A 57671-nucleotide genomic window follows, 5' to 3' on the forward strand; every position below is an offset into this window, starting at 1 on the left:
GTGCCAAGCCTGATCGGGCGTCTGGCCGAACTGGCCGGTGACGGCCTGCTGGCCGGGCAGAAGATCGAGCCACTGCTGGAAAACGGCGAACTGGTTGGCCTGCGGGTCGACGAGCGCGAGATCCGTGCGCAGCGCATCGTCCTCAGCGCCGGTGCTGGCAACGCCGACTTGCTCACGGCACTCGGCCTGAGTCAGCCGGCCATGCAACGTCGGCCGCTGCACATGGTCATCGTCAAAGGCCCGAGCCTCAAACCCTTGTACGCCCACTGCCTGGGCGGCGGGCCGAAGCCGCGCATCACCGTCACCACCCACCCGGCCGCCGATGGTCAATGGGTCTGGTACCTGGGCGGTGATATCGCCGAAGCCGAAGGCGTGGCTCGCGAACCTGCCGCGCAAATTGCCGCCGCACAGAAAGAACTCGGCAACCTGTTGCCCTGGGTCGACCTCAGCCAGGCGCAATGGGCGACCTTGCGGGTCGAGCGCGCCGAACCACTGCAATCGGGCCTGAGCCGACCCGACAACGCCTTCCTCGCCGAGCAGGATCGCCTGCTGGTGGGCTGGCCGACCAAACTGGCGCTGGCACCGGACTTCGCTGACCGGGTAATGGCGTCGCTGCAACGCGACGGCATCCAGCCAAGCCACCCGGCGCCGTTGCCAACCCTGCCAAAACCGCCAATGGGCGTGCCTGCCTGGGAGCAATTGTTGCCATGAGCCAAGCCACCCTGCACGACCTGCATCGCCCGTTGGGCAGCACTGGCCTGCTGGTTTCGCCGCTGGGCCTGGGCACGGTGAAACTCGGCCGCGACCAAGGCGTGAAGTACCCCAATGGCTTCCAGATCCCGGACGATGACGAAGCGCGCAGATTGCTCAAGCTGACCCGCGAGCTGGGCATCAACCTGATCGACACCGCCCCCGCCTATGGCCGTAGCGAAGAACGCCTCGGCCCGCTGCTGCGCGGTCAGCGTCAGGAGTGGGTGATTGTCAGCAAGGTCGGTGAAGAATTCGCCGACGGTCTGTCGCACCATGACTTCAGCGCTGCCCACACACGTTTTTCCATCGAGCGCAGCCTGAAACGCCTGGAAACCGACTTTATCGACCTGGTGCTGGTGCACTCGGACGGCAACGATCTGGCGATTATCAACGAGTGCGAGGTCTACCAGACCCTCGCCGAGCTCAAGCGCGAAGGCAAGATTCGCGGGTTCGGCTTTTCCGGCAAGACCGTTGATGGCGGTTTGAAGGCTCTGGAACAAGGCGATTGCGCCATGGTCACCTACAATCTCAACGAACAGGCCGAGCGGCCAGTCATCGACTACGCTGCTGCCCACGGCAAAGCGATCCTGGTGAAGAAGGCTCTGGCCAGCGGTCACGTCTGCCTCAGCCCGGGTGTTGATCCGGTACGCGCCAGCTTCGAACTGTTGTTTGCGCAACCCGGTGTCACCAGTGCTATTGTCGGGACCATTAATCCGCTGCACCTCGCCCACAATGTGGCGACTGTTGCTCAAGTCCTACGTAGTCGTTGAACAGCCGCCGAGGCGGCCGACCCCGACGCAAGAAGGAGCCGACATGCCGCGAACGCTCATAAGAAAGAACCCCAGCAACTTCAAGACCCTGCCGTTATACGTCGAAGCGACTCCCGAAGGCCTGAGTTATCAGAGTGTCGGCAGGCCGCTGAACTTCTCCCAAACCCTGCAACGTCGGCGCCCGGTCACAGTGGCCAATCCAGAGCACTTTTCGCTGGAGCTGGCCAACCTTGGCGTCTCGGTACGGCTGACCCTGCACTGGCAGAATCGCGATTACTGGGTGCTGGTTCGCCAGCGTCGTCAGGACCGTGGCGACGTGGTGCTCAAGCTGATCTCGGGTTATGTGCCGGCCCATGAACTGAACCTGCCGTTGCACACGGCCATTCAGGAGATCGCCGAAGAATGCCTGCTGGAGACCCCAGAAGGCTGGCTCGGCGGGCGCTTCAATGACACTTGGCTGCCAGCCCCCTATGCCAGCGCGCTGCATTACCGCGAAGCGCTGCCGTTTCGCCTGACGCCGCTGTCTGGAGCTGCACGCCCGGTGCGTTGTGCCAATATGCAGTTGCTCGAACGACCACGGGCCTACGTGCATCTGCCCACGGCGTCCTTGCAGTTGATCTACGATTTGCGCCTGGACGTTCCCAAGGAAACCAAATCCCTGAGCCTGTTCCATGTCGATGAACGTCTTGAAGGCGATCAACTCGTTGCACGACTGGATCGCAAGCGCCCCGACCTGTACCTGATGCCGCTTGAGGATGGCCAGCCGCTGCCCGAGCTCTACACCCTGAAAAAAGATCAGCTCTACCCGGCAAGCACGCGCGGACTGTATCTGGCAGAAAGTTTTGCCCGACAGGAAGGCTGGCTGGTGCGTGACGAACGGATTCGCTGGAAGGACTGGCTCAGGCAGCAGGGCTTGAGCCAACCGGACAAGGCATCGGGTTTCAGCCGATTGACCGGCAAAGCCAGACTGCTGCTGAAGAAAATCGTGCCACGCAAGGTGGCACGCTAACTCACCCTGTGGCGAGGGAGCTTGCTCCCGCTGGGCCGCGAAGCGGCCCTAAAACCCGCCATTGAGTTTCTACAGATACACCGCGTTTGCTGGTTTACGCCTGCTGCGCAGGCGAGCGGGAGCAAGCTCCCTCGCCCCCGTTTCAGGTCTTGCGGATTTTTTCGACAATAGCCGTCGTCGAGCTGTTTTCCACCAGCCCCAGCACTTTCACTGTTCCGCCATAAGCGCTGACGATGTCGGCACCGACCACTTGGTCGATCCCGTAATCGCCGCCCTTGACCAGCACGTCCGGCTTGACCTGCGCCAGGAGGTTTTCCGGAGTGCCTTCAGAGAAGCTGATCACCCAGTCCACCGCACCCAGGCCCGCCAGCACCGCCATGCGTCGGTCAACGCTGTTGATCGGTCGCCCAGGACCTTTCAAGCGGCTCACCGATGCATCGTCGTTGACTGCAACGATCAAACGATCGCCCTGCGCCCGCGCCTGCTCCAGGTAGGTCACATGGCCCGCATGGAGGATGTCGAAGCAGCCATTGGTAAAGACGATCTTCTCTTTGTGCGCGCGCGCATCGTCGACCGCCAGCAGCAATTGCTCCAGGCCCAGGACACCCCGTTCGGAACCCTCTTCGCGCTGAATCGCGCGACGCAATTCCGGAGCACTGATCGCCGCCGTACCCAGCTTGCCGACCACGATGCCAGCGGCCAGGTTGGCCAGGGCCACTGCGTGCGGCAGTTCTTCGCCAGCAGCAATCGCCGCCGCCAACGTAGAAATCACCGTATCACCGGCACCGGTCACATCGAATACTTCACGAGCCCGTGCGGGCAAGTGCAGCGCCGGATGATCAGGACGCAGCAAGGTCATGCCGTGCTCGCCACGCGTGACCAGCAAGGCCCCCAGATCAAGGTCGTGCATCAGCTTCGCGCCCTTGCTGACCAGATCATGCTCGTCGACGCAACCACCAACAATGGTTTCGAACTCGCTGAGGTTCGGGGTGATCAGGCTGGCACCGCGGTAAATCGAGAAATCCTTGCCTTTGGGATCCGCCAGCACCGGAATGCCACGGGCACGGGCGGCCTGGATCAAGGCCTGGTGGTTCTTCAGCGCGCCTTTGCCATAGTCAGACAACACCAGCACCTTGATGCCTTCGAGCAGGCCGTCGACTTCAGCACCGAGCGCCAGCGCGTCGGTGGCAAACGGTTGTTCGAAGTCAATACGCAGCAATTGCTGGTGACGACTCATGACCCGCAGTTTGACGATGGTCGGCTGATGCGCGATGCGCTGAAACAATGCACGTACACCGGCGCCCTTTAGGCTATTGGTCAGGCTGTCGGCGGCCTCGTCATCACCGGTCACACCGACCAGGGACGCCGGCGCGCCGAGCGCGGCAATGTTCAAGGCAACGTTGGCAGCACCGCCCGGGCGGTCTTCGATTTGCTCGACCTTGACCACCGGCACCGGTGCCTCAGGAGAAATCCGTGAGGTACCACCATGCCAGTAACGGTCGAGCATGACATCGCCGACCACCAAGACAGGGGCTTGATCGAATCGCGGCATGGACAACTTCATGGAGCAACCCACATACAAAATGAACAGGGGCGCGATATTAGCACAGGGTGGGCGCTACCTAGTTCGACAGCTTCATCTGGGGTGCATCACGCCGTTACATTGTTCATTTTTTAAGCAAAACAGCCAGGATGTGCTGCACGGCGTCGGCCAACTCGACCTCATCGGTGTTGATTTCGCAGTCCGCCTGCTGCGGTGCCTCATATGGGCTGTCAAGACCGGTGAAGTCCTTGATTCGCCCTTGCAGCGCAGCTTGATACAAGCCCTTGGGGTCGCGCCGGGCACAGATGTCGAATGGCGTGCTGACATACACCTCAAGAAACTCGTCCGTGCGGAACAAGGCTCTGGCCGACGCTCGATCGGCCTGAAACGGCGATATCGCCGAGACGATCACAATCAGCCCCGCGTCGACCATCAACCGCGCCACTTCGGCAATACGCCGGATATTTTCCTTGCGCGCTGCAGCGTCCATACCCAGGTCATTGCACAAACCGTTACGCACGTTGTCGCCATCCAGCACAAAGGTGTGGTGCCCCTGTTCATTGAGCTGCAACTCGAGCGCATTGGCCAAGGTCGACTTGCCGGCACCGGACAGCCCCGTCAGCCACAGACAACACGGTTGCTGATGCTTGACCGCTGCTCGGGCCGAGGCTGATAACGACAATGCAAAGGGGCGAATGTGCAACGAATGTGCAGCAATGAGCGGCGACTCATTCATAACCAAGAACCTCGTAATCACGCTGATAGACACGCAGTACCAGGCGCCGTGTGCGCACCGAGCAAAAATCGCGCACGGGCTCAGCGCGACGCTCTTGCGAGATATTCAGATGAGGCAACGATGACGTCATGCCGAGATGCTGGCAGAGCAGCTGAAAGTCGCGCTCCAGGTGTTCCTGATAGCCGACGAAATCCATCGCCATGCGCCCCATGGAGTCATTCAAAAAGTCGGATTGCGGTGCGAAATGAAGCTGTTTACGGATGTTATCCGGGTGCAACCAGCGCCCGACGAAATCATCAAAATCCCGGAAACTGTTGACCAACAGCCGAGCCGATTCATCCCGTTGCGGCAACTGGTTGCCGCGCAAATAGGCATAGGCGGAATAAACCCGCTCCAACGGATCGCGGACAAACGCAAACTTGAAACTGCCTGCGTAGTGTTCGGGAAACTGCTGTTCGTACCAGTACAGCGGCAGGTGCCCAGGCGTCCAACCGTTGAACAATGCAGAGCACACGCTACTGCCGGCACATTTCGGAACATGAATGAACAGGCATGAACGCTGCTGAAAGTGCGCTGGAAAAGCGGTATTGCCGGACATCGACTTGTTCACGGCCTGCCGGTCAACGACCGACAAACGGCCCAGCAAAAAGGTGCGTTGTGTTTTGGGGAGTAGTTTCCAGAGGTGACGTTGCAACATTCCAGTCCCCGCACGAGAAGGTTGTCCTTCCCGTTTGCATTCACAATCGAAGCAGGAACCATAACAAGCACGGCACGCAGAATTATTTAGGCTTGGTCAAGTATGTAAAGGGCTGGATACAAATCGCCGGACGCGTTGCGCGCCCGGGAGGCTGACAGGGTGAGCAATGCTCACCCTGGCGTCGAACTCAGGCGATGTCCGCCGGAGAGGGTTCGTCCAGTCCCATGGCATGCAGACGCGAGTAGTACCCGCCCTGTGCCAGCAGTTGGGCGTGAGTACCGCGCTCGACAATTTCACCGTGGTCCATCACCAGGATCAGATCGGCCTTTTCGATAGTCGACAGACGGTGCGCGATCACCAGCGTGGTACGCCCCTTCATGACCTTATCCAACGCTGCCTGAATATGCCGTTCAGACTCGGTATCCAGTGCCGAAGTCGCTTCGTCGAGAATCAGCAACGGTGCGTTTTTCAACAAGGCGCGAGCAATGGCCAGACGCTGACGCTGACCACCGGACAGCAATACCCCGTTCTCGCCTACCTCGGTGTCCAGGCCATGTGGCAACTGGGAGATGAAGTCCATCGCATAGGCGTCTTGCGCGGCTTTCTCGATGTCTGCACGAGGAGCCCCGGCCAGATCACCGTAGGCGATGTTGTTGGCCACGGTATCGTTGAACAGGGTAACGTGTTGTGTGACCTGAGAGACATGCTTGCGCAGGTTACGCAGGCGATAGTCTTCGATCTCTACTTCATCAAGCAGTATTTGCCCCGTTTCATGGTGGTAGAAGCGCGGGATCAGGCTGGCCAGCGTCGACTTGCCACTGCCCGAGCGACCAACCAGTGCGATCATCTGCCCCGGCGCCGCAGTGAAGCTGATGTTTTTCAACACCTCGCGATCAGTACCCGGATAAGTGAAACTCAGGTTGTGTACATCCAGACGACCGCTGATACGCTCGCGCTCGATGATGCCCGCATCGAGCTCCGGCTCGACATCGAGCTGTTCGAAAATGCTTTCAGCACCGGCCACACCTTTCTGAATAGTCGAGCTGACTTCGGACAGCTGACGAATCGGCTTGGGCAACAAACCCGCAGCCGTAATGTAGGCCACCAGATCACCGGCCGTCGCATCACCGCGCAGAAACAGCACCAGGAACATCAATGCCGCCATGGCGCTATAAATCACCAGTTGCAGTGCAGGGGTGTAGATCGCGCTGGTTCTGGTCATGCGCAGTTGCTTGTCGGTGTTGCTCTGACTGGCTTTGGCAAAGCGCTGTTGCTCGTAGCTTTCACCACCGAAGCTGCGAACCACTCGATAGCCCTGAATGGTTTCGGACGCGACGTGAGTCACGTCGCCCATCGCCACCTGAATCTTCTTGCTCTGCTTGCGAAATTTCTTGCTGGTATTGCCGACCATGAAAGAAATCAGCGGCAGAATTGCCAGCATCACCAAGGTGAGCTTCCAGTTCATCCACAACAGGTAGCCGAACAGAAAAACTACGGTCAGACCTTCGCGAATCACCACTTTAATGGCGTCTGTTGCAGCACCGGTCACCATGGTCACGTTGAAGGTGATACGGGAAATCAGATGCCCGGAGTTGTGGGTATCGAAATAACGGTTAGGCAACACCAGCAGCTTGTTGAACAACTCTACCCGCAGGTCATGAACCAGCCCCAGGGAAACCCTGGCCAGGTAGTAGTTACTCAGGAACGAACCAAGCCCTTGCCAGGCAGCGATCAAGATGATCAACAGCGGCACGGCAACCAGCAACTTCAACTCCCGCAGATACGGAGTGTGGGGGAAGAGCACTGCGTCAGGGTTGCTCAAGCCATCGACGAAATACTTGAGAATTCCGGCCAGCATCGGCTGGGTGGAGGCAAATATCACAAAGCCCACGATACTCAACAGGAAAATGCCAACGTAGGGTTTTACATACCCCAACAGTCGCAAATAGATTTTCAGGCTTGATTCCTGTTCCGCATTGGGCGGTGCTGCACTCATCGTAGAGCTCACTGATTAGGTTGAACGCGAAATTTTATCACAGGCTTTGTATTTGGCCTGTGTCCATACCAAAAGGCTGGCCAGGCCAACCGGTAGCCAGCTGATGAACCATTCGGCTCGCGGTGATCCACTGATGCTGGCCGCATCGAATTGCATGGCCAGGAACGAGAACAACCAGATCCCGATGATACCCTGACCATACAGCGTTTCACGGGCTCGCCATGCCTCACGCAATACCGCAAACCAGACCAAACACCACAGCAAGAGCCCTGGCAATCCCAATTCGATCGCGATATGGGTGAACAGGTTGTGCGCATGATCAAATTCGATGCCTTCGGCAAGCACCGTGTAACCAGACTCCAACCCCAGTCCACGCAAGGGATGTGCAGCGATCATGTGCAGGCTGGCCATGAATATTTGTGGCCGGTACGAGGTACCGCGAGCCAACACCAGCGGTTCGAAAAGCCAGAACGCCAGCATCGCCAGAACCAGTGCGCTAATAGCGATAATGCAGCTACGTCGGTTGCGGCACCAAATGGGCATTGCCACCAGCGTCAGCAACAGCGCCAGCGCGGCCCCACGACTCTGGGACAGCACGACAAAGCCTGCGAGCAAACCCAGTGCAACCAACCAGACACCTTGTAGCCAGCGGGTCCGAGGTACCCAATGGATCATCCAGACCGCCGCCACTCCCAGTACGTAACCGCCCAGAATCGGGTGACTCAACTCTCCCAACCCTTCAACGCGCGCCGTCCAGGTGTTACCGTCGATCAGATAAAATTTGATGGCCGCCAACAGCGCACTCAATGCCAGGCCCAGGCCGCCCCATTGCATGACACGCACGACACGCTCCGGACGGGCATTGGCAAATACCGGAAAAAACAACAGGAACACCACGATGTACAATATTCGCTTGGCGCCCCGCGTCAGGTCATCGTCATGCGTCCACGACACGCTGATCAACGACCACAGCACCAGCCCGAGCAACCCAAGGCAAAACACGCGCTGTGCTTGCCAAAGCTCAAATAACCGAGCACGTGCCGACCAGGCAAAAAACATTGCCGGCAACCAGAGAAACACGGTCAACCCTTGCTGATAAAGCTTATTGGTCGGCGCAAAAGCAATGGCAGTCAAAAACCAGAACAGTCCAGTCGCCATCCATACCTGCGCCCAACGCGTTTCCTGCATTGGCCTATCCTCGTTAAATGGTCCGATCGCCAACCCGGCATGGTGAAAACAGCAACTTTTCGGCATCATTGATCGCCAATACGCCCGCAATTTCTACAAGGCTCTCCACATGCAATGCTTCCGGCTTCCACAAGCCGCTTTAAATCAGATGATTAAAGGCGCCAGAGTACTAGAAGCCGACAGCTTCGGCCCGAAAGTATTTCTTCTACCGGACGGGAATATTCTCAAACTGTTTCGCCGCAAGCGGTTTCTTTCGTCAGCACTGTTTCGCCCCTATTCAAAGCGTTTCATCGACAATGCCGCCCGACTCGAACAGCTCGGCATTCCCACCCTTCAGACGCTCACATTCCATCAACTGGATACGCCTGGCATGACGGCCGTGCTTTACCGCCCCCTGCCAGGAGAAACCCTGCGCCAGCTGGCAGGCAAAGACGGCTTCGACTGGCAACAGACCTTGCCGGCGCTGACCGTATTCATCCGCGAACTCCATGCGGCCGGGGTCTACTTTCGCTCGCTGCACCTGGGCAACATCGTCGTGACTCCAGGCAACCAGCTCGGCCTGATCGATGTCGCCGACATGCGCTTCTTGCGCGGACCGCTGCCACAACACCTGGTCAAGCGCAACCTGCAACATTTCGCACGGTATATTGATCGAGAGAAGCTGAACGAGAGCTTTCCGATGCAGACGCTGGAGCACATTCTACTTTGTGCATGACAACAGCCTGCGGGCAACCTGGCTGAAATCCAGCCAGGCGTCGTCCGGTGAAAGTACAGTGGATTGAGCCGCAGCGACCGATTCAGAAGCGACACCAAGCGCCTGTATTAACGCCTCACTCCAGGCGGTCACATCCTCAGGCATGGCGTAACAACCCGCCCCTGCCAATTGCTCGCGAAACACTGCCAAATCGCTGGCCAGCACCGGGACACCGGCCATTACAGCCTCTTGCAGGATCAAGCCAAGACCTTCCTCAAGTGACGGGATCGCGATCCAATCGAAAGCCCGAAAAAGCGTCGCTGCATCCTCCAGGTTCCCGGGCAATAGCACCTTGTCGCGTAACCCAAGCCGGTTGACCCGCGCCTCCAGCGCAGCCCTTGCCTGACCTTCCCCGATAATCACCAGGCGCAACTGCGGGCGCTGTATCAGCACCTTGGCAAAGGCTTCGATCAGGCATGCAAAGCCTTTTTTGCCAACCAGGCGCCCTACAGCCCCCACGACAGGTGTGTTGTCGACTGGCAATTGCAGCCGAGCACGCGCCTGCTCACGAGAAAGCAGCCGGGAACGAAAAGCCAATGGATCAAGTGCACTGCGCAACGTGACGACGGGGATCTGTAAATCGGCCTCAAGTGCGTTGGCCAGGGTTTGCGAAACCGCCGCAAGGGTCAGCTGTGAAGCAGGAAGCTGTGAAAGCAACTTGTGATCCGCTGCGGTGAACCGGGTCGCGCCATGAAAAAGTACTACGGCACGAAGTTGCGGCAGCTTCTTGAGAACCGGCAGCAGCACACGAGCCGTGCCTAAGCCGTCGAGCAACAGCACGCGTACGTCACTTTGATGCAGTGCGCGATAAAAGCGCGCCTGCATCCACAGGGTCAGCAGTTTCCAGAAACGCCTGCCCTTGAGTTGATTGGAGGGCAGATGCCACTCCCGAGTTTCACCGATTTCAGCGACACAGCCGCGCGCACTACCCTGCAACAGCCAGGTGTTGATCGGTGTTGCGGGTTCTACCTGAGCAAGTATCTGCAGATGAACCTTGTGGACAGAGGCATAGGCAGCCCCCCCGGACCACATGACATTAAGGATACTCATCGAGCAGAAGGCCCTTTTTCACATCGGCTGATGGCACATCTTCTTATAATTTCGAGCACTTTCAATGATTTGAAAACCCTGTCAAATGCCCAGATTCAGGCGTAACCGTTCAATCAGACTCAACGCTGCGCGAGGCCTCAAAGCCGGCTGGAGTTCTTCGACAATACGTTGGCCAATACGTGCGAAGCTGAATTGACTGACCGCCAGATCGCGTCCGTTTCGGGCAATGATCGAAGCCAACTCAGGATCGGCACGCAGCCTGGCGAGTTTTTCCTGCAGTTGCGGGATATCCCGATAGAGCACCACGTTGTGCATATCCTGCAGCCCCAGGGCCCGACTTTCCGCATCCCCCTGATCGAAGGCCAACAACACACAGCCACAGGCCATCGCTTCAAAGTTCTTGATCATGAATTCGCCCATACCAACGTCGGCACTGACGAAGAAGCGGATACGGTTGAGCGTGTCGCGATATTCGTCACCGGAATGGGTACGCGTCACTACCAAGGGTTCGACACCCGCCAACTCATCGAGCAGCGCTTTGCGACCGCTGTACGCCACACTATTGGTACTGCCGACGAAGGCCAGTTCGATATCGCGCTCACGCCCCTGATCCTGCAACAACGCCTGGTCATAGCCCTTGGGCACGAACACCGCGTCAACGCCTTCTTCACGTAAACGCTTGGCGACCACAAAACCGGAACTGATCACCCGGGCCCACGGCAGGCGGCGGTAATGTGCACTGAACTTGCCGGTGTACTTGCAGGGAATGTAGTTCTGGTAGGCATCGTGTTCGAGAATCACCAGATTGGGAATCGTGCGGATAAACCCGGCCTGTCGAATTTCCTGCTTGAACCGCAGGAAGAACACGATACGGTCATAGCGCGACACGTCCACTTCACGCCGAAAATAGCTACGCAGGTTGCGCTGTTCATCACTGCTCAACCAGCGCAGGTCGCATTCGCAATGAGCGGCCACACCTTCGTACAAACGGTCCAGAATGGCCCGCTGTTCTTTCTGCACCAGAAATAGAACCTTCATTGTCTTCCTTGCAGCATTGAACAGCCCGACAAAAACCTGAAATCACCCTTCTGCCCTGGCAGAAAGACTCCATGCGACAGCCATTTACAAACGCCAGAACAGCTCATGCCGACGCACAGCCTTGCGAAAAAATTCGTTCTCGCCGTAAGGCGAACCTGAACGCCCTGCCAGCAGACGCTGTAAACCGCGACGCATCCGACGCTTGAACGGCGCACGCGGCTGCAAGTCATGCATCATCCCCAGCGCCATGGCCTTGTCGCGCTGTTGCTCGATCGACAAGACCAGGCAATAGGGTTGTAGCACGTGTGCCGAATCGAACACCGGTGGCAACGCAATACCAGCCTCTGAATCACCCATTGGCCAGCGATCATTGTCGTGCAGATGGTTCGCGTAACCGAGCAGTGTAGTCGGCTGCCACTCAAGCCCCTTCAAGGCTTCCAGCACCGCATGCTGTGCACAGATGTGATCGGGATGCGGATCGAGCGATGGGTGCGGCAAAACGATCACTTCAGGGCGCGCCTTGAGCAGCAGTTCACGCAGATCGGCCAGCAGGTTATTCCAGGTCGGGGCACCATCGCGGTCACCCGGCAGCGCGAACGGATTGAGTTGGCGAAACAGTCGCGTGTCGTTCAGATCCGCCTCACGCGAGCCCACCGGTTGATCCGGCGCCGCCTGCATGGCTGGCAATTGCAGGCAGAAATACCCTAATTGCACACACTGTGATTCAGGCACGCCGGCCCAGCGCGGCACCGTAATGCTGTCCCAGGCGCGCAAGCGGCCTTTGACGCGCGACGCCTCGACGGCGTTCAGCCCCATCTGCCGATAGTGCCCGGCTTCAATTTCACCGGCAGTCAACGTGACGATCCAGGCCTCGTCGGCCTGGCTGTACAAACCGAAAGCGGCCAGCTCCGCATCGTCGGCGTGAGGCGCGATCACCATCACTCGTTGACGGCGGTAATCAGGTTGTTCGAACGACCAGAGCACGGGTTCGCCGAGCAATCGGCAGAAGCGCCCGCGCACACGCAAATCACCCTGCGACAGAACATGCGCCTGACCACTGAGATTAAGGTAACGCAGGCCGTCTACACCACGTTCGAAGGCTTGTCGGTCTGGATTATCACCACCCGACAACTCGACTGCAGGGTCGAAAAAACGTCCAAGCCAGGTGCTTTTTACCCTCAGTGCCAGTACCAGCGTGGTGTCGTCAGTCAGGATGACGCCGTCGTCCAGCAGCAGACGCGCGCCCTCCAGCCGGACCTTGGGCTGCTGCGTGTACGGTGGGAAGCTGTACTGGTAATCGTCCTTGGGTGAGTAAAACAAGTGGTCGGCAAACCACGCTTCATGGGCAACCCAGGCCAGGACCGCGAGTACCAGCGGCAGCCACCAGGTGACCAGCAGGCCAACGGCAATCAACAGCAGGACACCGATCAACAGACCGATGCGCTTGTTACGTCGATGACGCTTGAGCAGTTGCTGCTTGCGATTGAGTGGCAGGCTCATGGTCTGGCTCATACGGTGAACACCGGCACAGGGTTGCACCAGCGGTCCTTGTATTCACGATCAGCCCGCCCGAAGGAAAAGCGCAGCGGCTTGTCGATTGCTCGTGCGTGCTCCCAAGCGCTTTGGGTATTGAGAAAACTCAATACGCTGCCAGGGCTGAACTCGCGAGTCTCGGGGTCGACGCCACCGTTGATGTACTCGACGCTGATCCATTCTGGCGCTTCAACACGGTAGACCAGCTGAATCGCAATCGGCGCATCGTTGAGGAAAATCACCGAGCCGATCATCAGCTCGCGCAGCAATTCGAGCACCTCGCTCATGCGTGCCGCACCGGTCGCCGGAAACCCCCAGCGGCGCTGGAATAGATCACAATAAATAGCCGCCAGTTCCTGGCTGGAAAAGTCGCTGACCGGTCGTATCACGCCACCGGCCTCTTCCAGCAAACGCAGTTCACGGCGCTGGTTGTAGCGAAACTTCTTCGACAGCTCTTCAGGTGTGCGGGCCATGGCCAGTTGTTCGGCTTGCAGCTTGAGACCGGCAAAGCGACCTTCATTCAACGCCGACAAGTAGCGCCCGCGATGCCGCAACAGCGCTTGCGCGTCGGCCGCAGCCGGCAGGATGAACTCAGCGTTGCCGAGATCGAACAAACCCTTCTTGCCCTTACGCTTGAGCACGTCCTTGGACAATGCAAGGTCGCGGCCCCAGGTCGGGATCGCGGCTTTCAGTTCGCCGCCCTGCTCCCAGGCCAGGTAACGCACCGGGATATCGGCCAACTGCGCCAGGCGTTCGACCACCAGAGGATGAGTTGCGACGCTACCGCCAAAACGCTGCCAGGCATCGCTATACGTCGACGCATCGACAACGGACCAGCCACGCTCGCGCCAGCCTTGAAATCGGTTGAGCATCAGGCCCTCGCCGTCAGTTCAAGGACGTGCGGCAGACGCCAGAACGCCTCGTGCACGACGCGATCCGAGAAGCGCTCGCGCAGACGATCAAGCATCATTTCGGCGCAGACCTGGTGCTCGTGCTGATTCATCACGGCCAGGTGTTGCAGGCCCTGCGCCAGGTGCTCGACATCTCCCAGAGGGAACAAAATACCGACACCTTCGACTACTTCCTTCGCCCCGCCACACGCGGTGGCCAGCAACGGCACACCGGCGGCCATGGCTTCGAGCAGCACCATGCCGAACGGCTCGTGGTCGGAACTCAGGGCAAACACATCGAAAGCCCGGAAGTAGCGACGCGCCTCCGGCACCTGACCGAGAAACAGCACACGGTCACCAATACCGAGTTCACGAGCCAGATCCTTGAGCCGCTGCTCCAGACGTCCGGAGCCAAGAATCGCCAGTTGACTGCCGACCGGCAAACGCGGCAAGGCCTGGGCAAAGCCGCGCAGCAAAGTGGCCTGGTCCTTGTCCGGGTGCAGGCGACCGACGTTGCCGATCACCCACGCATCCGGCGACAGCCCCAAGGCGTCACGCGCCGCATCGAAGGACACCTGAGTGGCCTGCAACGCGTCGACATCGATGCGGTTGTAGAGAGTTTGAATCCGCGCCGCCGGCCACTTCGGCAAGCAACGGCGCATGTCGTCGCGGACTGCATCGGAAACCCCGATCAGACTCAGGCGCTTGCGAAAAATATGCGCGAACAGCTTGCGCGTCCGCCGCTGGTAATCACCAAAGGCGTGATGCACGCCGATTACCGGCAGCTGCGTTGCGAGCAAGGCGATGTAGATCGGCTTGAAACGGTGGGCAATACAAAAACTGAAATTGCGCGACTGGGCGATCTTGCGCAGATCGGCAATCGCCGAAAGCTTCAGGCCACGAATGGCCTTGGAGCTGTATTCCATGAACAGCACTTCATCAGACGCACAGCCCGCCGCAACGTCAGCATCGGCAACCCCGGTGAGAAACACCGTGGTCACTCGATAGCCAGACCCTGCAAACAGGCTTGCGTACTGTCGGGCGCAGTCCAGGAACGGCCCGTCATAGCCGTGACAGAACTGCAGCACATGGCGCTCAGCCGAGCGTGTCATAAGCGTCCGCGCCGTCTTTGACCACCAGAATGTCTTCCATGATCAGATACTGTAGATCGGAACCGAAGAACATGTTCAGGGCGTCGGTCGGCGAGCAGATCATCGGCTCGCCGCGGCGGTTCAGCGAGGTGTTCAGCGACACGCCGTTACCGGTCAGCACTTCCAGCGCTTTCATCATGTCGTAGTAACGCGGGTTGTATTCGCGCTTGAGCACCTGGGCACGGGACGTACCGTCTTCATGGACGACTTCCGGCACGCGGGTTTTCCACTCTTCAGCCACTTCGAAGGTGAAGGTCATGAACGGGGCCGGGTGATCGATCTTGATCATCTGCGGCGCCACGGTGTCGAGCATCGACGGGCAGAAAGGCCTCCAGCGCTCGCGGAACTTGATCTGATGGTTGATCCGGTCAGCCACGCCAGTGGCGCTTGGACAACCGATGATCGAACGACCGCCCAACGCACGCGGACCGAACTCCATGCGCCCCTGGAACCAGGCCACCGGATTACCATCAACCATGATTTTGGCGATCTTCTCCGGCATGTCGTCGAGCTTGCGCCACTTGGGCGCGCTCGGGTGACGGGCGCAAGCCGCGATCACGTCTTCGTTGCTGTACGACGGGCCGAGGTAAACGTGCTCCATTTTCTCGACCGGAACACCACGGGCATGGGACACGTAAGCCGCAGCACCCACCGCGGTGCCGGCATCGCCGGACGCAGGCTGTACGAACAGCTCCTTGATGTCGTCGCGAGCGATGATTTTCTGGTTCAGCTTGACGTTCAACGCACAGCCGCCAGCGAACGCCAGCTTGCCGGTTTCCTTGAGCACGTCGCCCAGATAGTAGTCGATCATCTGCAAGGCCAGTTTCTCGAACAGCGCTTGCATGCTCGCGGCGTAGTGGATGTACGGCTCGTCAGCAATATCGCCTTCGCGTTTCGGGCCCAGCCACTCGATCAACTTCGGCGAGAAGTAGAAACCCTTGCCCTTCTCTTTGTAGCGACGCAGGCCGATGACGTTGGCGTAATCGGTGTTGATCACCAGCTCGCCGTTTTCGAACGACGCCAGACGGGAGAAATCATATTTGCTGGCGTCGCCGTACGGCGCCATGCCCATGACCTTGAACTCACCGTCGAGCATTTCAAAACCGAGAAACTCGGTGATCGCGCCGTACAGGCCACCGAGGGAATCCGGATCGAAGAACTCCTTGATCTTGTGGATCTTGCCGTTCTCGCCATAACCGAAGAAGGTCGTGGCGTACTCGCCCTTGCCGTCGATCCCGAGGATCGCGGTTTTCTCTTTGAAACCGGAGCAGTGGTAGGCGCTGGAGGCGTGAGCCAGGTGATGCTCGACCGGCTCGATCTTGATTTTCTTCGGATCGAAGCCCAGTTGCTCGAGGCACCAGACAATCTTGTTGCGATAGCGCTTGTAGCGACGGTTGCCCATCAGGATCGCATCAAGCGCGCGGTCCGGGGCGTACCAGTAACGCTTGGCGTAGTGCCAGCGGGCCTTGCCAAACAGGCTGATCGGGGCAAACGGGATCGCCACTACGTCAACGTCGGAAGGTTTGATGCCAGCCTGTTCCAGACAGAACTTCGTCGATTCGTAAGGCATGCGGTTCTTTGCATGTTTATCGCGTACGAAGCGCTCTTCTTCAGCAGCCGCGACCAGCTTGCCGTCGATGTACAAGGCTGCGGAAGGATCATGGCTAAGGGCGCCGGACAGGCCAAGAATCGTCAATGCCACAGGGGTCTAGCCTCTTAAGTCTGCATGCAGGCGACGTGCGCCTGAAAATAATGTGTCCTCGCAAAAGGGCGAGAAACAGCTAAAGGGCGGGATTATAGCGTAAAGATGACCGGAATGACCCAGAGGTTGTTTGACGCACAAAGCTCATATTCAACAGAACACAGCAAGCGACGACGACAAAAAGAACGATGTTTATAAAGCCTGTAGGTTTCAGGGAAGCATCCGACATGTTTTTCAGGTTGCTGGTGGGAAGCCGCGTGACTAGTCTCTGGTGGTCGCTGCCAATTCAGCGACCGGGTTTGACCGTCCGAGCACACTCTAGGCGCACTTAGGAGCGTCGCCATGCACAAAGTCACCCCCGATTTCCCTGAAACCCCAAGCACTTCCCCTTACGCTTCCACCGACTCCAAAAAACTCCACGACGCTGCCGAGCGGGCGCTGGATCACTACCTCAAACCACCATTCGACAAGGGCAACCTGCCCGACAAACGTCCCTCCAACATCTTCGCGGTCATCCCTGATCTGGATAACGAAACCCTGCTGGCGCATGCCTCGGAAACCCTCGCCTCGGTCAATGTGCTGGCGAGCGATCTGGCGTTTGAGCTTGAAGGCACCCGCCGACATGTGGCGCTGGCGATTCAGCAGATGATCTCGTTGGGGGAACTGTTGGTGAACCGGGCGCTGGATAGTTTCGACCAACCGGAAGAGCGGTAGCGCCGGACTGTGGGAGCGGGCTTGCTCGCGAAAGCGGGCTGACAGTCAACTGAGATGTTGAATGAGATGACCTCTTCGCGAGCAAGCCCGCTCCCACAGTTGAACTGTGTACACCAACAAGAGAATGGTCGGCTGTCCGGCCGCCATCGCGAGCAGGCTCACTCCCACAGTTTTGATTGGTGTACATCCGCAAGAGAATGGTCGGCTGTCAGCCCGACATCGCAGGCAAGCCAGCTCCCACAGTTGAACTGTGTACACCAGCGGAAGATTGGCCGACCGTCAGGTCGCCAAAATCAAAAGATCGCAGCCCGCGGCAGCTCCTACAAAAATCGAACTCGCCCCCACCACTCAACAGGCCGAGCGTTAGCTCGCCTGCCGCTGTTGATCTTGATCCACCCGCCCCTTCGGGAGGCCGAGTGGAGGTGTTCATCAGGGGGTGGGCGCGCAGCGCCGTACGGCGCAGCCGGACACATCGAGAGGAGGTCGTCGCGAAGCAGACCGTAGGCGATGCCCCCTGATGGACACCGGAGCGAGGGAACGCCGAGCCTAGGCGAGGGGCCGTACGCTTGGGGCGAGCGTTTTTTTGCTTACTTTTTTTAGGCGCTTGTAAAAAAAGTGAGTCGCCGTCAGGCGAAACCCTAAGTGGCCGTTACCGCAGGAATGGATATGTACACCTGCAAGAGGTTGGTCGGCTGTCAGGCCGTCATCGCGAGCAGGCTCGCTCCCACAGTGGATTGGTGTACATCTGCAAGAGATAGGCCGGCTGTCAGGCCGCCTTCGCAGGCAAGCCAGCTCCCACAGGTTTGATGGGTGTACATCTGCGGGAGATTGGTCGGCTGTCAGGCCGCCATCGCAAGCAAGCTCAGCGCCTACACATTCTTGGGCAACCGCTGATCAATCACCCGATACAGCGCACTGCCCTCAGGCCAGTTACGCATAAACCGCGCCCGATCCCGCGCATACGCCGGAGCAAAACTACTCAGCGAACCGTGCTGACACATCGAATCCAGATCGATCAACGACCAGCGATCCTTGTCCCAAAACAAATTATGCCCCTTGAAATCCCCATGACTGATCCGCTCGCGAATCAGCTCGGCAAACAAATGATCCAGCGCCAGCAACTCAGCTTCAGGCGCCTCACCACTCTCAACGAACGGCGCAAAACGCTCAATAATGTCCGGCCCCGACAAATACTCGGTAACCAGATAGGCCCGACTGCGCAGCCAGAAAAAACGCTTCTCCAGCAGCGCCAACGGCTTGGGTGTAGCGATGCCGAGGAACGCCAGGCGATGCCCCTCGCGCCATGAATGCCAGGCGCGACTCGGGCGCCAGAAGCGCTTGAGCCAATGGGCAACGCCCTTGATATTGTAGCGTTTGACCAGCAGCGTGCGCCCCGCCACCTCGACCTTGCCAACACTCGCAGCACCACCGGTCTTGTACAGATGCCCCTGATCGAGCAACGCATCGGCCTGCGCCAATACCGGCAACATGGCCGCTTCTTCCTCGCGACGAATCGCGCGCAATCCGAACGCCCCGCGTTGCACACTGAACAACGTGCATTCGCGGCCGACCTTGATCAGAAAGTCTTTCAAACGCCAACTGCGGACCTTGTCGACCTGCTTCTGCAAGGCTTCCAGCGGCAAGGCATGCTCGCCGTTGCTCAACAGGTAATACACCAGCAATTCTTCGGTGAACGGCTCAAGCGACTTGGGCAACTGGGCGAAAAACACCCCGAGGTTCTCCAGGACTTTCTGTCGGGACAACGGCTGACCAGCCTGCTCGACCCGAATACCCGCACCGTCGATCAAGTACAGTTGGCCGTTTTGGCGCAGCAGGTTGTCCAGGTGCAAGTCTTCCTGCCACAGGCCCTTGCTGTGCAATTGACCGATGGCGCCCAGCGCCTCAGCCAACACCGCCGTTTGCTCGTCCGCCAGCACCGGTAGTGCTTCGACCTGCTTCCAGGCATCGCCGAGGCTTTCAGCGCCTTCGAGGAAATCGAACAGCAACCAGCCGCCCTCGCCGTCTTTCAGACCATCGGCCAGCAGCATCGGTGTGGTCAGGCCTTGAGCGGCGAGCAGACGGACACCGTCCCGCTCACGCTGAAAATGTCGCGCCGCCTTGCTGCCCACCAACAGTTTGGCCAGCACCGGACGCCCGCGCCAAACAGCGGCCCCCACATAACGCTGGCCCGGCAAAACCCGCAGCACGCTGAGCAGTTGCAACTGCGCCGGACCTGCGGCATCCGCCAGCTCGATACTCAATGGCAATCCCGGTTCACGACCGGCGTTTTTCAGTTCAGACAAACGCATCAACGCGTCTCCTTGTGACTGCGTCGAGCGATCAGGCGCTGCACCCAACGCTCGACCTGCGGGCTATTCGCCGACTGATTCAGGTACGTTGCCAGCAACAGCCGCACCTCCTCACAGGTCCAGACCGGCGCCCGGCGTACCAACGGCTCCAGATCCTTGATCCGGTCACGCTGACCAAACAGCAGCGGCCGGGTTTTCTCCAGATCGATCAGTTGCGCCTGATAACCAGCGCCAGCGGGTCGCAAAAAAATGTGCTTGGGATAAAAGCAGCCGTGCACTTGACCCACATCGTGCAGCCGACGCGCAAGCCCCGCGCAGGCATGCAGAATCCCCGCCTGCTGCGCATCACTGAGACCCGACCACTGCTCCAGCAGCGAATCCAGATCATTCCAGCCGTCCAGTGCACGCGTCAGCAGAATCGCCCTGACTTCACCCTCTCGCTTGCGCTCACCAAAAAATACCGCCTGCAGCGCTGGAATTCCCAACTGTTGGTAGCGGCTGATGTTACGAAACTCACGGGCAAAACTGGGCTCGCCAAACGGCCGGAACAAGGACCGCGTCAAGTAGTTGCTCTGACGTTTGAGGTAGTAACCGTTACCGTCCAGATCCAGCCGAAAAACACTGCTCCAGCCACCTTGAGACATGTTCGGTTCATCCACTGCGTCGAGTTGCTTGCCCCACAGGGCATCGAACCCGTCGAGGCCATGACGTTCCAGCAGTTCGCGGTCGTCAGTGGCCAGAAAGTCAGTCATTCGTATCCCTTGAAAATCTCACGATCCGCCGGTTCCGGCGCGTGTCGAAGGCCTTGAGTCGAGACCCTTGGCGGTACAGCAATTTCAGGCTCCGTCCCCACCATCAAAGCGCATCTCCATAGCGCTGCTTGCGTTCATACAGCTTGTTGGCCTTGCCCTCGAGCCACGCCAGCAACGACGCCTCTTCACGCAGAATCTGGCGCAAGGGTTGCTGGAAGTAACCTTTGAGGAAACGCAGCTTGTCGCGACGCGTCAGGCCGATATCCAGCGCCGAGAAATACAACGCCGCCAGATCCTTGTTACGCCAGCGCCGGGTGATCGCCCGGCGGGTCTGGGCACGGTGCAAATCGATCACCGAGAGCTTGAAATCGTCAGCCGTCACCGGTTTATCGGTGTGCAGCAGAAAGTGACAGATATAGCAGTCGCGGTGGTTGACCCCGGCGCGGTGCATCATGCCGGTCATGCGCGCCACTTCGGCAATCAACGCACGCTTGAGTCTTGGCTCTGGCGGCTGCTTGACCCAATCGATGCTGAAGTCTTCCAGGCTGACGGTCGGCGCCAGTTCTTCGGTGACGATAAACGAGTGCTGGTCCGCCGGGTTGCTGCCGCGTTCGCCGTAAGCGACAGCGGTCATGGTCGGCACGCCGACTTCCTGCAAACGCTGGATAGCCCGCCACTCCTGGCCAGCACCGAGGACCGGCAGTTTGGCGGTGAGCAGATTCTTGCAGATCTCGCCCCAGCCAATGCCCCGGTGAATTTTCACAAAGAAGCCGTTCCCGGCCACTTCGGTGCGCAGGGTCCGGCGAGCTTCGAGTTCACGGTAAACCTCGCCCTTCAGGCCTTCGACTTCGGTGAACGCATCGCGTCCGGCCCAAAGGCTCTTGAACGGTTCGGCAAGAATCAGCTTCATCAGTGTTGCTCCGCCAGAATCACATCCGCCGCGTGCTGCGGCATGCTGTAGAGATCGGCCGTGTCAGCGAAGGCCAGGCCATTACGGCTCCAGGCCGCACGCGCTGCGTCATCGCTCAGCATGGTCGTCAGGTACTGCGTGAGTTGCGCCTGTTCAAACGGCTCGTCCAGCACCAGCCCGCTGTCGGCCTCAGCGATGTAATGCGCATAACCGCACACCGCACTGACCAGCACCGGCAAGCCGGCCACCAGCGCTTCAAGCAATACCGTCCCGGTATTTTCGTTGTACGCCGGGTGGATCAACAGGTCGGCGCCAAGCAGGAAACGCGGGATATCGCTGCGGCCCTTGAGGAACTGCACGTTATCGCCGAGCCCCAACGTGGCACTCTGTAGCTGGAATACTTTGGGGTCGTCCTGGCCAATTACAAATAGCCGGGTACGTTTACGCAGCCCCGATGGCAACGCGGCCAGTGCCTTGAGGCTGCGATCGACACCCTTGGTCTTGAACCCGGACCCGATCTGCACCAGCAACAGGTCATCGTCAGCCAGGGAAAATTCGCGACGGAATTCAGCGCGAATTTCAGCCGCGTTGGCCGGCGCACGCCGGTCCAGGGCAATGCCCGGTGGCAGCAGATGGAAGCGCTCAAGCGGCGTGTCGTAATGCTTGATGAACAGCGGCTGCTGGACTTCGGAAATCATCAACACTTCGGTTTTCGCATCTTTGGCGAACACCGCGCGCTCGTACTCGGCAAAGTGCCGGTAGCGACCCCAGCGCCGATAGAGGGCATTGCGCAGGGTCTGCGCCTTGTCCTCGAAGCAGCCATCGGCAGCGTAGTAGACGTCGAGCCCCGGCATTTTGTTGAAGCCGATCAACCGGTCCACCGGACGCTTGGCCAGATCGGCTTCCATCCAGGCACTCAGCTTCTCGTTACGGCGATGATTGAAGATCGCCTTGACCGGCGCCACCAGCACTTCGAAACCCGGCGGCACATCGCCTTCCCAGATCAGCGTGTAGACGCGGATCTGATGCCCGCGCTGCTGACATTCCAGGGCGATGCGCATGAAATCGCGCTGTAATCCGCCAAACGGGAAATATTTGTAAAGGACAAAAGCCAATTGCATCAGCGCAGCTCCTCAGCCAGTAGCGGCGGCTGCAAAAGCGTGCTTAAACGGTTCGCGACACGCTCGGGGTTCAGGCGAGTGAAGCACAATGGCCACTCACGCTTGAGATCGAATCGACGCTGATCTTCAGCAGTCGGTTGGTAAGAACATTTCTTTTGCATGCATGGCGCACACGGGAAGTCGCTCGCCAGGTGCACCTGGCTTTTGCCATAGGCGCCGGTCAGGCCCGGATTGGTCGGGCCGAACAACGATATCGTCGGCACATCCAGCGCAGCGGCCAGATGACCGAGGCCTGTGTCGACTGCCACGCAGGCTTGCGCACCGGCCAGCACTTTGGCGACGCCGGCCAGGTTCAATTTGGGCAGCACTTCGGCATTGCGCAGCCCCTTGGCGATGCGCTCGGCCCGGGCCTTTTCGGCCGGGTTGCCCCACGGAAGCTTCACCGCCATGCCGAGGTGGCCCATGCGTTCGGCCAACTCGCGCCAGTAAGCTTCCGGCCAATGTTTGGTGTCCCACGTAGTGCCATGCAGGAACAGTACGTAAGGATTCTTGCGCGGCAGCTCGACCAACCGCTCGACGTTCAGGCCATAGTCGCCCAACCCTTGTGGCAGGTCGTAGCCCAGCGCCACGGCGAATAACTGACGCAGTCGTTCCACGGCGTGTTGCCCTCGGGCTACCGCCAGACGTCGGGAATAAAACCGCGCGGCGATGGGCTCACGGGCCGAGTTCTTGTCCAGCCCGGCTACCGGCGCGCGGACGTAACGGGTCAGCCAGGCGCTTTTGAGCAGGCCCTGGGCATCGATCACCAGATCGTATTTGGTGGCACGAACGCTTTGCTTGAAGCGTTTCCACTCGCCGCTTTTGATGGTCTGCCAGACGTTCTTGCGCCAGCGGCGGATCGCCACCGGAATCACCTTGCCGACAGCCGGGTGCCAGGTCGGGATCTCGGCGAAGCCTTCTTCCACCACCCAGTCGAACTTGATGCCCGGGATCGCCCGCGCCGCGTCGGTCAACGCCGGCAACGCATGAATCACATCGCCCAGCGAGGAAGTCTTGATCAACAGTACCCGCAACTTAACGGACCTCGACCGGAGCGCCTTGCAGGCGATCTAGGGCGTCGTTCACCGGTTGCGGCGTGAGCTGGCGCAAGCAGTTGTAATGACCGAAACGGCAGGTGCGATCGAAGCAAGGGCTGCACTCGATGCCCAGACGAACGATCTCGACCTTCTCGGCCAGCGGCGGCGTGAAGCCCGGCGACGTCGAACCGTAGACGGCCACCAGCGGACGGTTCAGCGCTGCCGCGACGTGCATCAGGCCGGAGTCGTTGGACACCACCGAATCGGCGCAGGACAGCAAGTCGATGGCCTCGGCCAGCGAAGTAGCGCCGCTGAGGTTCACCGACTCTTCACGCAGGCCCGGGATCAGTCGCGAGCGAATGTCTTCGCCGACCGCGTGATCGTTCTTCGAACCGAACAGCCAGACTTGCCAACCTTCGCGGATTTTCGCCTCGGCGACCTTGGCGTAGTGCTCCGACGGCCAGCGCTTGGACTCGCCGAACTCGGCACCCGGGCACAGCGCCAGCACCGGACGATCAAGGGCCAGATCGAACTTGGCCAGCGCAGCGTCGCGGCTGCTCGGGTCGATTTGCAGGCTCGGGCGCGGATACGGCTTGGGCAACTCGGCGCCCGACTCATAGGCGAGCGCCATGAAGCGCTCGATCATCAGCGGGTAACGCTCTTTATCAAGGGTGCGCACGTCGTTGAGCAAGCCGTAACGGAACTCGCCACGCCAACCGGTACGTTTCGGGATGCCGGCAAAGAACGGTACCAGTGCCGACTTGAGCGAATTGGGCAGCAGAATCGCCTGATCGTACTGGCCGGCCAGGGACTTGCCGATCCGCCGCCGCGTTGCCAGCTCCAGCACGCCGTGGCCGAGCGGAAAGCTCAAGGCCTGACGCACTTCGGGCATCCGCTCAAGGATCGGCCGACTCCACTCGGGTGCCAGCACGTCGATTTCGCACTGAGGATGACGCTGTTTCAGACACTGAAAGAGTGTCTGCGCCATCACCATGTCACCGACCCAACTGGGCCCAACGATCAGAATTTTCATGTGTTTTCCAAAAACAAACCGGGGAGGCATACGCCTCCCCGCCTCGAGAATCCTACAAAACGCTGTCGATCCACTGTGGGAGCGAGCCTGCTCGCGATGACGGCCTGACAGTCAACTTGGATGTTCAGCTTAACCCCAGCTCGCGCCAGATCCGCAACACTTCCCGTCGCTCGGCCACAAACTGGTCCCCCGGAATCACCCCGGCCTCATTCTGCAGGGCCTGGCGGTGAGCCGCCGCGCGGTAGGTTTTATAGGCCTCACGCAACAGGCTGGCGTCTTCGGCGGGCATCAACCCGACCTCCTCCAGACCTTCCAGAATGCGGATGTTATCCGTATAGCGGAGCAGCGAAGGGTGCGTGTCAGACCACGCCAAGGCGGCGTATTGCACCATAAATTCAATATCGACGATACCACCGGCGTCCTGCTTGAGGTCGAACGGAGCAGTGGCTTCAAAGGCGTTTGGCGCAGTCCCGGCAGCGGTGCCCTTGCTCCCCAGGTTGTCGCGCATCTTGGCGCGCATCTCACTGACTTCCTGACGCAGCTTGGGCAAATCGCGTGCACGGCCCAGGACTTTCGCCCGGACTTTCTCGAAGGCCTGGCCGACATCCTGACTGCCGACCAGCACCCGCGCCCGCACCAACGCCTGATGCTCCCAGGTCCAGGCTTCGTTTTCCTGATAACGCTCGAACGCCCCCAACGAACTGACCAACAACCCCGACGCACCGGAAGGGCGCAGGCGCATATCGACTTCGTACAGCTGGCCGGAGTTGGTCTGGGTGGTCAGCAAATGGATGATCCGCTGGCCCAGTCGGGTGAAGAACTGCGCGCCGTCGATCGGTTTCGGGCCGTCGGTTTCTGCCTGCGGATCACCATCATGGATGAACACCAGGTCGAGGTCCGAACCATGCCCCAACTCCAGGCCGCCGACCTTGCCATAACCGACAATGACGAAACCCGGGTCGCACAAGGTTCCGTCGGAACGCTGCGGTGAGCCGTACTTGGCGACCGTCTGGCGCCAGGCCAGGGCCAGCACTTGCTCCAGAATGGCTTCGGCGAGCCAGGTCAGGTAGTCGCTGACTTTCATCAGCGGCAGGCTGCCGGCAATTTCCGAGGCCGCCACCCGCAGGCGGTGCGCCAGCTTAAAGTGCCGCAAGGCTTCCATCTGTTGTTCAAGATCATCCTCGGGAATCCGCGTCAGCCGCTCGCGTAATTCAGCGGCCAACTCCGGTGCCAACGGTGGCTTGAATAGTCGCCCTTCGTTGAGCAATTCGTCGAGCAGCAGCGGGAAGCGAGTGATCTGCTCGGAAATCCATRGGCTGGCCGCACACAAGGTCAACAGGCGTCGCAGTGCGCCGGGATTTTCGGTGAGCAACACCAGATAAGCCGAGCGCCGCGCCACCGCTTCAACCAACGGCAACACGCGCTCCAGCACCAGGTCCGGGCTGGCATGTTCCACCGCTTGCGCCAGCAAACGAGGAATAAAGGCATCGAGTCGTTCGCGCCCCAGACGTTGCATCGCCCGCAATTGCGGACTGCTGCGCAGGCTGGCAAGCATTTTCAGGGCCTTGGGCGCATCGACAAAACCGCCCTCTTCCAACTGACGGCAAGCAGCCTCTTCATCCTGGGCTTCCTCCCAGAGCGGCAACCATTCACCGCCGACCACCACTTCGCTCTCCTCGCCGTCCTCTTCATCCGGGTCAGCGATCACTTGACGGAAGTGCCAGTCGACCCGGCCGCGCCAATACATCAGTTGCTCATGGAACGCCGTCCAATTGGCGAAACCCATCATAAAAGCAATGCGCGCCTGATCCTGCTCGCCATGCGGGAGCATTTGCGTCTGACGGTCGGCAATCGCCTGGATCGCGTGCTCGGTGTAGCGCAGGAATTCGTAACCTTCGCGCAGCTCGCTGATCACCGCTGGCGGCAGGTAACCCTGCCCTTCCAGCGTGCTGAGTACTTTTAATAGTGGACGCTGCTGCAAACTCAGGTCGCGCCCCCCGTGAATCAGCTGGAAGGCCTGCGCGATAAATTCAACTTCGCGAATGCCGCCGGAGCCCAGCTTGATGTTGTCGGCCATGCCTTTGCGCCGGACTTCCTGCTGAATCAGCTGCTTCATGGTGCGCAGTGCTTCGATGGCCGAGAAATCCAGGTAACGCCGGTAAACGAACGGCCGCAGCATGTCGAGCAATTGCGCCCCCGCCGCCTGATCACCGGCCACCACCCGCGCCTTGATCATCGCGTAACGCTCCCAGTCGCGACCCTGGTCCTGGTAGTACTGCTCCAATGCGTTGAAGCTGAGCACCAGCGCGCCGGATGAACCGTACGGCCGCAAGCGCATGTCGACGCGGAATACAAAACCGTCGACGGTCATCGGGTCCAGCGCCTTGATCAACCGCTGGCCCAGGCGAATGAAGAATTCCTGGTTATCCAATGGACGCTTTACGCCGACCGTCTCGCCGCCTTCGGGGTAAGCGAAGATCAAATCGATGTCCGACGACAGGTTGAGCTCCACTGCACCAAGCTTGCCCATCCCGAGGATGACCATTTGCTGCGGCTCGCCACTGCGCCGCCCGGTGGGCGTACCAAATTGCTGGCAATGGCGCTGATACAACCATTGATAAGCCTGATCGATGCTCGCATCGGCCATGTCCGAGAGGTCACGGCAGGTCTGGATCAGATCCGCCTGGCGGGTCAGGTCGCGCCAGATGATCCGCACTTGCTGACGGTTACGCTGACGGCGCAATACGCGACCCAACTCATCGTCGGTGGTGGCCACCTGCACAGCGGCGGCGATCTGAGCGCACATTTCACCGGCGGTGAAACTTCGGTCGAGTTCGCCGGACTGCACAAGCTCAAGCAACATCAAAGGGTCACGCAGGCTCTGCTCAATGACAAAATCACTGGCCGCTGTCACTCGGGCAAACGCTGCCCAGCGCTCTGGCGACCAGGTCGACAGGCCATGATCATCGTCAAACAGGGCAACAGCGGCACGGAACGACTGCTCGGCGCGGCTGGCAAGCGGAAGAAGAATGGCCGGCAGTTCGGTAAGCGAAGGAAGGCTCATGGTCTATCCTTGATCGGCGTAGAAAGGGCTGTCTGTAGTGAATACATGAAATGCACTACGCAAAGGACTGTCGAACAAAAGTTAGAAATAGCTGAAATTTCGTTTTTTTTGGCAGCCAGCATCAAACTTTCACCTATCTCGGTTAGCTAAAGACCAACAGTAACGATTATTCTTACAACGAAGCAGGAGGCCACACGCCCATCCTCTGTAGTTTTACTACTCGTCTATACATTCGAAAGGCTGAAATGGCCGAGGATTTGTAGTAAAACTACACGCCGCCGAATCAACCTCCGGCATTCCAAGAATTTATAACGTCTGCCCACAAGGCCAGTCGCTAACTCAGGCAACCGATTCTGGAAGCCTTTCCGCCCTGGAGCAAGCCATGCAAGACCTCGATCCCGTCGAAACCCAGGAATGGCTGGACGCCCTGGAATCGGTTCTCGACAAAGAAGGCGAAGACCGTGCTCACTATCTGATGACCCGTATGGGCGAACTCGCAACCCGCAGCGGTTCGCAATTGCCTTACGCCATCACCACGCCATACCGCAACACCATTCCCGTTACCCACGAAGCACGCATGCCTGGCGACCTGTTCATGGAACGCCGCATTCGCTCGCTGGTACGCTGGAACGCGATGGCCATGGTGATGCGTACGAACCTGAAAGATTCTGACCTGGGCGGTCACATCTCCAGCTTCGCTTCCAGCGCAACCCTGTACGACATTGGCTTCAACTATTTCTTCCAGGCCCCGACCGACGAACACGGCGGCGACCTGATCTACTTCCAGGGCCACACCTCGCCAGGCGTTTACGCCCGTGCATTCATGGAAGGCCGCATCACCGAAGACCAGATGAACAACTTCCGCCAGGAAGTCGATGGTCAGGGCCTGTCGTCCTACCCTCACCCATGGCTGATGCCTGACTTCTGGCAGTTCCCGACCGTATCCATGGGTCTGGGCCCGATCCAGGCGATCTACCAGGCACGCTTCATGAAGTACCTGGAACACCGTGGCTTCATCCAGCCAGGCAAACAGAAAGTCTGGTGCTTCCTGGGCGACGGCGAGTGCGACGAGCCGGAATCCCTGGGCGCGATCTCCCTGGCCGGCCGCGAGAAGCTGGACAACCTGATCTTCGTCATCAACTGCAACCTGCAGCGCCTCGACGGCCCGGTTCGCGGCAATGGCAAGATCATCCAGGAACTCGAAGGCGTGTTCCGCGGTGCCCAGTGGAACGTGACCAAAGTCATCTGGGGCCGCTTCTGGGACCCACTGCTGGCCAAGGACGTCGACGGCATTCTGCAACGCCGCATGGACGAAGTTATCGACGGCGAGTACCAGAACTACAAAGCCAAAGACGGCGCGTTCGTGCGTGAACACTTCTTCAACACGCCAGAACTCAAGGCGATGGTTGCCGATCTGTCCGACGACGAGATCTGGAAGCTCAACCGTGGCGGCCACGACCCGTACAAGGTCTACGCGGCGTACCACGAAGCGGTCAACCACAAAGAACAACCGACCGTCATCCTGGCCAAGACCATCAAGGGTTATGGCACCGGTGCCGGCGAAGCGAAAAACACTGCGCACAACACCAAGAAAGTCGATGTCGAGAGCCTGAAGTTGTTCCGCGACCGCTTCGACATTCCGGTCAAGGACGCAGAGCTGGAAAACCTGCCGTTCTTCAAACCGGAAGAAGGCAGCGCCGAAGCCCGCTACCTGAGCGAGCGCCGTACCGCACTGGGCGGTTTCGTGCCTCAGCGTCGCGCCAAGAGCTTCAACATCCCGACGCCTCCACTGGACACCCTCAAGGCGATCCTGGACGGCTCGGGCGACCGTGAAATTTCCACCACCATGGCCTTCGTGCGGATCCTCGCGCAACTGGTCAAGGACAAGGAAATCGGTCCACGCATCGTACCGATCATCCCGGACGAAGCCCGCACCTTCGGTATGGAAGGCATGTTCCGTCAGTTGGGCATCTACTCCTCCGTCGGCCAGCTCTACGAGCCAGTCGATAAAGACCAGGTGATGTTCTACAAGGAAGACCAGAAGGGCCAAATCCTCGAAGAAGGCATCAACGAAGCGGGCGCCATGAGCTCCTTCATCGCCGCCGGTACTTCGTACTCCAGCCACAACCAGCCGATGCTGCCGTTCTACATCTTCTACTCGATGTTCGGCTTCCAGCGTATCGGCGACCTGGCCTGGGCCGCTGGCGACAGCCGTACCCGTGGCTTCCTGATCGGCGGCACCGCCGGCCGGACCACGCTGAACGGCGAAGGCCTGCAACACGAAGACGGTCACAGCCACATCCTGGCTGCCACCATCCCGAACTGCCGCACCTATGATCCAACCTACGGCTACGAGCTGGCGGTGATCATCCAGGACGGTATGAAGAAGATGACCGAAGAGCAGCAGGACGTTTTCTACTACATCACCGTGATGAACGAGTCCTACCAGCAGCCAGCCATGCCGGCCGGCGTGGAAGAGGGCATCATCAAGGGCATGTACCTGCTTGAAGAAGACACCCGCGAAGCGGCGCACCACGTTCAGCTGATGGGCTCCGGCACCATCCTGCGTGAAGTCCGTGAAGCGGCGAAGATTCTGCGTGAAGAGTTCAACGTCGGCGCTGACGTGTGGAGCGTTACCAGCTTCAACGAACTGCGTCGCGATGGCCTGGCCGTAGAGCGCACCAACCGTCTGCACCCTGGCCAGAAGCCTAAGCGCAGCTACGTTGAAGACTGCCTGATCGGCCGTAAAGGCCCGGTCATTGCATCGACCGATTACATGAAGCTGTTCGCCGAGCAGATCCGTCAGTGGGTTCCGTCCAAGGAATTCAAAGTGCTGGGCACCGACGGTTTCGGCCGCAGCGACAGCCGCAAAAAACTGCGTCATTTCTTCGAAGTCGACCGTCATTTCGTGGTGTTGRCAGCCCTTGAAGCACTGGCTGACCGTGGCGACATCGAACCTAAGGTGGTGGCTGAAGCCATCGTCAAGTTCGGTATCGACCCGGCAAAACGCAACCCACTGGACTGCTGAGGAGAGACTCTGTGAGCGAACTCATTCGCGTACCTGACATCGGCAGCGGTGAAGGTGAAGTAATTGAACTGTTTGTGAAGGTCGGCGACCGTATCGAAGCCGATCAGAGCATCCTGACGCTGGAATCGGACAAGGCGAGCATGGAAGTGCCTGCGCCCAAGGCCGGCATCATCAAAAGCCTGAAAGTGAAGCTGGGCGATCGCCTGAAAGAAGGCGACGAACTGCTGGAACTGGAAGTCGAAGGTGCCGCTGCGGCGGCCGCTGCGCCTGCTGCCAAAGCTGAAGCCAAACCGGCTGCCGCACCTGCGCCGGCGGCGCCTGCTGCCGCACCGGCTGCTGCCAGCATTCAGCAAGTGCACGTGCCGGACATCGGTTCGGCGGGCAAGGCCCAGATCATCGAGATCCAGGTCAAGGTCGGCGACACCGTCGAGGCTGATCAGTCGCTGATCACCCTGGAATCCGACAAGGCCAGCATGGAAATCCCTTCGCCCGCCGCTGGCGTGGTCAAGGCCATCAGCGTCAAGCTCAACGACGAAGTCGGCACGGGCGATCTGATTCTGGATCTGGAAGTGGCGGGTGCTGCGGCCCCTGCTGCTGCCGCTCCAGCCCAGGCTGCTGCGCCTGCTGCCGCTGCTCCGGCGCCAGCCGCTGCGGCTCCGGCTGCACCGGTTGCCGACAGCGTTCAGGACATCCACGTCCCGGACATCGGTTCGGCAGGCAAGGCCAAGATCATCGAAGTACTGGTCAAGGCTGGCGACACCGTTGCCGCCGACCAGTCGCTGATCACCCTGGAATCCGACAAGGCGAGCATGGAAATCCCATCGCCTGCCGCTGGCGTGGTGGAAAGTATTTCCATCAAGCTGGATGACGAAGTCGGTACCGGCGACCTGATCCTGAAGCTGAAAGTCAAAGGCGCGGCACCTGCTGCAGCCCCGGCTCCAGCCGCTGCCGCTCCGAGCGCTCCTGCTGCTGCACCTGCCGCTCAGGCTGCAGCCGCGCCTGCAGTTGCCGCCCCGGCCGCTGCTCCAGCCAAGCCTGGCGCCAAGGTTCACGCAGGTCCTGCGGTGCGCCAACTGGCCCGTGAATTCGGCGTCGAACTGAGCGCGGTCAGCCCAAGCGGCCCACACGGTCGCGTGCTGAAAGAAGACGTGCAGGTTTACGTCAAAGCCATGATGCAGAAGGCCAAGGAAGCACCGGCCGCTGGTGGCGCAACCGGCGGCGCGGGCATCCCGCCGATTCCGGTTGTGGACTTCAGTCGCTTCGGTGAAATCGAAGAAGTGCCGATGACCCGCCTGATGCAGGCTGGCGCCGCCAACCTGCACCGCAGCTGGCTGAACGTGCCTCACGTGACCCAGTTCGATTCGGCTGACATCACTGAGCTGGAAGCTTTCCGTGTCGCACAGAAAGCCGTGGCCGAGAAAGCTGGCGTCAAGCTGACCGTACTGCCACTGCTGCTCAAGTCCTGCGCACACCTGCTCAAGGAGCTGCCGGACTTCAACAGCTCGCTGGCGCCAAGCGGCAAAGCGATCATCCGCAAGAAATACGTGAACATCGGCTTCGCCGTCGACACCCCTGAAGGCCTGCTGGTACCGGTCATCAAGAACGTCGACCAGAAGAGCCTGCTGCAACTGGCTGCCGAAGCCGCTTCCCTGGCTGAAAAAGCCCGGACCAAGAAGCTCTCGGCAGACGAGATGCAAGGTGCCTGCTTCACGATTTCCAGCCTCGGGCACATTGGCGGCACCGGCTTCACGCCGATCGTCAACGCGCCGGAAGTGGCAATCCTCGGTGTTTCCAAGGCAACCATCCAGCCAGTCTGGGACGGCAAAGCCTTCCAGCCGAAACTGATGCTGCCACTGTCGCTGTCCTACGATCACCGTGTGATCAACGGCGCCGCTGCCGCACGCTTCACCAAGCGTCTGAGCGATCTGCTGGGCGACATCCGCACCATTCTGCTGTAAGACCGGGCGGCCCTCCTTCACCGGAGGGCCACTCGCGTTCCACGTTTTCCGAGCGCCACGCTCGTACCTCAACCCCGCCAATTTGGCGGGGCTTTTTTTGCCTGAAAAACACCCGCCACTTCAGCATGCCGTCAACGGTCGATTAAGCGCTGTATGTATTCCTACCGCCGATAATAGTCGGGACTACTTTCGTGGCTTATTCAGACCACAGCCAAAGTCCACTTGCCTATCAATATTTATCGCCCAACGAACCATAGGATAGCGCCAACAGAGTGCACTAACCGCCTCCACAAAACTTTATAACTTTCACCGCTACATTTCGAATGGACTCGAAAATGTTCAAACCGACTGTTGGTCCGATTATTGGCCACACAACAACTAACCACGCTCGTATTTTTTTACGCGGTGATGCAGAAAACAATGCCCCGGTCTTTGCGGGAATACGTTATCGCCGCGCCGCTGATGCACACTGGTCCAAAGGCCTGTTTGTTGCTTTAACCGCACGTCACGACCTGTCCGACGTTATTGCGCTCAACAACCTCGACGCCGATACCGCCTACGAGTACCAGGCTGGCTGGTTCAGCACCATGAGCCCGGTGCACACCGTGGAAACGGTGCAAGAACTCCCCCTGCAATGGCCGAAAGAAATCTATCGTTTTCGTACCGCATCAAGCAAAACCACCGCAGCACGCGGCTATATCGTTGGCTCATGCCGTTACCTGCGCATGACACTGGGTGTGCCATCGGCACCCGCCAAGGGCGATAGAATTTTTGCCGCCATCAACACACTGGCTAAACAATCATCACCACCGATCAGCGCTCTGCTGATGACGGGCGATCAGGTTTATATCGATGACCTGAATATTATTGCTCCTGATCGAGAATACAAGGACATTCTCAGCAAGTACCGCACCGCTTTTTCTCAGCCGCATATTCGAAACTTGATGGCGTCACTCCCGACCTACATGATCCTGGATGACCACGAGATAGAAGACAATTGGCCAGCCAATGAAAGCAAAAACGATAAGTTCCTCTACACAAACGCAACAAGGGCGTATGAGTTATATCAGGCCAGCCACAGTCCTGTTCACGAGTTACTACCCAACGGGCAACCCAGCCGAGAACTAAAACAGTACTGGTATCAGTTTTCCGAAGGGGATATCGAATGGTTCGTGACCGACAGTCGAACCCGACGCACGCTCTCGGCCGACGATCGACGCATCCTCGATGCGGAGCAAGAGCAAGCCCTGCTCAAATGGCTGATCAACAGCCCGGCACGGGTCAAGTTCGTGGTCACCAGCGTGATGCTCTACCCCGACCGCAAGCACTATGGCGACGACGCCTGGCAAGCCTTTCCCGAGCAGCGTCTGCGCCTGCTGGAAACCATCCGGACCCACAAGATCAGGAACGTCATCATTGTTTCCGGTGATGTTCATGGTTCGCTCACCAGCCGCCTGAGTCACAGCGAGGACCCGGACTTCGAGGTTCACACCATCGTCTCGTCGCCTCTGTGCAACAGCGCGCTGCTGCCCTACGCCAAAGCCTCGACCTTCGTACTCGACCAACCCTTGGTGCAGACCGTTACGGGCGACTATTACCACCAACTGACCAGTAACGTGGTCAGCCAGGATAACTTTGCGCACCTGGTGGTCGACGCGCAGCACATACAAGTGACTTACCACGACGCGAATGGCAACGCCCTGCAATCGATAAGCATCGCACTGCGCAGCACTCTATAGAACGGAAATACGGTAAAACACTGCTCCCGTAGCAGCTGCCGAGCCCGCGAGGCTGCGTTCGGCTGCGAAGCAGACGTTGAATCAGCTAACGGGCTCTTTCAGGCAAACCGCGTACCCAGGATTTACGAGGACTTAGTCCGAACGCGGCCCGCCTCGAACGCAGCCTCGCGGGCTCGGCAGCTGCTACAGGAGCCGGCGCAAGCAACTTATTGCAGAAATGTGGTTGCCTGCCGATACAGTCTTATAGCACTTAGCCTTCATCCTTACTTGTCAGTCAGTGCAGCATGATGCAACCTTGCCGCAGGCAACAGTAAAGAGGGCGCGAGCCCGGCGCGATCAGCATTTTCGAAGCGAGTTTCTTCCATGAAAAGCCATCCCGATGCCGCCAGCCGTATGGTGGCCGAGGTAGTGACGCAGTTGCCCGTGCCCTCGCGGCTCGGCATGCTGCGTTTCGAGCGGCTGAATGAACCAAGCTGGGCGCTGCTGTTCCTTGACCCAAACTGCGAACGCCAGTTCGGTTTGCCCGCTGTCGAGCTGTGCGCTCTGGTCGGCTCACCCTATGCGAGCCTGATGGAGCCCGAAGCGCGCTATCAGTTGCACGATGCGATCCAGCAACAATTGACCGCAAGCCCGCATTATCTGGTCCGCTACACGCTGCACACCGCCCAAGGCTCCCTCAGCCTGCTCGAATTGGGCGAAGCCTACAAACAACACAATCGCCACCTGCTACGCGGCTATTTGCTGGTGGTCGACGGTTTGTTTACCGATGATCCGCTGCTACCGGCGCTGGACCTCGAAACCCAGAACTCGCGCCTGCAGATTGCCCTGGAACTGAACCAGCGCGCCCAGCAGGAACAACTGCTGCACCTGGATCGCGTTCGCGCCCAGCAAGACCTGATCCTGCTGCTCGCCCGCCAGCGCTACAGCACCGGCAACTCCCTGCAAGAAGCCGCCGAACTGATCACCCGCAGCGCCTGCGAGATCTACGAAATCGACTGCGCGAGCCTGTGGAACCTCGAAGACCAGAAGCTGGTACCGATTTCCGCCTACCACCGCGCCTCTCAAGAGTACTGGTTACCGGACGTGATTGACGCCAGCAACTTCCCGGATTACCTGGAAGCCTTGCACACCAGCCGCGCAATCGACGCCCACAATGCCATGCGCGACCCGCGCACCCGGGGCATGGCCGAGAGCCTGCGCCCGCGCGACGTCAATGCCATGCTCGACGCCAGCATCCGTGTCGATGGTCAGGTAGTTGGTGTGCTGTGCCTGGAACAAACCGGCATGACCCGCGCCTGGCAGTCGGACGAGATCGCCTTCGCCGGCGAGCTGGCCGACCAGTTCGCCCAGGTCATCAACAACCATAACCGCCGCACTGCCACCAGCGCCCTGCATCTGTTCCAGCGCGCGGTCGAGCAAAGTGCCAACGCCTTTTTGCTGGTCAATTGCGACGGCGTGGTCGAGTACGTCAACCCGAGCTTCACCGCGATCACCCAGTACAGCACCGAAGAAGTCCACGGCCATCGGCTGTCGGAACTGCCGGCGCTGGAGAACCTCAGCGAACTGCTGTTCGACGCGCCTTCAAGCCTGGCCAAGAGCAACAGCTGGCAGGGCGAGTTCAAGAGCCGACGCAAAAACCTCGAACCGTACTGGGGCCAGCTGTCGATCTCCAAGGTCTACGGCGACAATCGTGAACTGACCCACTACATCGGCATCTACGAAGACATCACCCAGACCAAGCTCGCCCAGCAACGTATCGAGCGCCTGGCCTACACCGACAACCTGACCAACCTGGGCAACCGTCCGGCGTTCATCCGCAACCTCGACGAGCGTTTCGCCCGCGACAGCGACAGCCCGATCTGCCTGCTGCTGGTGGACATCGACAACTTCAAGCGGATCAATGACAGCCTCGGCCATCAGACCGGCGACAAACTGCTGATCAGCCTGGCCCGGCGGCTGCGCAACAGCCTGAGCCCGAGCGGCAGCCTGGCGCGTTTCGCCAGTAACGAGTTCGCGGTGCTGCTCGACGACACCCACCTTGTAGCCGGCCAACAGATCGCCAGCCAATTGTTGATGACGCTGGATAAGCCGATGTTCGTCGACAACCAGTTGATCAGCGTTACGGGCTCCGTGGGCCTGGCCTGTGCGCCACTGCACGGCCGCGATCCGCAGACCCTGATGCGTAACGCGGGGCTCGCGCTGCACAAGGCCAAGGCCAACGGCAAACATCAGGTTCAGGTGTTTACCGAAGCGCTGAACGCCGAGGCCAGCTACAAGCTGTTCGTGGAAAACAACCTGCGCCGCGCCCTGACCCAGAACGAGCTGGACGTGTTCTATCAGCCCAAGTTGTGCCTGCGCTCCGGGCGCTTGCTGGGAATGGAAGCGTTGCTGCGCTGGAACCATCCGGAAAAGGGCATGATCCGCCCGGATCAGTTCATCAGCGTCGCCGAAGAAACCGGCCTGATCATTCCCATCGGCAAATGGATTGCCCGTCAGGCGTGTCGCATGAGCAAAGAGCTGACCGCCGCCGGACTCGGCAATTTGCAGGTGGCGATCAACCTGTCGCCCAAGCAGTTTTCCGATCCGGACCTGGTTTCGTCGATTGCCAACATCCTCAAGGAAGAACAGCTGCCCGCGCGCTTGCTGGAGCTGGAACTGACCGAAGGCCTGCTGCTGGAAGCCACCGAAGATACCCACTTGCAGCTCGACCAACTCAAGCGTCTGGGCCTGACCCTGGCCATGGACGACTTCGGCACCGGTTATTCATCGCTCAGCTACCTGAAAAAATTCCCGATCGACATCATCAAGATCGATCGCAGCTTCATCCATGAAATCCCGGACAACCAGGACGACATGGAAATCACCTCGGCCGTGATCGCCATGGCCCATAACCTCAAGATCAAAGTGGTCGCCGAAGGTATCGAAACCGCCGAACAACTGGCGTTCCTCCGTCGCCACCGTTGCGATGTCGGCCAGGGCTACCTGTTCGACCGGCCGATCCCGGGCGCCGAGCTGATCGAGAAGCTCAAACGCTATCCGCGTGGCCCAATCGCCTGACAGCGCTGTAACACTCGGGCACACTGTGGGTCTTATTGCGTATATCGCTCATCCCAACCTGACTGAGAGGACTGATCATGGTTCTGCGCTCGGAAATCCTGGTGAACAAAAACGTGCTCCCGACTAAAGAACAAGCGCTGCCTGGCCGCGAAACCCCGATAAAAGTACCGGACGAACACTTCGTCAACGGCCATCCGCTGCTGGGTCCGTTTCCGGGCAATGTGGACTTCGCGATCTTCGGCCTGGGTTGCTTCTGGGGCGCAGAGCGGCGCTTCTGGCAGCGCGAAGGTGTGTACAGCACAGCCGTGGGTTACGCCGGTGGCTTCACCCCGAACCCGACCTACGAAGAAGTCTGCTCGGGCCTGACCGGCCACAGCGAAGTCGTGCTCGTGGTCTACGAGCCGGAAAAGGTCAGCTACGAACAATTGCTGGCGATGTTCTGGGAACTGCACAACCCGACTCAGGGCATGCGCCAGGGCAACGACATCGGCACCCAGTACCGCTCGGTGATCTACGCCACCAACCCAAGCCAATTGGCAGCGGCCAAGGCCAGCAAGGAAGTGTTCCAGGCTGAACTGACCAAGGCCGGCCTCGGCACTATCACCACTGAAATCGAAGAAGCCCCGACGTTCTACTACGCCGAGGCCTATCACCAGCAATACCTGGCAAAAAACCCTGAAGGGTATTGCGGGATTGGCGGTACGGGCGTGACCTGCCCGATTTGATGGGTGAACACAGTACCTGTGGCGAGGGAGCTTGCTCCCGCTGGGGCGCGAAGCGGCCCTAAAATCAGTGACAATGTTCTTTCAGATAGAACCTGTATACCGATTTTACGACTGCTTCGCAGCCGAGCGGGAGCAAGCTCCCTCGCCACACATTACTCAGCGATCAACCAATCCATCTGCCACCCGCCCTGGGTCTGGCCAAGCTTCTTCGACAGCCACGGCAGCAACTCGCGCAACTCTTCCTCAAGCCCCCACGGCGGATTGGCAATCGCCAGCCCTGAACCGTTCAGGCTGTTCGGCGTATCCAGCGGATGCACCAGCAACTCCACGCGCAACAACTTCGGCGCACCGGTGCCCGCCAGGTCCTGATAGAAACGACGCAACATGCGCTGATCCTTCACCGGGTACCAGATCGCCGCCACGGTTTGACGCATCCGGCCAATCGCCTCTTTCAGCGACGCGGCGCAACGCTGCATTTCGTCGAGCTTCTCGAACGGCGGATCAATCAGCATCAACCCACGCTTCTCCGGCACCGGCAACAGCGCCCGTGGCACGTGCCAGCCTTCGCCCAGGTGCACTTTGACTCGGCGATCGCCCTTCATGTTGTCCTTGAGCAACAACCCGTCTTCCGGGTGCTTCTCGTTGAGCAATACCCGGTCCTGCGGACGGGTCAAACGCCGCGCCAGCTCAGGCGAGCCCGGGTAGTAGCGCAACTCGCCATCCGGGTTCATCTCATGCAAGACGCGCATGTAATCGGCGGTCAGCGGCGGCAGATCCTGCTCGCCCCACAAGCGTGCGATGCCTTCCAGGTATTCACCGGTACGGCTCGCCTGATCGCCCTGCAGGTCATACAGACCAATGCCGGCGTGGGTGTCGAGATAGGCAAACGGCTGCTCCTTGCGCGACATCAAGGCGATGAGGCGGGTCAAGGTCAGGTGTTTGAACACATCGGCGTGATTGCCGGCGTGGAAGGCGTGACGATAATTCATGGCTGCTCCTGCGAAGGAGACGAAGTTTACCTTGTACCGCGCCCAGCGTCAGGGGTTCGCAGCTGAGCGGGCGGACAAACCATGATCATTGATGCGGGCCTATAGGAGCAAGGCTTGCCCGCGATCGAGTGCGCAGCGAAATCTTTCGACGGCTGCTACCAGGTAGACTGATCTTCAAGGCTGGCGTTATGAAGATCACTTTTCCAAGCCTCCAGAGCCAACATATAAACATCTTGGAGAAAACCCCGAGGATCTTTCAATCTATACCACTCTCCCCGAGGCCAACTCGCAGCTTCCTCCTCATCAATTTCAAACAAATGCTGAAAATCATAGCTTTGGTCACTCAACTTTCCTGCTAGAGCTTCTACCAGTACAAATTTATGCCGATAGGACAAATAATTTAAATTCAGGCTGTACTTACTAATCAATACCGCCCTATCAGTCGCATTGTCAGGGTCATACACCTCAAGTTCTGCACCTAGGGTTTCTTCGCGATCGTACACATCGAAAACGCCAATGAACCACATCAGATCAGGCTCAAACTCTTCATTCAAAAATGGATCCCGCAGCATCACCTACCCTCCGTAGGAAAACCTGTATATGGTCGCGTCACGTCATCTTTATCAAACTTAACTTCAAACCAGTTCAATTCTTCGTTCAACTTAGGATTGTCTTTGTCTTTTTTGTTAGGCCTGTAACCACGACCTGCTCCCGGCAGCTCTAACCTTACAATGGGATCTTTGTTGTGGTCTTTCCCCGTAAAAGGATCCAGCCCTAAGCTTCTCCTTGTCGTGGCTTTATTCAAAGCATTGAAATGAACCCGCCAGTTACTGAACTGAGAACTCAGACTCCCATTTGCACCTTTCGGAATTTTACCCGTATGAGGATTCGCACCATTAATAGCCCGTTGCTTTAGCGCCACATCAGGTATTTCTGAGCTGTGCTTTTGAACAGTGTGCATGTCGTATTTGTCCTCAAACTCTAGGACCCGCCGTTTGGCATTCGCCTCCGCCAACTCATCAATCCTCGCCCGCCGCTGCTCACCCGCCAGCTTCGGCAGCGGCGGCTCGCCCTCATCAACCGCCACGCCCCCCACATCATCCGGTGCCTTACACCCCGGCTTGTTCGGCGGCGGACAATTTCCGTTCAGCCCCAGCGGGTCAATCCACCCCGTCGGATTCGGGGTGTACTGGTAGCCGTTCAGCCCGCCCGCCAATTTGCTCGGATCCGGCGTCAGGTAGCGGCCGATGTCCGGATTGTAGTAGCGATGGCGGTTGTAGTGCAGGCCGCTTTCGGCGTCGAAGTACTGCCCCTGAAAGCGCAACGGCTGCTCGAGCTGTTCTTCGCCGAAGTGTTTCAGGCTGGCGAGTTTTCCGTAGGCTTTGTAGGTCGCCGACCAGACGATTTCGCCGCTGTAGTCGGTGAGTTCCTGCGGGGTGCCGAGGTGGTCGAGTTGGTAGTAGAACGGGCAGGCCTTGCGCGGACCGAAGCCGTCGAGCAGGGCCAGCGGGCGGAAGCTGCCGGGTTCGTAGAGGTAGCTGCGGTAGTGTTCTTTACCCCGTTCGGCGACGAGGTTGTCGCCTTGCCAGAAAAATTCGGTGGTATGGCCGTCGACGGTTTTGGCGATGCGCCGACCGAAGGCGTCATAGCGGTAGCTGGCGGTTTTGCCATCCGGCAGTGTGACGCCGATCAAGCGGTGCTGGCAGTCGTAGCGGTATTCGGTGACGAGTTTCTGCCCGGTGCCGCGGCGCTCAAAGATCAGATTGCCGAAGGCGTCGTAGTCGTAATGGCGGTCGCCTTGCAGCAGCAGGCGGTTGCCTTTGATCGTCGCCAGTCCCGGGCGATCGTGCATTTGCAGGTTGCCGGCCGGGTCGTGTTCAAAGCTTTGCGTCGGTTCGCCGCGAGCATGGCGTACGCGGGTCAGGCGGTTGAGCGCGTCGTAGTAATAGCTGCGCTGGCCATGGCGACTGTCAGCGATGGCGGCCAGATTGCCGTTGACCGCATAGTTGTAGTGGCGCATGTACAGCGGTCGGTCTGACTGGTTGACCGCGTGGGCTTGCAACCGGCCCTGTTCGTCATAGTGATACTGGCTAAGCAGTTGGCCTTGCTGGCGTTGTTGTTCGCGCCCCGCGTCAAAGACGTGCGTGGTCAGCCGCGTGCCGTTGAGGTCGATGGCCGTCAGCGCCCCACCCTTGGCGTGGTGATAATCAAGTGTGCTGTTGTCCGGCAGGCGCAGGCGATTGAGCTGGCCGCAGGCGTCGTAGCCAAAGCGCAAGGTGCCCCAGCCCTGGTGTTCGGTGATCAGCCGATCTTGCTGGTCATACTCGAACTCCAACGGGTGGTCATGACCGTCATCGACGCTGACCAGTCGGCCAAGGCCGTCATAGTGGTACTCGACGTTGACGCCATCGGGCAGCGTCTTGACCAGCAGTCGTCCTGCCGAGTCCCGCTGATAGGTGGTGATCAGCGTTGAGCCATCGTCGCCGAACTCGGTTTTCTCCAGCAGATGGCCATTGAGGTCGTAGGAATAGGCAGTACGGCGGCCGTCGAAACCGGTTTCCTGTCGGATCAGGCCATTGAACGTGTAGTCCAGCTGATATTTTTCGCCGGATTCGTTCTCGATTTCTGTCAGCAACAACAGCGCGTTGTCGTAGCGATAACGCAGTTGGGTGCCGTCGGCATTGATGCGACGACTGACCAGATGCGAATCATCGGCGTATTCGTAGCGCGTGACCTGGCCCAGCTCATCGCGTTCGGCGGTGATTTTTCCGTAGGCGTTGTAGCTGAAGGCGCGGCTGGCACCGGTGGGAAGTGTTGTCTGAATCAGTCGCCCGACGGCATCCCATTGGTAGCGGGTGACGGCACCGTGTTCGTCCCGCCGGGTAATCTGCCGACCCAAAGCATCGTAGGAAAACTGACGCTGGCCACCGTCTGGCAACGTTTCTTCGAGCAGTTGCCCCAAGCCGTTCCAGACGAACACATGCCGACTGGTGTCCGGATAACGGATCGAGAGCAGCCGCCCCCGAGGGTCGTAGTGGTAATGCGTGACATGCCCGTCGGGATCGGTCGCTTCAGTGACATCGCCCTGAACATTGCGCTGATATTTCCACACGGCCTTGCCGCGATACCACGCATGCAGGAAACCGTCGCGGTATTCGTAGCCCGTCGGTTCGTCTTCCGGTGGAATCAGCGCGACAAGCCGTCCGGCCTCGTCGTAACGGTACTCAGTGACAGCCCCCAGCGGATCCTGCTCGGCAATCAGCCGACCTTTGTCATCGTAGGCCTTGAGATGCTCGCCACCCTCCAGGTCGACCTTGCGCACCAGTCGCGCCCGATCGTCATGGACGTAAACCTCTTCGCTGCCATCGATATTCAGGACAGTGACACCGCCCTGGTCATCCCAGACGTACTGCGCATCCATCTGCGAAAACGACGCCCAGTGCCGAATGCACCTGGCAGCCTTGCCGGACCTTTCCCACTCCCAGAAAAAGCTCGCGCCACCGGCCAATTGCCGCTGCAAAATGACGTGCTGAGCGTCGTAGTCGTAGCGCTCGCTTTCGCCCACGGCGTTGGTCGCTTCGATCAGTTGATCGCGTTCGTCGTAGCGATAACTGACCAGTGTCTGCTCGGTATGCCAGGCCTCGTCGAGGGTTGGGGCAGGGACAAAGCGCTGGTAATCGACGGCGATCAAATAACTGCGGTCATAACGCAACAGCAACGCGCGACCCACGCCGTTGTCGAGGCGTTTGATGCGTTCCTGACGGTCGCGGGTGATGCGCAATCGGTTGTCGTAACCGTCACTGATTGTTGTCAGCCGACCGTTATGAAAGTGATAAAAACGCCCGTCGTCGCCGGCCTGGGCGAGGATCAGTTCCTCGGGCTCATCACCCAGATAAATCGCCGCCCGCGACAGACTGTTATGGATCGCCGGGCGCTCGACGTTCGGTAACGGGAATGCCGTACGACGGTTTTCGTGGTCGATCCAGATGACGTTGTCGCCGTCGATTTCCAGGCGATGCGCCAGCGAATGGCTCCAGCCAAAGCCCAGTCCGCTATCGATCTCGGCGGCGCTGGTGCGATAGAGCCGGGTGAAGTCGAACGGCAGAATCCCGTCCAGCGAGCCATCGACCAAGGTCAGCAGCTCTTCGCCGGTGACCATCGACACCGGGCATTTGTTGGTGGCGGTTTTATCTGCCGAATCGGCGCTGTCGCCGTTGGGGTTTTTCGCCTGCGCCGGGACGTCGACGTAAGGCTCGCGTTTATTCAGCGTGGAGTTCTTGCGGCCATTCCAGCGCAGTTGCATCCGCCCCTTTTTCAGACCCGCTACGACACCTCGTGCAGCGACTTTTTTGTAGCGGTCGACGTAGTCCATAAAGCTGTCGATGATCTTGAACATCGCAGCGACGAAACGCAGGGCGGCGTCGACGATGTATTGGCCGTAGCGCATCAGCCGCACCGACAGATAGGCGATGCCCACCCCGAAAAAGCTCAGCACGATGCCAATCAGCAGATCGATCACCAGCTCGACCACTGCCTTCGAAACTGCCTCTGCCGTGGTTCCGGCTATCTGACTCGGCGGTAACGCTTCCAGCCACAGACTCGCAGTGCGCAACAACAAACACAGCGCCGCTTCGTCACTGGCCAGCAGCAGGGCTTTTTCCATCAGTTCCGGCGACTTTTGCGCCAGATCGGCCAGGGCCGTACCACTACCACCGAGCCTTTCGGCAAACTTCGCTGGGTCCTTGAGGATGTCGCTAATCAGGCCAATGCTGTCCCAAACACCCTCGATAGCCGCCCAACTGCCGGCGAGCATTCCATTGCCCACCGCCGCCAGCGATGCCGACGCCGACTGCTGCGACCACTGCGGCTTGAACCCTTCCCACTCGCTGCGCAGCCAGCGTTCCAGCTCCTTGGTCAATCCGTCGTAAGCATCGAAAAGCTCATCGATTTGCCCCTCTGTCACTTCGCTCTGGACATGAACCCGATAGAACTTCCCGGCGGTCCCCCTAAACGTCCCTTTGCCATTTTCATCCAGCAGGACCGGTGTCTTTTCACCGCCCTCCACGGCAATCACATCGACCTGGATATTCCCCAAGGGAATGTCGTAGACCGATTCGAACGTGCTCTCGATCTGCAACACCCCGTCGGCCGGGCACTGCGCCACACTGGAGATGAAATCGTCATCGCCGGTGCTCACCGCCGTGGTCGTGCTGCCGAATTTGATCAGCCGCTCCATCCCCATCAGCGACGGCAGATCGGCCGCTTGACTGGCCTTGTCCGCGGCGCTGATGAACCAGTGGTTGAGTTGTTCGCGGTAGAGGCTGAGGGTGTCTTTAAAGCTGTCGAGCTCCTGCTCGATACGTACGATCTGATCCATCAGTTGAGCTCCGCCATCAGGAACTCCACCAAGGCGGTTTTCGGTGCTTGAGGCAGGTCTGACGCGTCAAGAAAGATCGCGACTTTGTGCCGTAAAACGCTTTCGGAAAACGCTTCGTACAGGTCCGGGCGATCGTCGCTCAGCCACGTCAGCAGGTTGTTGATTCGAGTAACGGCAGACTGCGCCGCGAGTTGTTCCAATAGCGCGCCGGGAATCTCCCACCATGGAAAAACCCTCGATGTTTTCAGCGCATAACCACCGATTTCCAGGGCCTGCCCATTGATCAGGCAGCGCCCTATCGGCGGCATCAGTTGCGCGACATCAACCTGTGCGGACTGGAGAATCGGCAGCAAGTAACGTCCGTCCCAAAAGCGGAAAAATACCGCGTTGCCGTTGGGTAACAGGGCTTGCGTAAGGCTGCGCAGATGTTCGACCAGAGCCTCTTGAGGAGCAGAGGACACCGCCAGCCAACCCCAGTCGCGAGACTCGGTAGTGGCGACCCACTCCAGAAACTCACTGCCCGCAGCGACAATGCCGACATAGGGCATCACCACTCCCCACTCGGCGTAAACGGTGTCGGCCCAGATGGGGCTCGGTGCTTGCATAGTGATCGAGCGTTGCCAGGCTTTAAGGGGCTCGGCAGAGCTGGCATTGCCCAACACCGCGAACAACTGCTCGGAAGGTTTCAGCGGATGGCGCTCCAGCCAGGCATGAGGTGACAAGGCATCAGGCTGCACAGACACCCTCCTTGCAGCGCTCGCATTCTTCGCAGAACGGCGCGTCGCTTTTCAGGCTCAGAATCTGTGCGGCACTCAGCAGTGCTGCCGTGACTGCCACGAGTGTCAACAGCCTATCGGGCAAGGCCGGTGCAGCACTCATGACCGGCATCGGCGCACCACCCACCTCAATCGGTACACTGCTGAAAATCCCGTCGGGGCCGATGTTGATCCACTGCCCACCCGCCTGAATTGTCGCGCTGGCACCACCGTCGATAACCACATGCTGGCCGGCGCTGACATGGAATTGCTGACTGGCTTTGAGCGCCTGGTTGGTCACCCGAATGTGCCGGTCGCCGACCACCACCAGGTGATCGCTGCGCCTCACTTCGGTTCGGCGATTGCCGTGGGTGATGCGCTGTTCGTCAGCCTTCAGTTCATGGCGATCGAGACCCGCGACCACCACACTTCGCTGGTTGCCCACGTGCGTGTGCAAGTCGTGCAATACGTGCCGGGTCCAGTCGCGCTGAGCTCGCAGATAAATTTCCTCGGCACCCTTGCGGTCTTCAATGCGCAGCTCGTTGTAACCACCGCCACCGGGACTGCTCTGGCTGCGAAAAATGCTGCGCGTCTTGTCCGCCGGCAGATCGAGCGGCACCGGGTTGGTCCCATTCGGCAGGCAGGCCATCACCATGGGTTTGTCCGGGTCGGCATCGACAAACCCGACCAACACTTCCATTCCAACCCGCGGGATCAGCGCACTGCCATAACCGTCATGAGCCCAGCCACTGGCGACTCGCAGCCAGCAACTGGAATGCTCGTTGCGCTGACCTTCGCGGTCCCAAGCGAAGAGCACCTTGACCCGCCCGAACTCGTCGCAATGGATTTCACTGTTTTTCGGCCCCGTGACGACCGCGTTCTGATAGCCCGGTACCCGCGGCTTGTATTCGGTCAATGGCGGGCGAAACGGTACGTCCCACGGTGTCGCCAAAAAAGTATTGCGATAGCCCTGAAAATCACCGCTGTCCGCTGACTCTTCCAGCACTTGCGGCTGCTGGCCGTGATGCTCGATTTCAGTCAGTAGCCACAGGTCATTCCATTCTGTGCGCGGGTGCTCGGCGATCTTCAGAAAATGGCCGGTGAGCAACGCCGATTGATCACTGTGACCTTCGGCCTGACGGAAATCCGCGCCATGGCGCTCCAGCGCTCGTTGCGCCAGGTGTTTGCCGTGGTCGCGATCGGTGAACTGACCGGGGTAGCGGTAATCCTCCAACACCGAACGCTGCTCGCTGTCGACGGTGCTTTGCAGCAACAGGCCGGGTTTGTGGAAGTCATAGTCGCGACGGGTGACTGCGGTGGTGCGGGTTTCCAGGCGGACGTTGAAGCGCTTGATCGCAGGCTGGTCGGCGGCCATTCCGCTGCCTGGCAAGTAAAGCGTCGGCTGCGCCGGTTTGCGGAAAACTGTCTGGTCGTCACCGAACACCAGCAGATGGCCGTGCGGGCTGTGCTGGAAGTGGTAGTGAATGCCGATTTCGGCACACAACCGCTGAATAAATTCCAGATCGCTCTCGGCGAATTGCACGCAGTACTCGCGCTTGGGGTATTGGCTGCCAAGCTGTAACTCGAATGCATCACCCAGAATGCCGTGATCCTTGAGCACCAGAGCGATGATCTCGGGAACGCTTTTATGCTGGAAGATTCTCTGGTTGGTGMGTTGACCGAGATAGGCCAGGCGCGGCACCAGACTGATCTGATAACGAGTCAGGCGCGTGCCCGAATCGCCTTGGGCGATACGATAAACCTGACCGTGAACACCTGCGCCTTGCGCATCAAAACCGAGAAAAGCCTGACGATGCAGGAAGTTTTCGAGATCGAGATCCGGGTGTTCACTGACCAGTTCCAGGTCGAAACGATAGGGCTGACTAATGGCCTCCTTGCCCGTGAACTCAAGCACTTTGAGCTCATTCTGGACGCCGTCAAGGGTCAACGTGAAACGCGGTTGATGGGCAGGCGTGAGCATCCGATGTCTCTGAAGCAGAATGAAGGCGGGCGATTCTGCATGAGCGACAAGGGGGGTTGATCGAGGGTCAGAAAAATCAGATTTGCCCTGATTTTTTAGAGAACTTTCCTTCAGATATCGGGATTAACTACTACAGACATTCCTGTMGGACGGGCTGTATCGACGCCTTCTTGAGCCACAACACGATCCCTGTAGCAGCTGGCGCAGCCTGCGTCCGGCTCGGTCCGCGCTCGGGCGCAGCAGTCGTAAAATCATTCACCGCATTTCTTCAGGTAAACCGCAGAGGATGGTTTTACGACCGCTACGCGCTCGAACGCAGGCTGCGCCAGCTGCTACAGGGATCGTGCGATGGCTTAAACCGGCGGACAAAAAAAACGGCCCGCATCCATAAGGCTGCGAGCCGTTTTTTTTCAGCGAAGGATTAGCTCATCCGATCACTTGTTCAGGTGGAAATCTTTTTCCGCCGCGGCGAAACGCTGCAGCATACCGGTCGACGGCTCACCCATTTTGCTGACCAGCACAATGGCGAGGCTGGCGAAGATGAAGCCCGGGATGATTTCGTACAGGCCCAGCAGGTTGAAGTGCTTCCAGACAATCACAGTGAGTGCGCCGACCACGATACCGGCGAGTGCGCCGTTACGGGTCATGCCTTTCCACAGTACCGAGATCAGGACCACCGGACCGAACGCGGCACCGAAGCCGGCCCAGGCGTAGCTGACCAGACCCAGCACACGGTTTTCCGGGTTGGCAGCCAATGCGATGGCGATCAGTGCAACGGCCAGAACCATCGCGCGGCCGACCCAGACCAGTTCAACCTGGGAAGCGTTTTTACGCAGGAAGGATTTGTAGAAGTCTTCGGTCAGGGCGCTCGAGCACACCAGCAATTGGCAGCTCAGGGTGCTCATCACGGCAGCCAGAATGGCCGACAGCAGCACGCCGGCGATCCATGGATTGAACAGGATCTTGGCCAGTTCGATGAATACACGCTCGTGGTTTTCACTCACCGGCATTGCCATGGCCGGGTTCGCCGAGAAGTAAGCAATACCGAAGAAGCCCACCGCCACGGTGCCGCCCAGGCACAGAATCATCCAGGTCATGGAGATGCGACGCGCGTTGGCAATCGACTTGACCGAGTCCGCCGCCATGAAGCGCGCCAGGATGTGCGGCTGACCGAAGTAGCCCAGCCCCCAGCCCATCAGCGAAATGATGCCGATGAAGCTGGTGTTTTTCAGCATGTCGAAGTTGCCTGGATCTTGTGCTTCGATGGCCAGGAAGGTGGTGTCGATACCGCCGGTAGCCAGCAGCACGATGATTGGTGTCAGCAACAAAGCGAAGATCATCAGCGTGGCTTGTACGGTGTCAGTCCAGCTCACCGCCAGGAAACCACCGACGAAGGTGTAGGCAATCGTCGCCGCAGCGCCGGCCCACAATGCAGTCTCGTAGGACATGCCAAAGGTGCTTTCAAACAGACGGGCACCGGCCACGATGCCGGAAGCGCAATAAATGGTGAAGAACACCAGGATCACAACGGCAGAGATGATCCGCAGCAAACCACTCTTGTCTTCAAAACGGCTGGAGAAGTAATCCGGCAGCGTCAGCGCATCGCCGTTGTGTTCGGTCTGCACGCGCAGCCGGCCGGCCACGAACAGCCAGTTCAGGTACGCACCGACGATCAGGCCGATGGCGATCCAGCTTTCCGACAGACCCGACATGTAGATGGCGCCCGGCAGGCCCATCAACAACCAGCCACTCATGTCGGAGGCACCCGCGGAAAGCGCGGTCACGACGCTGCCAAGGCTGCGGCCACCCAGAATGTAGTCAGAAAGGTTGTTGGTGGAGCGATAGGCCATGAAGCCGATCAGCACCATGGCTGCGATGTAGATCACGAACGTGATCAAGGTTGGATTGCTTGCACTCATTGAGTTACGCCCTGGCTTTGTTTTTATGTAGCGGCGGTCTGCTGAGCGGCCGCCAAACAATGACGTTTGAGAGACGATCAGGGCATCCGCGCATTTATGACTGATGTTTCCCCAGGAAAGCCATCAGCCGATGAACCGCATCAATGGCGGTTGCACCTTGGACGCGAATGCTATTCAACAAAGCAAATAAGGTGCAACCAGTTTCTTGGGAATAAGTTGCACCTGGTACGTAATTTCTTTTAAACACCATTTTTTGCTCCTTTTCGGAGCAAGAACCTTCCGCGACTACCGTAAAAAGCACCAAGCAGGAGCGATGCTCCCATACCAGAATTTATTTCCTGACAAGCTGCCGATTATTCCGACAAAAAAAGGGTTGCACCCGGTTGCACCTCTTTCGGCGCACGGCTAATCTTGCCGCCAGCTGATGCCACGCAGTCGTGGCAAACATGAGGATAAAAATATGGCTACCACCACCCTTGGGGTCAAACTCGATGACCCGACCCGCGAGCGCCTCAAAGCTGCCGCGACCTCGATTGATCGCACGCCGCATTGGCTGATCAAACAGGCGATTTTCAATTACCTGGAAAAACTCGAGGGTGGTGCAACCCTGACCGAGCTGAGCGGCTTGACCCGCTCCGAAGCCGATGAAGGCGCCGAGGTCCACGTCGATCACGCCCATCAGTGCTTCCTCGAATTCGCTGAAAGCATCCTCCCGCAATCGGTGCTGCGTGCATCGATCACTGCCGCCTACCGTCGGCCGGAGCCGGAAGTGGTGCCGATGCTGATCGAGCAGGCTCGCCTGCCAGCGCCGATGGCCGAAGCTACCAACAAGCTCGCCGCCTCGATTGCGGAAAAACTGCGCAATCAGAAGAGCGCCGGCGGCCGTGCAGGTATTGTTCAGGGCCTGTTGCAGGAATTTTCCCTGTCGTCCCAGGAAGGCGTGGCGCTGATGTGCCTGGCCGAAGCGCTGCTGCGTATCCCGGACAAAGGCACTCGCGATGCACTGATCCGCGACAAGATCAGCACCGGTAACTGGCAGCCACACCTGGGCAATAGCCCGTCGCTGTTCGTCAACGCTGCCACCTGGGGACTGTTGCTGACCGGCAAACTGGTCGCCACCCACAACGAAGCCGGCCTGACTTCGTCCCTGAGCCGGATCATCGGTAAAAGCGGCGAGCCGATGATCCGCAAGGGCGTCGACATGGCCATGCGCCTGATGGGCGAGCAGTTCGTCACCGGCGAAACCATCGCCGAAGCCCTGGCCAACGCCAGCAAGTTCGAAGCCAAAGGCTTCCGCTATTCCTACGACATGCTCGGTGAAGCCGCACTGACCGAACATGACGCGCAGAAATACCTCGCGTCCTACGAGCAAGCCATCCACTCGATCGGCAAGGCGTCCCACGGTCGTGGCATTTATGAAGGCCCGGGCATCTCGATCAAGCTCTCGGCCCTGCACCCGCGTTACAGCCGTGCCCAGTACGAGCGCGTGATGGACGAGCTGTACCCGCGCCTGCTGTCGCTGACCCTGCTGGCCAAGCAATACGACATCGGCCTGAACATCGACGCCGAAGAAGCCGACCGCCTCGAGCTGTCGCTGGATCTGCTCGAGCGCCTGTGCTTCGAGCCGCAACTGACCGGCTGGAACGGTATCGGTTTCGTGATCCAGGCCTACCAGAAGCGTTGCCCGTATGTGATCGACTACGTGATCGACCTGGCTCGCCGCAGCCGTCATCGCCTGATGATCCGCCTGGTGAAAGGCGCCTACTGGGACAGCGAAATCAAGCGCGCCCAGGTCGAAGGCCTGGAAGGCTATCCGGTCTACACCCGCAAGGTGTACACCGACGTTTCCTACATTGCCTGCGCGCGCAAACTGCTCTCGGTGCCGGAAGTCATCTACCCGCAGTTCGCCACGCACAACGCCCACACCCTGTCGGCGATTTATCACATTGCCGGTCAGAACTATTACCCCGGCCAGTACGAGTTCCAGTGCCTGCACGGCATGGGCGAACCGCTGTACGAACAGGTTGTAGGCAAGGTTTCCGAAGGCAAGCTGAACCGTCCGTGCCGCGTGTACGCACCGGTCGGCACTCACGAAACACTGTTGGCGTACCTGGTACGTCGCCTGCTGGAAAACGGCGCGAACACTTCGTTCGTCAACCGTATCGCCGACCAGTCGATCTCGATTCAGGAGCTGGTAGCCGATCCGGTGAGCAGCATCGAGCAGATGGCGACGCTGGAAGGCGGCTTCGGTCTGCCGCACCCGCGTATCCCGCTGCCGCGTGACCTCTATGGCAGCGAGCGTGCCAACTCCAGCGGCATCGACCTGGCCAACGAACATCGCCTGGCATCGCTGTCCTGCGCCCTGTTGGCCACCGCCCACAACAACTGGAAAGCCACGCCGATGCTGGGTTGCGCCGCCAGCGCTGAAACCCCGGCACCGGTGTTGAATCCGTCGGACCTGCGTGACGTGGTCGGTCATGTGCAAGAAGCCACCGTCACCGACGTCGACAATGCCATCCAGTGCGCACTGAACGCTGCTCCGATCTGGCAGGCCACCCCGCCCGCCGAGCGCGCCGCAATTCTCGAACGTGCCGCCGATTTGATGGAAGGCGAGATTCAGCCGCTGATGGGCCTATTGGCTCGTGAAGCTGGCAAGACCTTTGCCAACGCGATTGCCGAAGTGCGTGAAGCCGTGGACTTCCTGCGTTACTACGCGGTGCAGGCACGCAACGATTTCACCAACGACGCCCACCGCCCATTGGGTCCTGTGGTGTGCATCAGCCCGTGGAACTTCCCGCTGGCAATCTTCAGCGGCCAAGTCGCCGCCGCACTGGCCGCCGGTAACCCGGTACTGGCCAAACCGGCCGAGCAAACACCGCTGGTGGCCGCTCAAGCCGTGCGCATACTGCTTGAAGCCGGGATTCCCGAAGGCGTGCTGCAACTGCTGCCGGGTCGTGGTGAAACCGTCGGTGCCCGTCTGGTCGGCGACGACCGGGTCAAAGGCGTGATGTTCACGGGTTCCACCGAAGTTGCACGCTTGCTGCAACGCAACGTCGCCGGTCGTCTGGATGCCCAGGGCCGTCCGATTCCGCTGATCGCCGAAACCGGCGGCCAGAACGCGATGATCGTCGACTCCTCGGCACTGACCGAACAAGTGGTCATTGACGTGGTGTCCTCGGCCTTCGACAGTGCCGGCCAGCGCTGCTCGGCCCTGCGCGTACTGTGCTTGCAGGAAGATTCCGCCGACCGCGTGATCGAAATGCTCAAGGGCGCCATGGCTGAATGCCGCCTCGGCAACCCTGAGCGCCTGTCCGTGGACATCGGCCCGGTGATCGACGCCGAAGCGAAAGCAGGCATCGAGAAACACATCCAGGCCATGCGTGACAAAGGTCGCAACGTCTACCAGGTCGCCATCGCCGACATGGAAGAATGCAAGCGCGGCACGTTCGTCATGCCAACCCTGATCGAACTGGAAAGCTTCGACGAATTGCAACGGGAGATCTTCGGCCCGGTGCTGCACGTGGTGCGCTACAAGCGCAAAGACATCGATCAACTGATCGGGCAGATCAACGCTTCCGGCTACGGCCTGACGCTGGGCGTGCACACCCGTATCGACGAGACCATCGCCAAGGTGATCGACAACGTCAACGCCGGTAACGTCTACGTCAACCGCAACATCGTCGGTGCCGTGGTCGGTGTGCAGCCGTTCGGTGGTGAAGGCCTGTCGGGTACCGGCCCGAAAGCCGGTGGTCCGCTGTACCTGTACCGCTTGCTGTCGACGCGCCCTACCGACGCGATCGAACAATCGTTCGCTCGCGGTGATACCCTGAGCGCGCCGGACGTGCGTCTGCGTGACGCCATGAGCAAACCGCTGACCGCCCTGAAAACCTGGGCCGACAGCCACAAGCTGACCGAACTGAGCGCGTTGTGCACGCAGTTCACGACACAATCGCAAAGCGGCATTACCCGCACGCTGAACGGCCCGACAGGCGAGCGCAACAGCTACGCCATCCTGCCGCGTGAACACGTGCTGTGCCTGGCGGAAGTCGAAAGCGATCTGTTGAGTCAACTGGCTGCAGTACTGGCCGTAGGTGGCTCGGCGGTGTGGCCGGAAGGTGAACTGAGCAAAGCGTTGTTGGCTCGCCTGCCGAAAGACGTGCAAGCGCGTATCAAGCTGGTCGCGGACTGGAACAAGGACGAAGTGGTGTTCGATGCAGTCCTGCATCACGGCCATTCCGACCAGTTGCGTGCGGTCTGCCAGCAAGTGGCCAAGCGCGCCGGAGCGATCGTTGGGGTTCAGGGTCTGTCGCAGGGCGAAACCAACATTGCGCTGGAACGCCTGGTGATCGAGCGTGCATTGAGCGTCAACACCGCTGCGGCAGGTGGTAATGCCAGCTTGATGACGATCGGCTAAACCGCCATAAGACCAGGCGCCTGCAATAGGCGCCTGGAATGCTGAACCCTGTGGGAGCGAGCCTGCTCGCGATAGCGGTCTGTCAGTCACATCTTCTTTGGATGTGCAGCCGCCATCGAGCGTTTCGCCGAGCACAACCGCGAGACCTTCGACGCCGCCATTGGTACGGCGCGCAGCCTTGCCGAGAAGTTCTTTGCCCCGCACAACCGCAAGGGCGACGAGAACGAACCGCGCTACGAAGACGGCAAGGCGATCCTGATTCCGGAAGTGAAACCGGCGGTGGATGCATTCCTCGAAGCCGGCTTTCTCAACGCCGCACGCAGTTTCGAGACCGGCGGCATGCAGTTGCCGACGCTGCTGTCGCAAGCCTGCTTCGCGCACTTCCAGTCCGCCAACGCCGCGACAACGTCCTACCCATTCCTGACCATGGGCGCGGCCAACCTGATCGAAAGCTTCGGCACCGAGGAGCAGAAACGGCGCTTCCTGCAACCGATGATCGACGGCCGATTCTTCGGCACCATGGCCCTGACCGAACCTCACGCCGGTTCCTCGCTGTCGGACATCCGCACCCGCGCCGAACCTGCTGCAGATGGCACATATCGGCTCAAGGGCAACAAGATTTTCATCTCCGGCGGCGACCACCCGCTGTCGGAAAACATCGTGCACATGGTGCTGGCCAAGCTTCCGGATGCACCGGCGGGCGTGAAAGGCATTTCGCTGTTTATCGTGCCTAAATTCCTGGTCAACGATGACGGCAGCCTGGGCAAGCGCAACGACGTGCTGCTGGCCGGGCTGTTTCACAAGATGGGCTGGCGCGGCACCACCTCTACCGCGCTGAACTTCGGCGATAACGGCGAGTGTGTCGGCTACCTGGTCGGCAAGCCCCATCAAGGCCTGAGCTGCATGTTCCAAATGATGAACGAAGCGCGAATCGGCGTCGGCATGGGCGCGGTGATGCTCGGTTACGCCGGTTACCTGTACTCGCTGGAATACGCCCGCGAGCGCCCGCAAGGTCGCCTGCCGGACAGCAAGGACCCGAGCACTGCACCGGTGTCGATCATTCAGCACGCCGACGTCAAACGCATGCTGCTGACCCAAAAGGCTTACGTTGAAGGCGCCTTCGACCTCGGTTTGTATGCCGCGCGACTGTTCGACGACACCACCACGCTGGCGACCGAGGCCGAGCGCAAACAGGCCCATGAACTACTCGACCTGCTGACACCGATCGTCAAATCCTGGCCGTCGGAGTTCTGCCTGAAGGCCAACGAACTGGCGATCCAGATCCTCGGTGGCCACGGCTACACCCGCGAATACCCGGTGGAACAGCACTACCGCGACAACCGCCTGAACCCGATCCATGAAGGCACTCACGGCATTCAGTCGCTGGACCTGCTGGGTCGCAAACTGGCGCAAAACGGTGGCGCCGGGCTCAAGCAGTTGATCCGACTGATCGCCAATACCGCCGAACGCGCCCATGCGTACGAATCGTTAACGCCGCTACGTGAACCGCTGGAGAAACTGGTGGCACGCCTGCAAACCGTGACCATCGGCCTGCTGACGGATCTGGGCCAGGGCAAGGTCAACAACAGCCTGGCGAACTCGGCGCTGTATCTGAAGGTTTTTGGTCATACGGTGATCGGCTGGCGCTGGCTGGAACAGGCGATCCGCGCGGAAGAAGGGTTGGCCAAAGGTAACGCAGCGGATGTCGGCTTCTATAAAGGCAAGCTGCAAGCGGCGCGGTATTTCCTGACGTGGGAAGTACCGGGTTGTCACCATGAACTGGCGATTCTTGAGGCGCGGGATGATACGTGTCTGAATATGCAGGATGAGTGGTTCTGAGCAAAGCCTTGTAGCGCTACCGAGATCCCATCGCGAGCAGGCTCGCTCCCACAGTTGATTTCCAGTGTTCACAAATATTGTGATCACAACAGAGCCAGTGTGGGAGCGAGCCTGCTCGCGATGGCTTACGCATCATCAACACTTACTTCAGCTTGAATCCACCCATCTGCCGCGCCAAATCATCCGCCAACCGCTGCAACGTCTGGCAATCCTCCCGACACGCCCTCACCTCACCCGCCGTAGCCCGCGCCAGATCGGAAATCCCCTGCACATTCCGGTTGATCTCTTCGGTCACCGCCGACTGCTCTTCGGTGGCCGTCGCCACTTGATGGTTCATGTCGCTGATGCGCTCGACCTGCCCGGTAATCGCCGTCAACGACGCTCCAGTGCGCTGGCTCGACTCGACGCCGGTACCGGTCGCCGCTTGCCCTGAGTGCATCGACGACACGGCATTCTCCGCACCCTGCTTGAGGCTGCCGATCATCTGCTGGATTTCATCGGTGGACGCTTGCGTACGGCGCGCCAGCGTCCGCACTTCATCCGCCACCACCGCAAAGCCCCGGCCCATGTCTCCGGCCCGCGCGGCTTCAATTGCTGCGTTCAATGCCAGCAAATTGGTCTGCTCGGAGATCCCGCGAATCACCGCCAGCACCTGATCAATGGACGCTACCTGCGTCGCCAATTCGCCGACGGCACCGGCAGCAATACCGATTTCATCGGACATGTTTTCGATATGCCGAATGGAACCGCCGACGACCTCTCGCGCCTGCAACGCTTCATCGCGGGCCGTTTGTGAGGCGACCGCCGCGTTGCCGGCGTTCTGCGCGATTTCCTGTACGGTGAGGCCCATCTCGTGCACGGCGGTGGCGACCATGTCGGTCATTTCCTGCTGTCGACCGGAACGCTCGGCGGTGTTCTCCACCACTCGCGCAACCTGCCCGACGGCGGTGCGCAAACGCTCGCTGGTGGCCAGCACTTCGCCGATCATGTTGCGTTGATTTTCAAGGAACCGGTTGAAGCCGCGAGCCAGATCACCCAACTCATCGGCACGACTGGAATCTAACCTGTGAGTCAAATCGCCACCACCGCTACCAATCGCTACGAGTGCCGCTGTTACCTGCCGGATCGGCCGCACCAGGCCGCGAGCCAGCAACACCACCAATAACAGGCACACCAGCGCAACGCCCAAACCGATGGCGCTGGTCAGCCACATCGCATGTCGGGCCTCGGCGTAAATTTGCGATTGCGGCACTTCGGCCACCAGCGTCCAGCCCAGATCGCGCAAGGGCAGGCTCAGGGCCAGATAGTCTTCGCCATCGCGCACAAAGCCGCTGCTGGTCGGGCCTTGATGGCCCATCACCGCGTGCGCCGCCGAGTCACCGATCTGTTCGGCCAGCTGGCGTTTGTTGCTGAGCCCGGCCTCGGGATGGACCTGGATCAACCCGTCGGAACGCACCAGATAGACCTTCCCGCGCTTGCCGAAGCTGAAGTTGTGAATCAGCTCCGAGAGCTCCTTCATGCTCAGGCCCAGCCCGGCAACGCCCACAACTTTTCCGCCCTGCGAGACCTTGAGGTCGATGAACAAGGCCAATTCGCCGGTCGCCGTGTCTTTGTCGATATTGAGGGTGCGCGGCTGGTTGCCGTCGAGGAAGGCGTAGAACCAGGCGTCCGCGGGATTGGATCGACTGAGGGTCCGATCAAGCCCTTTTTCGGTGAAGTAGTGGCCCGACGCCGTGCCTGCGATCAGCGCGGTAAAGGCTTTGTGCTCGGCGCGGATGCCTTCCAGGTAGCTGACGAAGCCGTTGGTCCGGTCGGCGCTTTCGCCCTCGGCCAACCACTCGCGCACCATGCTGTTGCTGGCGATGTCCTTGGCGGCGGTGAGCGGCTGGACCAGAATCCGCTCGATGTCGTTGCGCATCGCTTCGATGCTCGACGGCAGCGCTTGCTCGACCAGATAGCGCTGGGCAAGGCGGTTGACCACCAGGGTATAAATGCCGACCACGATCAGAATACTGACCAGCAGGGCGGTGCCCATACTCAGGATCAACTGCCATTGAATACTGCGTCGCCAGAACTGCATGAAGCACCCCCAAAGAGTAAGAGG

36 protein-coding genes and 2 pseudogenes (2 of these 38 only partly in view) are annotated in these 57671 nt (G+C 59.6%); 12 read left to right on the plus strand and 26 right to left on the minus strand.

Going from position 1 to position 57671, the window contains the following annotated elements; all coding sequences use genetic code 11:
• The 3 genes in view from AC1DHT_RS20925 to AC1DHT_RS20935 are tightly spaced (at most 43 nt apart) and all read left to right on the plus strand, a layout consistent with a single transcriptional unit that may run on beyond the window.
• On the plus strand, positions 1-711 hold the 3' portion of the coding sequence (locus AC1DHT_RS20925; RefSeq protein WP_427544020.1) for an NAD(P)/FAD-dependent oxidoreductase. It extends 465 nt beyond the left edge of the window; only the last 711 of its 1176 coding nucleotides appear in the window; the start codon falls outside the window, past its left edge; its stop codon occupies positions 709-711.
• Positions 708-1520 carry an aldo/keto reductase gene (locus tag AC1DHT_RS20930; protein WP_427544023.1) on the plus strand — a complete coding sequence of 271 codons (813 nt, stop codon included), beginning with the start codon at positions 708-710 and terminating at the stop codon, positions 1518-1520. The genes AC1DHT_RS20925 and AC1DHT_RS20930 overlap by 4 nt, the downstream gene beginning before the upstream one ends.
• Positions 1521-1563: 43 nt before the next feature.
• Complete coding sequence (locus tag AC1DHT_RS20935) at positions 1564-2529, plus strand: metal ABC transporter ATPase (RefSeq protein WP_427544026.1); 966 nt, start codon at positions 1564-1566, stop codon at positions 2527-2529.
• A 142-nt stretch (positions 2530-2671) separates the two neighbouring features.
• Here the strand turns inward: AC1DHT_RS20935 and hldE are convergent, their stop codons facing one another.
• The 5 genes from hldE to AC1DHT_RS20960 form a co-directional block, all read right to left on the minus strand.
• A complete protein-coding gene (hldE, locus tag AC1DHT_RS20940; RefSeq protein WP_427544029.1) occupies positions 2672-4093 on the minus strand; it encodes a bifunctional D-glycero-beta-D-manno-heptose-7-phosphate kinase/D-glycero-beta-D-manno-heptose 1-phosphate adenylyltransferase HldE in 1422 nt (473 codons plus the stop codon).
• 103 nt (positions 4094-4196) lie between these two features.
• On the minus strand, positions 4197-4808 hold the full coding sequence (gene cysC, locus AC1DHT_RS20945; protein ID WP_427544032.1) for an adenylyl-sulfate kinase: 612 nt from the start codon (positions 4806-4808) through the stop codon (positions 4197-4199).
• Positions 4801-5505, minus strand: coding sequence for a sulfotransferase family 2 domain-containing protein (locus tag AC1DHT_RS20950; RefSeq protein WP_427544035.1), 705 nt, complete (start codon positions 5503-5505; stop codon positions 4801-4803). Before AC1DHT_RS20950 ends, cysC begins: the two co-directional genes overlap by 8 nt.
• Before the next feature lie 187 nt (positions 5506-5692).
• A complete protein-coding gene (gene msbA, locus AC1DHT_RS20955) occupies positions 5693-7501 on the minus strand; it encodes a lipid A export permease/ATP-binding protein MsbA (protein WP_427534112.1) in 1809 nt (602 codons plus the stop codon).
• A 15-nt stretch (positions 7502-7516) separates the two neighbouring features.
• Entirely contained in the window at positions 7517-8689 is a 1173-nt protein-coding gene (locus AC1DHT_RS20960; RefSeq protein WP_427544038.1) for an O-antigen ligase family protein, read from the minus strand.
• A 109-nt stretch (positions 8690-8798) separates the two neighbouring features.
• Here AC1DHT_RS20960 and AC1DHT_RS20965 point away from each other — a divergent pair, with 109 nt between their 5' ends.
• Positions 8799-9404, plus strand: coding sequence for a BUD32 family EKC/KEOPS complex subunit (locus AC1DHT_RS20965; protein ID WP_427544041.1), 606 nt, complete (start codon positions 8799-8801; stop codon positions 9402-9404).
• Here AC1DHT_RS20965 and AC1DHT_RS20970 read toward each other — a convergent pair.
• The 6 genes from AC1DHT_RS20970 to AC1DHT_RS20995 form a co-directional block, all read right to left on the minus strand.
• Positions 9390-10493 (minus strand): glycosyltransferase, encoded by a 1104-nt coding sequence (locus tag AC1DHT_RS20970; protein WP_427544044.1) that lies wholly within the window; start codon positions 10491-10493, stop codon positions 9390-9392. The genes AC1DHT_RS20965 and AC1DHT_RS20970 overlap by 15 nt on opposite strands.
• Positions 10494-10574: 81 nt before the next feature.
• The gene (locus tag AC1DHT_RS20975; protein ID WP_427544047.1) at positions 10575-11531 is read right to left on the minus strand and encodes a glycosyltransferase family protein; all 957 of its coding nucleotides are present in this window, start codon (positions 11529-11531) and stop codon (positions 10575-10577) included.
• Between the two features lie 84 nt (positions 11532-11615).
• On the minus strand, positions 11616-13043 hold the full coding sequence (locus AC1DHT_RS20980; RefSeq protein ID WP_427544050.1) for a PIG-L deacetylase family protein: 1428 nt from the start codon (positions 13041-13043) through the stop codon (positions 11616-11618).
• Positions 13040-13936 carry an antimicrobial resistance protein Mig-14 gene (locus tag AC1DHT_RS20985; protein WP_427544053.1) on the minus strand — a complete coding sequence of 299 codons (897 nt, stop codon included), beginning with the start codon at positions 13934-13936 and terminating at the stop codon, positions 13040-13042. Before AC1DHT_RS20985 ends, AC1DHT_RS20980 begins: the two co-directional genes overlap by 4 nt.
• The gene (locus tag AC1DHT_RS20990; RefSeq protein ID WP_427544056.1) at positions 13936-15066 is read right to left on the minus strand and encodes a glycosyltransferase; all 1131 of its coding nucleotides are present in this window, start codon (positions 15064-15066) and stop codon (positions 13936-13938) included. The genes AC1DHT_RS20985 and AC1DHT_RS20990 overlap by 1 nt, the downstream gene beginning before the upstream one ends.
• Entirely contained in the window at positions 15050-16807 is a 1758-nt protein-coding gene (locus tag AC1DHT_RS20995) for a carbamoyltransferase family protein (RefSeq protein ID WP_427544059.1), read from the minus strand. The genes AC1DHT_RS20990 and AC1DHT_RS20995 overlap by 17 nt, the downstream gene beginning before the upstream one ends.
• 342 nt (positions 16808-17149) lie before the next feature.
• Between AC1DHT_RS20995 and AC1DHT_RS21000 the strand changes: the two genes are divergently transcribed.
• A complete protein-coding gene (locus tag AC1DHT_RS21000; RefSeq protein ID WP_427544062.1) occupies positions 17150-17521 on the plus strand; it encodes a DUF6124 family protein in 372 nt (123 codons plus the stop codon).
• 869 nt (positions 17522-18390) lie between these two features.
• Here AC1DHT_RS21000 and AC1DHT_RS21005 read toward each other — a convergent pair.
• The 7 genes from AC1DHT_RS21005 to glnE all read right to left on the minus strand — a co-directional run bounded on the left by AC1DHT_RS21005 (position 18391) and on the right by glnE (position 27786).
• The gene (locus tag AC1DHT_RS21005; RefSeq protein ID WP_427544065.1) at positions 18391-19830 is read right to left on the minus strand and encodes a lipopolysaccharide kinase InaA family protein; all 1440 of its coding nucleotides are present in this window, start codon (positions 19828-19830) and stop codon (positions 18391-18393) included.
• Complete coding sequence (locus AC1DHT_RS21010) at positions 19830-20582, minus strand: lipopolysaccharide kinase InaA family protein (protein WP_427544068.1); 753 nt, start codon at positions 20580-20582, stop codon at positions 19830-19832. Before AC1DHT_RS21010 ends, AC1DHT_RS21005 begins: the two co-directional genes overlap by 1 nt.
• 103 nt (positions 20583-20685) lie before the next feature.
• A complete protein-coding gene (gene rfaP / locus AC1DHT_RS21015; protein ID WP_427544071.1) occupies positions 20686-21492 on the minus strand; it encodes a lipopolysaccharide core heptose(I) kinase RfaP in 807 nt (268 codons plus the stop codon).
• Positions 21492-22613 (minus strand): glycosyltransferase family 4 protein, encoded by a 1122-nt coding sequence (locus AC1DHT_RS21020; RefSeq protein WP_442114535.1) that lies wholly within the window; start codon positions 22611-22613, stop codon positions 21492-21494. Before AC1DHT_RS21020 ends, rfaP begins: the two co-directional genes overlap by 1 nt.
• Complete coding sequence (gene waaC, locus AC1DHT_RS21025; RefSeq protein WP_427544077.1) at positions 22613-23686, minus strand: lipopolysaccharide heptosyltransferase I; 1074 nt, start codon at positions 23684-23686, stop codon at positions 22613-22615. Before waaC ends, AC1DHT_RS21020 begins: the two co-directional genes overlap by 1 nt.
• 1 nt (position 23687) lies before the next feature.
• Positions 23688-24722, minus strand: coding sequence for a lipopolysaccharide heptosyltransferase II (gene waaF, locus AC1DHT_RS21030; RefSeq protein ID WP_427544080.1), 1035 nt, complete (start codon positions 24720-24722; stop codon positions 23688-23690).
• A gap of 124 nt (positions 24723-24846) precedes the next feature.
• On the minus strand, positions 24847-27786 hold the full coding sequence (gene glnE, locus AC1DHT_RS21035; RefSeq protein ID WP_477761452.1) for a bifunctional [glutamate--ammonia ligase]-adenylyl-L-tyrosine phosphorylase/[glutamate--ammonia-ligase] adenylyltransferase: 2940 nt from the start codon (positions 27784-27786) through the stop codon (positions 24847-24849).
• Between the two features lie 382 nt (positions 27787-28168).
• On the opposite strand from glnE, the gene aceE reads away from it, so the two are divergent.
• The 5 genes from aceE to msrA all read left to right on the plus strand — a co-directional run bounded on the left by aceE (position 28169) and on the right by msrA (position 38293).
• A complete protein-coding gene (aceE, locus tag AC1DHT_RS21040) occupies positions 28169-30814 on the plus strand; it encodes a pyruvate dehydrogenase (acetyl-transferring), homodimeric type (RefSeq protein ID WP_477761453.1) in 2646 nt (881 codons plus the stop codon).
• Positions 30815-30825: 11 nt separating this feature from the next.
• On the plus strand, positions 30826-32772 hold the full coding sequence (gene aceF, locus AC1DHT_RS21045) for a dihydrolipoyllysine-residue acetyltransferase (protein WP_442114534.1): 1947 nt from the start codon (positions 30826-30828) through the stop codon (positions 32770-32772).
• A 335-nt stretch (positions 32773-33107) separates the two neighbouring features.
• Positions 33108-34511 carry an alkaline phosphatase D family protein gene (locus tag AC1DHT_RS21050; protein ID WP_427537945.1) on the plus strand — a complete coding sequence of 468 codons (1404 nt, stop codon included), beginning with the start codon at positions 33108-33110 and terminating at the stop codon, positions 34509-34511.
• Between the two features lie 363 nt (positions 34512-34874).
• The gene (locus AC1DHT_RS21055) at positions 34875-37568 is read left to right on the plus strand and encodes a sensor domain-containing phosphodiesterase (protein WP_427537941.1); all 2694 of its coding nucleotides are present in this window, start codon (positions 34875-34877) and stop codon (positions 37566-37568) included.
• Between the two features lie 77 nt (positions 37569-37645).
• Positions 37646-38293: a peptide-methionine (S)-S-oxide reductase MsrA gene (gene msrA / locus AC1DHT_RS21060; RefSeq protein WP_427534247.1), complete on the plus strand. Its 648-nt coding sequence runs from the start codon at positions 37646-37648 to the stop codon at positions 38291-38293.
• Positions 38294-38445: 152 nt separating this feature from the next.
• On the opposite strand, the gene AC1DHT_RS21065 is transcribed toward msrA, so the two are convergent.
• The 6 genes from AC1DHT_RS21065 to putP form a co-directional block, all read right to left on the minus strand.
• Positions 38446-39282, minus strand: a complete 837-nt coding sequence (locus AC1DHT_RS21065) for a 23S rRNA (adenine(2030)-N(6))-methyltransferase RlmJ (RefSeq protein WP_054595295.1) — start codon at positions 39280-39282, stop codon at positions 38446-38448.
• Positions 39283-39437: 155 nt separating this feature from the next.
• The gene (locus tag AC1DHT_RS21070; RefSeq protein WP_427537938.1) at positions 39438-39854 is read right to left on the minus strand and encodes a hypothetical protein; all 417 of its coding nucleotides are present in this window, start codon (positions 39852-39854) and stop codon (positions 39438-39440) included.
• Complete coding sequence (locus AC1DHT_RS21075) at positions 39854-44659, minus strand: RHS repeat-associated core domain-containing protein (RefSeq protein WP_442114533.1); 4806 nt, start codon at positions 44657-44659, stop codon at positions 39854-39856. The genes AC1DHT_RS21070 and AC1DHT_RS21075 overlap by 1 nt, the downstream gene beginning before the upstream one ends.
• The gene (locus tag AC1DHT_RS21080; RefSeq protein WP_427537932.1) at positions 44659-45396 is read right to left on the minus strand and encodes a DUF4123 domain-containing protein; all 738 of its coding nucleotides are present in this window, start codon (positions 45394-45396) and stop codon (positions 44659-44661) included. Before AC1DHT_RS21080 ends, AC1DHT_RS21075 begins: the two co-directional genes overlap by 1 nt.
• Positions 45386-47395: a type VI secretion system Vgr family protein gene (locus tag AC1DHT_RS21085; RefSeq protein ID WP_477761454.1), complete on the minus strand. Its 2010-nt coding sequence runs from the start codon at positions 47393-47395 to the stop codon at positions 45386-45388. The genes AC1DHT_RS21080 and AC1DHT_RS21085 overlap by 11 nt, the downstream gene beginning before the upstream one ends.
• Positions 47396-47829: 434 nt before the next feature.
• Positions 47830-49314: a sodium/proline symporter PutP gene (gene putP / locus AC1DHT_RS21090; RefSeq protein WP_427537926.1), complete on the minus strand. Its 1485-nt coding sequence runs from the start codon at positions 49312-49314 to the stop codon at positions 47830-47832.
• Positions 49315-49774: 460 nt separating this feature from the next.
• Between putP and putA the strand changes: the two genes are divergently transcribed.
• Positions 49775-53728: a trifunctional transcriptional regulator/proline dehydrogenase/L-glutamate gamma-semialdehyde dehydrogenase gene (putA, locus tag AC1DHT_RS21095; protein WP_427537923.1), complete on the plus strand. Its 3954-nt coding sequence runs from the start codon at positions 49775-49777 to the stop codon at positions 53726-53728.
• A 120-nt stretch (positions 53729-53848) separates the two neighbouring features.
• Positions 53849-55567 (plus strand): annotated as a pseudogene (locus tag AC1DHT_RS21100) (acyl-CoA dehydrogenase); the annotation flags it as partial.
• Between the two features lie 142 nt (positions 55568-55709).
• Here AC1DHT_RS21100 and AC1DHT_RS21105 read toward each other — a convergent pair.
• Positions 55710-56555 (minus strand): methyl-accepting chemotaxis protein, encoded by an 846-nt coding sequence (locus tag AC1DHT_RS21105; protein ID WP_477750026.1) that lies wholly within the window; start codon positions 56553-56555, stop codon positions 55710-55712.
• Positions 56556-56576: 21 nt separating this feature from the next.
• Positions 56577-57671, minus strand: a pseudogene (locus AC1DHT_RS21110) (HAMP domain-containing protein); its annotated part runs 21 nt beyond the window's last position; the annotation flags it as partial.

The sequence above is a fragment of the Pseudomonas sp. 05N432 genome, assembly GCF_056396945.1.

Coding starts and splice junctions, on each gene's coding strand:
- AC1DHT_RS20930 (WP_427544023.1), top strand. CDS start 708: ATGAGCCAAGCCACCCTGCACGACCTGCATCGCCCGTTGGGCAGCACT.
- AC1DHT_RS20935 (WP_427544026.1), top strand. CDS start 1,564: ATGCCGCGAACGCTCATAAGAAAGAACCCCAGCAACTTCAAGACCCTG.
- hldE (WP_427544029.1), bottom strand. CDS start 4,093: ATGAAGTTGTCCATGCCGCGATTCGATCAAGCCCCTGTCTTGGTGGTC.
- cysC (WP_427544032.1), bottom strand. CDS start 4,808: ATGAATGAGTCGCCGCTCATTGCTGCACATTCGTTGCACATTCGCCCC.
- AC1DHT_RS20950 (WP_427544035.1), bottom strand. CDS start 5,505: ATGTTGCAACGTCACCTCTGGAAACTACTCCCCAAAACACAACGCACC.
- msbA (WP_427534112.1), bottom strand. CDS start 7,501: ATGAGTGCAGCACCGCCCAATGCGGAACAGGAATCAAGCCTGAAAATC.
- AC1DHT_RS20960 (WP_427544038.1), bottom strand. CDS start 8,689: ATGCAGGAAACGCGTTGGGCGCAGGTATGGATGGCGACTGGACTGTTC.
- AC1DHT_RS20965 (WP_427544041.1), top strand. CDS start 8,799: ATGCAATGCTTCCGGCTTCCACAAGCCGCTTTAAATCAGATGATTAAA.
- AC1DHT_RS20970 (WP_427544044.1), bottom strand. CDS start 10,493: ATGAGTATCCTTAATGTCATGTGGTCCGGGGGGGCTGCCTATGCCTCT.
- AC1DHT_RS20975 (WP_427544047.1), bottom strand. CDS start 11,531: ATGAAGGTTCTATTTCTGGTGCAGAAAGAACAGCGGGCCATTCTGGAC.
- AC1DHT_RS20980 (WP_427544050.1), bottom strand. CDS start 13,043: ATGAGCCAGACCATGAGCCTGCCACTCAATCGCAAGCAGCAACTGCTC.
- AC1DHT_RS20985 (WP_427544053.1), bottom strand. CDS start 13,936: ATGCTCAACCGATTTCAAGGCTGGCGCGAGCGTGGCTGGTCCGTTGTC.
- AC1DHT_RS20990 (WP_427544056.1), bottom strand. CDS start 15,066: ATGACACGCTCGGCTGAGCGCCATGTGCTGCAGTTCTGTCACGGCTAT.
- AC1DHT_RS21000 (WP_427544062.1), top strand. CDS start 17,150: ATGCACAAAGTCACCCCCGATTTCCCTGAAACCCCAAGCACTTCCCCT.
- AC1DHT_RS21005 (WP_427544065.1), bottom strand. CDS start 19,830: ATGCGTTTGTCTGAACTGAAAAACGCCGGTCGTGAACCGGGATTGCCA.
- AC1DHT_RS21010 (WP_427544068.1), bottom strand. CDS start 20,582: ATGACTGACTTTCTGGCCACTGACGACCGCGAACTGCTGGAACGTCAT.
- rfaP (WP_427544071.1), bottom strand. CDS start 21,492: ATGAAGCTGATTCTTGCCGAACCGTTCAAGAGCCTTTGGGCCGGACGC.
- AC1DHT_RS21020 (WP_442114535.1), bottom strand. CDS start 22,613: ATGCAATTGGCTTTTGTCCTTTACAAATATTTCCCGTTTGGCGGATTA.
- waaF (WP_427544080.1), bottom strand. CDS start 24,722: ATGAAAATTCTGATCGTTGGGCCCAGTTGGGTCGGTGACATGGTGATG.
- AC1DHT_RS21050 (WP_427537945.1), top strand. CDS start 33,108: ATGTTCAAACCGACTGTTGGTCCGATTATTGGCCACACAACAACTAAC.
- AC1DHT_RS21055 (WP_427537941.1), top strand. CDS start 34,875: ATGAAAAGCCATCCCGATGCCGCCAGCCGTATGGTGGCCGAGGTAGTG.
- msrA (WP_427534247.1), top strand. CDS start 37,646: ATGGTTCTGCGCTCGGAAATCCTGGTGAACAAAAACGTGCTCCCGACT.
- AC1DHT_RS21065 (WP_054595295.1), bottom strand. CDS start 39,282: ATGAATTATCGTCACGCCTTCCACGCCGGCAATCACGCCGATGTGTTC.
- AC1DHT_RS21070 (WP_427537938.1), bottom strand. CDS start 39,854: ATGCTGCGGGATCCATTTTTGAATGAAGAGTTTGAGCCTGATCTGATG.
- AC1DHT_RS21075 (WP_442114533.1), bottom strand. CDS start 44,659: ATGGATCAGATCGTACGTATCGAGCAGGAGCTCGACAGCTTTAAAGAC.
- putP (WP_427537926.1), bottom strand. CDS start 49,314: ATGAGTGCAAGCAATCCAACCTTGATCACGTTCGTGATCTACATCGCA.
- putA (WP_427537923.1), top strand. CDS start 49,775: ATGGCTACCACCACCCTTGGGGTCAAACTCGATGACCCGACCCGCGAG.
- AC1DHT_RS21105 (WP_477750026.1), bottom strand. CDS start 56,555: ATGATCGGCGAAGTGCTGGCCACCAGCGAGCGTTTGCGCACCGCCGTC.